The 57,671-nt window shown below is 43.6% G+C and carries 53 protein-coding genes, 1 riboswitch and 1 other annotated feature (1 of these 55 running past the window's edge); of the genes, 18 read left to right on the plus strand and 35 right to left on the minus strand.

Annotated elements, in window-relative coordinates:
* Positions 1-340 precede the first annotated feature (340 nt).
* Positions 341-1,543, minus strand: coding sequence for a tyrosine--tRNA ligase (gene tyrS / locus OKX56_RS09245; RefSeq protein ID WP_034362468.1), 1,203 nt, complete (start codon positions 1,541-1,543; stop codon positions 341-343).
* A 325-nt stretch (positions 1,544-1,868) separates the two neighbouring features.
* Between tyrS and OKX56_RS09250 the strand changes: the two genes are divergently transcribed.
* Positions 1,869-4,520 (plus strand): transglycosylase domain-containing protein, encoded by a 2,652-nt coding sequence (locus OKX56_RS09250; protein WP_019226885.1) that lies wholly within the window; start codon positions 1,869-1,871, stop codon positions 4,518-4,520.
* 71 nt (positions 4,521-4,591) lie between these two features.
* On the opposite strand, the gene OKX56_RS09255 is transcribed toward OKX56_RS09250, so the two are convergent.
* Positions 4,592-6,982 (minus strand): endonuclease MutS2, encoded by a 2,391-nt coding sequence (locus tag OKX56_RS09255; protein WP_019226886.1) that lies wholly within the window; start codon positions 6,980-6,982, stop codon positions 4,592-4,594.
* 1 nt (position 6,983) lies between these two features.
* Positions 6,984-9,569, minus strand: coding sequence for a U32 family peptidase (locus OKX56_RS09260; RefSeq protein WP_025205083.1), 2,586 nt, complete (start codon positions 9,567-9,569; stop codon positions 6,984-6,986).
* A 214-nt stretch (positions 9,570-9,783) separates the two neighbouring features.
* Between OKX56_RS09260 and OKX56_RS09265 the strand changes: the two genes are divergently transcribed.
* Positions 9,784-10,050: a hypothetical protein gene (locus OKX56_RS09265; protein ID WP_019226888.1), complete on the plus strand. Its 267-nt coding sequence runs from the start codon at positions 9,784-9,786 to the stop codon at positions 10,048-10,050.
* A 213-nt stretch (positions 10,051-10,263) separates the two neighbouring features.
* Here OKX56_RS09265 and OKX56_RS09270 read toward each other — a convergent pair whose 3' ends face one another.
* Positions 10,264-10,680 carry a DUF3795 domain-containing protein gene (locus OKX56_RS09270; protein WP_083221909.1) on the minus strand — a complete coding sequence of 139 codons (417 nt, stop codon included), beginning with the start codon at positions 10,678-10,680 and terminating at the stop codon, positions 10,264-10,266.
* 202 nt (positions 10,681-10,882) lie between these two features.
* Positions 10,883-11,212: a nitrous oxide-stimulated promoter family protein gene (locus OKX56_RS09275; protein WP_083221911.1), complete on the minus strand. Its 330-nt coding sequence runs from the start codon at positions 11,210-11,212 to the stop codon at positions 10,883-10,885.
* Positions 11,213-11,474: 262 nt separating this feature from the next.
* Between OKX56_RS09275 and OKX56_RS09280 the strand changes: the two genes are divergently transcribed.
* The 3 genes from OKX56_RS09280 to OKX56_RS09290 all read left to right on the plus strand — a co-directional run bounded on the left by OKX56_RS09280 (position 11,475) and on the right by OKX56_RS09290 (position 12,898).
* Complete coding sequence (locus OKX56_RS09280; protein WP_025205081.1) at positions 11,475-12,305, plus strand: DUF3102 domain-containing protein; 831 nt, start codon at positions 11,475-11,477, stop codon at positions 12,303-12,305.
* Between the two features lie 87 nt (positions 12,306-12,392).
* Positions 12,393-12,620, plus strand: coding sequence for a DUF1659 domain-containing protein (locus OKX56_RS09285; RefSeq protein ID WP_019226592.1), 228 nt, complete (start codon positions 12,393-12,395; stop codon positions 12,618-12,620).
* Positions 12,621-12,658: 38 nt separating this feature from the next.
* Positions 12,659-12,898 carry a DUF2922 domain-containing protein gene (locus tag OKX56_RS09290; RefSeq protein ID WP_019226593.1) on the plus strand — a complete coding sequence of 80 codons (240 nt, stop codon included), beginning with the start codon at positions 12,659-12,661 and terminating at the stop codon, positions 12,896-12,898.
* Positions 12,899-13,067: 169 nt separating this feature from the next.
* Here OKX56_RS09290 and OKX56_RS09295 read toward each other — a convergent pair whose 3' ends face one another.
* Positions 13,068-13,457, minus strand: coding sequence for a LytR/AlgR family response regulator transcription factor (locus tag OKX56_RS09295; RefSeq protein ID WP_019226594.1), 390 nt, complete (start codon positions 13,455-13,457; stop codon positions 13,068-13,070).
* Between the two features lie 151 nt (positions 13,458-13,608).
* Here OKX56_RS09295 and OKX56_RS09300 point away from each other — a divergent pair, with 151 nt between their 5' ends.
* From OKX56_RS09300 to OKX56_RS09320, 5 genes are all read left to right on the plus strand, one after another.
* The gene (locus tag OKX56_RS09300; protein WP_019226595.1) at positions 13,609-13,938 is read left to right on the plus strand and encodes a helix-turn-helix domain-containing protein; all 330 of its coding nucleotides are present in this window, start codon (positions 13,609-13,611) and stop codon (positions 13,936-13,938) included.
* A 295-nt stretch (positions 13,939-14,233) separates the two neighbouring features.
* Positions 14,234-14,362 (plus strand): hypothetical protein, encoded by a 129-nt coding sequence (locus OKX56_RS09305; protein ID WP_019226596.1) that lies wholly within the window; start codon positions 14,234-14,236, stop codon positions 14,360-14,362.
* A 111-nt stretch (positions 14,363-14,473) separates the two neighbouring features.
* Positions 14,474-15,718: a hypothetical protein gene (locus tag OKX56_RS09310; protein WP_019226597.1), complete on the plus strand. Its 1,245-nt coding sequence runs from the start codon at positions 14,474-14,476 to the stop codon at positions 15,716-15,718.
* Positions 15,719-15,948: 230 nt separating this feature from the next.
* Entirely contained in the window at positions 15,949-16,488 is a 540-nt protein-coding gene (locus OKX56_RS09315; RefSeq protein ID WP_019226598.1) for a DUF1697 domain-containing protein, read from the plus strand.
* A 199-nt stretch (positions 16,489-16,687) separates the two neighbouring features.
* Positions 16,688-17,566, plus strand: a complete 879-nt coding sequence (locus OKX56_RS09320) for a DUF6414 family protein (RefSeq protein WP_019226599.1) — start codon at positions 16,688-16,690, stop codon at positions 17,564-17,566.
* A gap of 484 nt (positions 17,567-18,050) precedes the next feature.
* Here OKX56_RS09320 and OKX56_RS15040 read toward each other — a convergent pair whose 3' ends face one another.
* A complete protein-coding gene (locus tag OKX56_RS15040) occupies positions 18,051-18,908 on the minus strand; it encodes an IS110 family transposase (protein ID WP_051008292.1) in 858 nt (285 codons plus the stop codon).
* Positions 18,909-19,253: 345 nt separating this feature from the next.
* Here OKX56_RS15040 and OKX56_RS09330 point away from each other — a divergent pair, with 345 nt between their 5' ends.
* From OKX56_RS09330 to OKX56_RS09345, 4 genes are all read left to right on the plus strand, one after another.
* Positions 19,254-19,916 carry a DUF4145 domain-containing protein gene (locus OKX56_RS09330; RefSeq protein ID WP_019226601.1) on the plus strand — a complete coding sequence of 221 codons (663 nt, stop codon included), beginning with the start codon at positions 19,254-19,256 and terminating at the stop codon, positions 19,914-19,916.
* 177 nt (positions 19,917-20,093) lie between these two features.
* Complete coding sequence (locus tag OKX56_RS09335) at positions 20,094-20,255, plus strand: hypothetical protein (protein ID WP_019226602.1); 162 nt, start codon at positions 20,094-20,096, stop codon at positions 20,253-20,255.
* 46 nt (positions 20,256-20,301) lie between these two features.
* Positions 20,302-20,916 (plus strand): ADP-ribosyltransferase, encoded by a 615-nt coding sequence (locus tag OKX56_RS09340; protein WP_019226603.1) that lies wholly within the window; start codon positions 20,302-20,304, stop codon positions 20,914-20,916.
* 100 nt (positions 20,917-21,016) lie between these two features.
* The gene (locus OKX56_RS09345) at positions 21,017-21,268 is read left to right on the plus strand and encodes a hypothetical protein (protein WP_019226604.1); all 252 of its coding nucleotides are present in this window, start codon (positions 21,017-21,019) and stop codon (positions 21,266-21,268) included.
* A gap of 165 nt (positions 21,269-21,433) precedes the next feature.
* Here the strand turns inward: OKX56_RS09345 and OKX56_RS09350 are convergent, their stop codons facing one another.
* The 15 genes from OKX56_RS09350 to OKX56_RS09420 all read right to left on the minus strand — a co-directional run bounded on the left by OKX56_RS09350 (position 21,434) and on the right by OKX56_RS09420 (position 36,925).
* Positions 21,434-22,051 carry a DUF2975 domain-containing protein gene (locus OKX56_RS09350; protein WP_019226605.1) on the minus strand — a complete coding sequence of 206 codons (618 nt, stop codon included), beginning with the start codon at positions 22,049-22,051 and terminating at the stop codon, positions 21,434-21,436.
* Positions 22,052-22,342: 291 nt separating this feature from the next.
* A complete protein-coding gene (locus OKX56_RS09355) occupies positions 22,343-23,701 on the minus strand; it encodes a PFL family protein (protein ID WP_019226606.1) in 1,359 nt (452 codons plus the stop codon).
* A gap of 65 nt (positions 23,702-23,766) precedes the next feature.
* A complete protein-coding gene (locus OKX56_RS09360; protein ID WP_019226607.1) occupies positions 23,767-24,036 on the minus strand; it encodes an ACT domain-containing protein in 270 nt (89 codons plus the stop codon).
* 166 nt (positions 24,037-24,202) lie between these two features.
* The gene (locus OKX56_RS09365; RefSeq protein ID WP_015044023.1) at positions 24,203-24,472 is read right to left on the minus strand and encodes a cell division protein ZapA; all 270 of its coding nucleotides are present in this window, start codon (positions 24,470-24,472) and stop codon (positions 24,203-24,205) included.
* Positions 24,473-24,513: 41 nt separating this feature from the next.
* Complete coding sequence (pheT, locus tag OKX56_RS09370) at positions 24,514-26,925, minus strand: phenylalanine--tRNA ligase subunit beta (protein ID WP_019226608.1); 2,412 nt, start codon at positions 26,923-26,925, stop codon at positions 24,514-24,516.
* A gap of 271 nt (positions 26,926-27,196) precedes the next feature.
* The gene (gene pheS, locus OKX56_RS09375; RefSeq protein ID WP_019226609.1) at positions 27,197-28,219 is read right to left on the minus strand and encodes a phenylalanine--tRNA ligase subunit alpha; all 1,023 of its coding nucleotides are present in this window, start codon (positions 28,217-28,219) and stop codon (positions 27,197-27,199) included.
* Positions 28,220-28,680: 461 nt separating this feature from the next.
* Positions 28,681-29,505: a TrmH family RNA methyltransferase gene (locus tag OKX56_RS09380; RefSeq protein WP_019226611.1), complete on the minus strand. Its 825-nt coding sequence runs from the start codon at positions 29,503-29,505 to the stop codon at positions 28,681-28,683.
* Between the two features lie 88 nt (positions 29,506-29,593).
* Positions 29,594-29,980 carry a 50S ribosomal protein L20 gene (gene rplT, locus OKX56_RS09385; protein ID WP_015044027.1) on the minus strand — a complete coding sequence of 129 codons (387 nt, stop codon included), beginning with the start codon at positions 29,978-29,980 and terminating at the stop codon, positions 29,594-29,596.
* A gap of 28 nt (positions 29,981-30,008) precedes the next feature.
* Positions 30,009-30,209, minus strand: coding sequence for a 50S ribosomal protein L35 (gene rpmI, locus OKX56_RS09390; RefSeq protein WP_019226612.1), 201 nt, complete (start codon positions 30,207-30,209; stop codon positions 30,009-30,011).
* A 22-nt stretch (positions 30,210-30,231) separates the two neighbouring features.
* Positions 30,232-30,753, minus strand: a complete 522-nt coding sequence (gene infC / locus OKX56_RS09395; protein ID WP_083221889.1) for a translation initiation factor IF-3 — start codon at positions 30,751-30,753, stop codon at positions 30,232-30,234.
* 209 nt (positions 30,754-30,962) lie between these two features.
* Entirely contained in the window at positions 30,963-32,021 is a 1,059-nt protein-coding gene (locus tag OKX56_RS09400) for a BMP family lipoprotein (RefSeq protein WP_019226614.1), read from the minus strand.
* Between the two features lie 4 nt (positions 32,022-32,025).
* Complete coding sequence (locus OKX56_RS09405) at positions 32,026-32,928, minus strand: 3'-5' exoribonuclease YhaM family protein (RefSeq protein ID WP_019226615.1); 903 nt, start codon at positions 32,926-32,928, stop codon at positions 32,026-32,028.
* 96 nt (positions 32,929-33,024) lie between these two features.
* Positions 33,025-34,950 (minus strand): threonine--tRNA ligase, encoded by a 1,926-nt coding sequence (thrS, locus tag OKX56_RS09410; RefSeq protein WP_019226616.1) that lies wholly within the window; start codon positions 34,948-34,950, stop codon positions 33,025-33,027.
* 81 nt (positions 34,951-35,031) lie between these two features.
* Positions 35,032-35,274: a binding site (T-box leader), on the minus strand.
* Between the two features lie 51 nt (positions 35,275-35,325).
* Complete coding sequence (locus OKX56_RS09415) at positions 35,326-36,159, minus strand: putative sporulation protein YtxC (protein WP_019226617.1); 834 nt, start codon at positions 36,157-36,159, stop codon at positions 35,326-35,328.
* 121 nt (positions 36,160-36,280) lie between these two features.
* The gene (locus OKX56_RS09420) at positions 36,281-36,925 is read right to left on the minus strand and encodes a hypothetical protein (RefSeq protein WP_019226618.1); all 645 of its coding nucleotides are present in this window, start codon (positions 36,923-36,925) and stop codon (positions 36,281-36,283) included.
* Positions 36,926-37,092: 167 nt separating this feature from the next.
* Here OKX56_RS09420 and OKX56_RS09425 point away from each other — a divergent pair, with 167 nt between their 5' ends.
* Together OKX56_RS09425 and OKX56_RS09430 are read left to right on the plus strand one after the other, a co-directional pair.
* On the plus strand, positions 37,093-38,178 hold the full coding sequence (locus OKX56_RS09425) for a YkvI family membrane protein (RefSeq protein WP_019226619.1): 1,086 nt from the start codon (positions 37,093-37,095) through the stop codon (positions 38,176-38,178).
* Positions 38,179-38,293: 115 nt separating this feature from the next.
* Positions 38,294-38,623, plus strand: coding sequence for an ArsR/SmtB family transcription factor (locus tag OKX56_RS09430; protein WP_019226620.1), 330 nt, complete (start codon positions 38,294-38,296; stop codon positions 38,621-38,623).
* Positions 38,624-38,659: 36 nt separating this feature from the next.
* Here OKX56_RS09430 and OKX56_RS09435 read toward each other — a convergent pair whose 3' ends face one another.
* Together OKX56_RS09435 and OKX56_RS09440 are read right to left on the minus strand one after the other, a co-directional pair.
* A complete protein-coding gene (locus tag OKX56_RS09435) occupies positions 38,660-39,292 on the minus strand; it encodes a cyclase family protein (protein ID WP_019226621.1) in 633 nt (210 codons plus the stop codon).
* The gene (locus OKX56_RS09440) at positions 39,279-40,220 is read right to left on the minus strand and encodes a sensor domain-containing diguanylate cyclase (protein ID WP_242837004.1); all 942 of its coding nucleotides are present in this window, start codon (positions 40,218-40,220) and stop codon (positions 39,279-39,281) included. The genes OKX56_RS09435 and OKX56_RS09440 overlap by 14 nt, the downstream gene beginning before the upstream one ends.
* A 585-nt stretch (positions 40,221-40,805) precedes the next feature.
* Here OKX56_RS09440 and OKX56_RS09445 point away from each other — a divergent pair.
* Complete coding sequence (locus OKX56_RS09445) at positions 40,806-41,306, plus strand: demethoxyubiquinone hydroxylase family protein (protein WP_019226623.1); 501 nt, start codon at positions 40,806-40,808, stop codon at positions 41,304-41,306.
* Between the two features lie 551 nt (positions 41,307-41,857).
* Here the strand turns inward: OKX56_RS09445 and speE are convergent.
* Both speE and OKX56_RS09455 read right to left on the minus strand, forming a co-directional pair.
* The gene (gene speE, locus OKX56_RS09450) at positions 41,858-42,712 is read right to left on the minus strand and encodes a polyamine aminopropyltransferase (RefSeq protein ID WP_019226624.1); all 855 of its coding nucleotides are present in this window, start codon (positions 42,710-42,712) and stop codon (positions 41,858-41,860) included.
* 3 nt (positions 42,713-42,715) lie between these two features.
* Positions 42,716-44,167, minus strand: coding sequence for an aminotransferase class I/II-fold pyridoxal phosphate-dependent enzyme (locus OKX56_RS09455; RefSeq protein WP_019226625.1), 1,452 nt, complete (start codon positions 44,165-44,167; stop codon positions 42,716-42,718).
* A gap of 306 nt (positions 44,168-44,473) precedes the next feature.
* Between OKX56_RS09455 and OKX56_RS09460 the strand changes: the two genes are divergently transcribed.
* Positions 44,474-46,390, plus strand: a complete 1,917-nt coding sequence (locus OKX56_RS09460; RefSeq protein ID WP_019226627.1) for a DUF2334 domain-containing protein — start codon at positions 44,474-44,476, stop codon at positions 46,388-46,390.
* 435 nt (positions 46,391-46,825) lie between these two features.
* Here the strand turns inward: OKX56_RS09460 and OKX56_RS09465 are convergent, their stop codons facing one another.
* The 9 genes from OKX56_RS09465 to cobN all read right to left on the minus strand — a co-directional run.
* Positions 46,826-48,343, minus strand: coding sequence for a protein O-GlcNAcase (locus tag OKX56_RS09465; protein WP_025205060.1), 1,518 nt, complete (start codon positions 48,341-48,343; stop codon positions 46,826-46,828).
* A gap of 599 nt (positions 48,344-48,942) precedes the next feature.
* A complete protein-coding gene (locus OKX56_RS09470) occupies positions 48,943-50,028 on the minus strand; it encodes a tyrosine-type recombinase/integrase (RefSeq protein WP_025205058.1) in 1,086 nt (361 codons plus the stop codon).
* The gene (locus OKX56_RS09475; RefSeq protein ID WP_025205056.1) at positions 50,006-50,251 is read right to left on the minus strand and encodes a helix-turn-helix domain-containing protein; all 246 of its coding nucleotides are present in this window, start codon (positions 50,249-50,251) and stop codon (positions 50,006-50,008) included. Before OKX56_RS09475 ends, OKX56_RS09470 begins: the two co-directional genes overlap by 23 nt.
* A gap of 950 nt (positions 50,252-51,201) precedes the next feature.
* Positions 51,202-51,291: riboswitch (cyclic di-GMP riboswitch) on the minus strand.
* A 224-nt stretch (positions 51,292-51,515) separates the two neighbouring features.
* Positions 51,516-52,250, minus strand: a complete 735-nt coding sequence (locus tag OKX56_RS09480) for an ABC transporter permease (RefSeq protein WP_025205051.1) — start codon at positions 52,248-52,250, stop codon at positions 51,516-51,518.
* Positions 52,250-53,089: an ABC transporter ATP-binding protein gene (locus tag OKX56_RS09485; protein ID WP_025205049.1), complete on the minus strand. Its 840-nt coding sequence runs from the start codon at positions 53,087-53,089 to the stop codon at positions 52,250-52,252. Before OKX56_RS09485 ends, OKX56_RS09480 begins: the two co-directional genes overlap by 1 nt.
* A 56-nt stretch (positions 53,090-53,145) precedes the next feature.
* Entirely contained in the window at positions 53,146-54,189 is a 1,044-nt protein-coding gene (locus tag OKX56_RS09490; protein WP_025205047.1) for a radical SAM/SPASM domain-containing protein, read from the minus strand.
* A gap of 50 nt (positions 54,190-54,239) precedes the next feature.
* The gene (locus tag OKX56_RS09495; RefSeq protein WP_025205045.1) at positions 54,240-55,286 is read right to left on the minus strand and encodes a magnesium chelatase ATPase subunit I; all 1,047 of its coding nucleotides are present in this window, start codon (positions 55,284-55,286) and stop codon (positions 54,240-54,242) included.
* 25 nt (positions 55,287-55,311) lie between these two features.
* The gene (locus tag OKX56_RS09500) at positions 55,312-57,285 is read right to left on the minus strand and encodes a VWA domain-containing protein (RefSeq protein WP_287896262.1); all 1,974 of its coding nucleotides are present in this window, start codon (positions 57,283-57,285) and stop codon (positions 55,312-55,314) included.
* A 164-nt stretch (positions 57,286-57,449) separates the two neighbouring features.
* Positions 57,450-57,671 carry the end of a cobaltochelatase subunit CobN gene (gene cobN / locus OKX56_RS09505; protein ID WP_287896264.1) on the minus strand. It continues 3,567 nt past the right edge of the window, so the window shows 222 of its 3,789 coding nt (coding positions 3,568-3,789); its start codon lies off the right edge, out of view; the stop codon is at positions 57,450-57,452.

Genomic DNA, 57,671 nt, shown 5'->3' on the forward strand with positions numbered 1-57,671 from the left:
CCATATAATCTGAATCGGCTATTTTTAACAGGTACTATACCTGTTATTCCCAGTATTTTGACAGACTCAATGAAACCCCACTATATTTACTCTGTCAAAGGTTGCATTTACTTTGACCGCTCACCATTTTGTTATACATTATGCAGAAGTGTTCTTTGCAGCTATTCGGCCAGTTCAAAATTATTTCTGTCCATCGGTTTTATTATTAATAAATCATCAGCGCTATTAATTATGATGTCCAAAAAATACTGTTTCTGTTGCTGATGATTTTATTATATGAAGAAGAATTAATGAGCGTTCTTTGTCTCTAGAAAAATGATCGTTTTTAATTAATACGATCCTACGATCTAATTCGAATAAATTTTCTCTTGCCGACCTTCAAGATATCACCGGCCGAAAGACGAATGGCAGCCTGCGAATCTGAGAGCTTTTCATCGTTAAGCTTCACTCCGCCCTGTTCAACCAGTCTTCTGGCTTCTCCCCTGCTCGGGGCAAGTGCTGCGTTGACCATCAGCGTAACCAGTTCGATCGTGCCGTCCTTCGATGCACCAAGTTCCGCAAGGCTAAATTCAGGCATCTCATCTGGTGCTTCTTTTTTCTGAAACATTTTAATAAATTCGTCTTTTGCCTGATCGGCTTCGGCATCTCCATGATAAATTCGGACAATCTCCCATCCCAGACGCATTTTTAAGTCACGCGGATGAACGCTGCCGTCAGCAAGGCCCTTTTCGAGACGGCGAATTTCGTCAACAGGCACTTTTGTGACCAATTCGAAATAGCGAATCATCAATTCGTCCGGCAGAGACATCGTTTTTCCAAACATTTCTCTGGGGCTTTCATAGACTCCGATGTAATTACCAAGACTTTTACTCATTTTATGAACGCCGTCAAGTCCCTCAAGGATTGGCGTTGTTAAAGCAACCTGCGGTAATTGCCCATAATCTTTTTGCAGCGTACGGCCCATAAGTAAATTAAACTTCTGGTCTGTCCCTCCTAGTTCGACGTCGCTTTGCAGCGCTACCGAGTCATAGCCCTGCATCAACGGGTAAAAGAATTCATGAATGCTGATCGGCCGTTCCTCCTGATATCTCTTGGCAAAATCATCTCTTTCCAGCATTCTGGCAACCGTACAATTGGAAGCTAACTTAATGACCTCTTCAAAATTGAGCTTTGAAAGCCAGGTGGCATTAAACTCAATCCTTGTTTTAGCGGGATCGAGAATTTTAAATATCTGTTCTTTATAGGTTTCCGCATTCCGAAGCACTTCTTCTTCGGTCAATGCCTTTCTAGTTTCGGATTTTCCCGTAGGATCACCTATCCTGCCCGTAAAATCTCCGATGATGATCACTGCCTGATGCCCCAGATCCTGGAACTGTCTCATTTTCTGCAAAGGAACAGTATGTCCCAAATGAATATCTGGAGCCGTCGGGTCAAGCCCAAGCTTAACCGTCAGCGGTTTATTTGACAAAAGGGAATTCTTTATTTTTTCTTTCAGTTCATCCTCCGGCACAATCTCAGCAGCACCTGTTCTTAATATCTCCATTTGTCTTTGTACTTCTTTGTCTAAATTGATCAATTCAAAACATTCCTTCCATTCTTCGATATAACTTTAAGTACCTTATCTTCCTTATAAAGGATAATAAAATTAATTTATCAAATACACCACCAGAATATATAAAATTTGGAGCTGACATGGTGCTATATAAAGTTCTTTGCGCTTTAAGCATCTTATATTATAAAGAAATATAAATTTTATATCAACCTCTTACCAAATTGATACTGTTTTTACAGCCTTTAAAATATGATATAATGTTTTGAGCTTATTAATCTAAATGCTTATTAATAAGTCTTTATCTAGGAGGCAAAAAATGGCTAATAACAATGATTATCATAACCGTAATGCAGATCAGAAAAACAGGCGGGTTCACCCTGTCAAAAAGAAAAAAAAGTTTTTTAATACACCCTACTTCAGAATTCCTCTTCTTATCATCATTCTACTTATTGTGATTTTAGGTATTTACTTAATTGTTGCTGTTGCAAAAACCCCCAAATTAGATGTTGAGCTGCTGACAGGTCAGAAACAATCCTCTGTGGTCTATGACAATGAACAAAATTCGATTGCCCAGCTTCACTCCTCCGAAAACAGACTGCTGGTCGACTATGAAGACATTCCGGACACTGTGAAGGAAACGTTTATCGCGGTGGAAGATAAACGGTTTTATAAACATTTTGGGGCAGACCCGATCCGGATTATCAAATCGGCTTTTAATAATTTGAAAGCCGGCGAAGTCGTCGAAGGTGGCAGCACCATCACGATTCAGCTCGCCAAAAACGCTTTTATTGAAGATCCGACGGCGCAGAAGCTTTCGCGCAAGATCCAGGAAGCCGTTCTAGCTCTTCAGATTGAGCATGTGTACACCAAGAACGAAATTCTGACCTTTTACTTGAATCGGATTTACTTAGGGGAATCGTCTTTCGGAATCCGGACCGCTTCTTTGACTTATTTTAACAAAGAGCTTAAGGATCTGAATCCGGCTGAAATCGCCATGCTGGCCGGCCTCCCTCAAGCTCCAAGCGGTTATGACCCATACTTTTATCCGGAAAAAGCCAAAGCAAGACGAACGATCGTCCTGGGTGTGATGAGAGACAATGGCATTATTACACAGGCTGATTATGACAAGTATGTCGATACACCTTTCACGTTTGTTGACCAGGTTAAATCCAAACAAAAGAATGTCCAAATGCCCGAAATTGCAACGCGCAACAAACAACACCCTTATTTTGTTGACTATGTAATTTCCGAGCTTCAGGCTAAATATGGCTTTACACCTGAACAGATCTATAGCGGTGGTTTAAAGATTTATACGACTGTAAATTCAAAAATCCAGACCAAAGCCGAGGAAGCTTTTGCAGACTCCAAGAATTTCCCTGCTAACAGTAAGGACGGGACTTCCGTTCAAGGTGCGATGACTGTACTGGAGCCCGATAGCGGGGCGATCGCAGCCATGGTAGGCGGCCGGGAATACACCCCGATGGGTTTGAACCGCGCTTACCAGTCCAAAAGGCAGCCTGGATCGACTGCCAAGCCACTGGTTGTCTATGCGCCGGCACTTGAACACGGCGGTTATTATCCTGGAACAGTATTCGATGATATGCCCGTTAAATTTAATAACGGTGACGGCACTGTCTGGGCCCCGACGGATTATGACACAATTACTTCCGGTTGGCGGGGTTTGATCACGATGCGCGAAGCTGTTGAGGACTCTGTAAACGTTTACGCCGTAAAACTTTTAAGCTCTCTCGGGGTTGAAAACGGCTGGCAGTTCGCCAAGAATAATCTGGGGCTTTCCCTAACCAACAATGACAAAGTATTAAGTATGGCCCTCGGGACATTTGATATTTCCACCCTGCAGATGGCTTCAGCTTACGGAACATTTGCCAATAACGGTGTCAAAGCTGAACCTTACAGTGTTATTAAAGTTTTAGGCCCCGATGGTAAAACATTGGTCGAAAACACGCCTTCCGAGAAAAGAGTGATGAAAGAAACCACTGCCTATTTGATGAATGATCTCCTTAGGAGCGTTGTAACCTACGGAACCGGCACAAAGGCCCGGATTGGCAATTGGTATATCTGCGGTAAGACGGGCACAACATCCCTGGATCCTGCTAAATTTGGCAATAGGTCCGGTAATCCCGATGCCTGGTTTGCCGGCTATAGCCCAAAATACGCGGGGGTTGTCTGGATGGGGTATGATCAGACAGATACAAGCCATTACCTGTATAAGGTATATGGCGGCAGCTACCCGGCCAGCATCTGGAAACAGGTCATGACGGTTGCCCACGAAGGACTGGCAGTTCAGTCAAGTATCAGCCGTCCCGAAGGGCTTACAACCGTAAAATTCGATTCCAAATCAGGTCTTCTGCCAAGCAGTCTGACTCCTTCAGAATTTGTTAAATCAGAAATATGTGCGGCAGACAGTGTTCCAACAAAAGTTAGTGATGTTTGGGTCCAAGTGATGGTCGATGCTAATAACCCCAATCTTTTAGCCCCCGTAGGCAGCATGAATGCCGTATCGAGGCTTTGCCTGAACGTTCTGGGGCGGCCTAAAGATGTGACCTGGCCATCGGACGAAGCCCCCTATAAGGCTCCGGACAAATACGTGAATGAAAGTGGCAGCTCTACCAGCGGTGAGACTCCACCGGCAGGAGATTCAAGTATTCCTCAGTTGTCTTTATCTTCTCCGTATTATGACGGATCGAGCACGGTTGTTCAGCTTCCGGTTTCCAACTATAACAGTAAAAAATATACTGTTAAGCTGTATATCAAGAAACCGGGACAATCCTATCTTGAAACGTATGTGCCAGAAGACGGAAACAAGAGGACGATTCAATACCGTTTAGATCTTTTCGGTGCCGGAGCAGTCTCCGGAACCTACACCTTCTGGGGTGTTCTGATGGACAATGACTCTTTTACAGAGGGTCCTCCGTCAAATCCCGTGACGTTGGAAATCAGTAATTAATAATCCTCTCAAAAAAACACTGCCGATGGTTTAGATAACCTCGGCAGTGTTTTTTTTGTGGCTAGTTTGGGTTACTTTAATTCAACGATCGTGACCCCGGAATCGCCTTCGCCAAACTCACCTAAGCGGTAAGCAGCAACATGGGGATGTCTCTTCAAGAACTGATGAATGCCTGCCCGCAGGGCGCCTGTCCCTTTGCCATGAATCACGCTGACCTGATTAATTCCTGTAATCACAGCATCATCCAGATATTTATCCAGCATCAGGATGCCTTCTTCGACCAGTTTTCCCCGGAGGTCGATTTCACTTCTGAGATTTACCGCTTTGCTCAGCCCGAAAGTACCTTGAATGGTTTTTGCAAAGTGTTCCGGTTTTCTTGTCTCATCGACCAACCGGATTTCAGACAGCGGAACGCTGACTTTCAAGATACCCGTCTGGACCAACACTTCATTGTTGTTATCCGGTTTTTGCAGGACCTGGCCTTTTTGTCTAAGATTGGGCATATAGACCGTTTGCCCCGGTTCTACTTGCCCGGGCTTCGGTCCGGATTTGTTTTTTCCGGTATACTCGGTTTCATACACCTTTTCAGAGAGTTTTTTCAGCCCCTGACGTGTTTTCTCCAGAGCCGCTTCCTGTTCACGCCGTTCTTTCTTTTGGGCTTCCTTGATTTCTTTGATGATACCTTCGGCTTCGAGTCTGGCCTGACGGACAACGTCGACAGCCTCTTCTTTGGCTTTGCGGATAATATCTTCGTATTTTTCTTCCAGTTCCAGATTCTTTTTCTTCAGCTCCGCGGCTTTATATTCAGCCTTCTTCTGCTCTTCTTCCACACTCCGTTTTTTAAGTTCAATCTCTCTTTGCGTATCCTCGAGGTTTTCCAGGAGATCGCTCTCCTTCGTATCCCGCTCAGAGATAAAGGAGCGGGCTTTTTCCAGAATGCCACTGCCAAGTCCGAGCCGCTGGGCAATCGATAAGGCATTGCTGCGTCCGGGAATACCGATCAGCAGGCGGTAGGTGGGCTTGAGCGTTTCCGGATTAAACTCTACTGAAGCATTTTCTACCCGAGGCGTATTGTAGGCAAAGGTCTTTAACGCGCCGTAGTGCGTCGTAGCCACCCCGCAGCTCCCGCGCTCCAATAATTCCGCAAGAATCGCCATGGCCAGGGCTGCCCCTTCGCCCGGATCCGTCCCGGCTCCAAGTTCGTCCAGCAGAACTAGGGAACAGCTGTCGGCTTCCCGGGTAATATCAACAATATTGGTCATATGGGCGGAGAACGTACTCAAAGACTGTTCGACACTCTGCTCGTCACCGATATCGACAAAAATCCGGGTAAAGATCCCGAGCCGTGATTCACTTTCAGCCGGAATATGCAGCCCGGACTGCATCATCACCGCCATAAGGCCGATCGTCTTCAGCGTCACAGTCTTCCCTCCGGTGTTCGGGCCGGTAATGATCAGAAATTGATCATCTATCCCCAGTCCGACGGATATCGGTACAACAGGCCCGGTGAGCAGAGGATGTCTCGCGCCGATCAGCTTGACCTCCTGTTTATTCATTACAAGCGGTGACCCGGCTTCCATATCTTCACTTAGACGGGCTTTCGCCAGAATAAAATCCAGCTTAATCAAGGCTTCATTCAACAGCAGGATTTCCGGAATCCTGGCAGTAACTTTTGCTGTGAGCTGCTGAAGAATCTTTTGAACTTCCCTGTTCTCTTTCAGGGTGATCTCCCTCAGTTCATTGCCGAGCTGGACCACTGCCATCGGTTCGATAAAAAGGGTCGCACCGCTGGCTGACTGATCATGGACAATTCCGGGAAAAGCTGAACTGTATTCCATTTTAATCGGAACCACATAGCGGTCCCCTCTGCTTGTAATGACATTGTCCTGAAGCATCTTTTGATAGCTCGGATTTCTTAGAATACCGTCAAGGCTTTCCTTGATCCGCTGCTGACTTATCCCTTTCGCTTTCCGCAGTCTGGCCAGCTCTTCGGAAGCCCGGTCATTGATATCCCCGTCCTCGGAGACACTGCGGGAGATATCATCTTCTATCTCTTTCTGAGGTACAATCCCATCGACCGTTTCTCTGAGGGCATATAATTCGCTGTACTGATCTTTTCCAGACTGACCGCCATCTATCAGCGTATTCTTTAGGCGGCGGGCAGTTTTCAACGTATCTCTGATTTCCAGTAATTCTTCCGGATTTAAGGTTCCTCCCCGGTCACATCTTTCCAGATAAGGACGAATTTCCCGCGCTCCCCTGACTGAAAACAAAGGGTTAATCCTAAGGAGAATTTTCCCTTCGTCCGTTTCGCGGAGCAACGCCCTTACGGTACGCAGGTCAGACTCCGGAGCAAGTGCTTCCGCTAATTCTTTCGCTCCGGGAAGCATACAATGATTCCTAAGCCGTTCTCTGACTGCGCCAAAATCCAGTTTTGCCAGGACTTTATCTGAAGCTATCAATTTATATTAGCACTCCTCTATAAAAATGTCCTCTGGTAAAGCCATCGGGATAAAGCTCCTCCAAGCTTTTCATCGCTTCCTCGGTTTCCTCTTTGCCTATATTCTTGCCTCCAGCCGTTTCTTTCCAAAGCTGGTGAAATACTGTAACGGCACGTTCAGCCTGGGGCAGAGATGCCCGAAGCAGTTCCAGCCGGATATTTCTGATGCCCATATCGGCTATTTTAGACAGTTCGGTTACCAGATTCAAGGTTTTGGCATTGAAGACATGCATCCGGCACTCTTGATCCGTAGCCAGTGGGAAGTGATAAGCCATGCGGTCCTTCAGGTACAGGTCTCTGTTTTGACAGGCCTTTCCGCATTTGTTGCGGGCTCCGTCTTTCCCCTCCCCCAGCACAGCGCCGGGAAGACAGAATTCACTGACCATCATTTCCATATCGCCAAACACCAGCAACTCAATACCTTCGGATTTGCCCAGAACGGCAAGCTGTTCCTGACTTAATTCCATGGAAAGGGCTGCCTGCCTTCCGCCTGCCCTGTGAACCCATTCCAACGCCGCTTCGTTAAAACAATGCAGAAAATAATCCGTCTCCCAAGTCCACTCGGGATCAACGGTCTTCAGCATTTCGATTTCCGCAAGATTCCCGGCCATGATCACTGGCCTTGACGACCAGCCTGCCACCTTTGTCAGATCCTTTAGCACCTGCTCACACTGGGTCTGATTCAGGATTCGCGGCAGTCTCCATAGCAACGTTCTTCCCCTGCTTTGACACGTATCGAGTGCCTTCTGCAGCTCTGCCAGGGTAAGGGGCGGTCTGGACCGCCAGTGTTCTCCGCCCAGAATGATTCTGTCCGCACCGGCCTTCAGCAACGGCGCAATCATGGAAGAATCCGTCACCGCGGCACTGAGCAAATGCTTGCCTGCTCCGGTTTTTCCCGATACGGTCCGGCCGGTTTTGAGCTGCTGATTCCAAGCGTAAGTCCGCTCCTGATACGCATTCAAGGTCAGCGCCGGCTTGCTGTGAGACGGCTCCAAAAGCTTCTCCACCGCAGCACGCCGCAATTCATTCAACGCACTGACCGGTATCATCAGATCCCCTTCCAGTGCTGTCGTTAATTCTCCGAGATAAAACGGGGTATTCCCCAGACGCCCCAGCTGTTTTACCAGAACCTCCTGTGTCAGTGGCCGATTCTGTGCTTCCTGAGCCTCACACTGCGATTCCAGCGCAACGTGCTGCTGATCGTCCCAGACAGTTAGGCGCAGTTTTTGACCAACTTTTCCGGAAAGCTGCATTTTTAACGGCCGCTTGCGCATTTCCTTGCCTTCCTGGAAACTAAGCCGGGCCTGGGCAATCAGCTGCTCATCGTGGGTTTTGAATACCCGGTCCCCAATATTCGCAGCGCCTTCAAATTCTATGGTGACCGTATCTCCGGGTGCAGCACTGTCAACCGTTTTGCCGCCAGGTATCCCTATTCTTCCGACGCTGATCCCTTCACGGCCTCTTTTTGTCCAGATTTCCAGGCCGTCTCCGAGTCCCAGCTCGCGGTCCAGCTTCAGTGTCAGACGGTTGTTTTTTAGATCCGTAATTCGGCCCAGCATGGTGCCGCGGTTGTTTGGGCGGCTGAAACTCATCATCTCCGCTCCCTGGTAACCCTGAAAGTATCCGGTTGTAAAATCCCGGTTAAAAATCTGAGTCAGCTCATATAGATCCCGGGCTGTGATTTCCTGCCCCTTTTGTTCCTGTAAAAAGTCCAGGGCTTTACGGTAGACCCGGATGACCGTTGCCACATATTCGGGCCTTTTCATCCGGCCTTCTATCTTCAGTGAGCGCACACCCATCCGCTGCAACTCCCCGAGATTGTCCAACAATTTCAGATCACGCGGGCTTAGAAGGTGCTCCCCGGTCTTCCTTCCTTCCAGCAGATCCCTGCCTTTGCCGTCGACCAGACTGTAGGCCATCCTGCAAGGCTGCGCACATCTTCCGCGGTTGCCACTCCGTCCCCCGATATAGCTCGACATCAGACACTGTCCGGAATAGCTGATACACAGTGCGCCATGTCCAAAAACCTCGACATCCAACTCCGTCGCCTGAACCATTTTTTCTATTTCCGGCGCCGAAGTTTCCCTGGCTAGAACAACCCTGGAAAAACCCATTTTTTCAAGTTGCTTCAGCCCGTAAATATTATTCTGGGTCATCTGTGTGCTGGCATGAAGCCTTATCTCCGGCAGAACTTTCCGGATAAAATTCGCAACCCCGATGTCCTGAACGATCAACGCGTCTGCGCCAAGTGAATAAAGCTGATAGACATAGTCCGCCAGCTCTGAGAATTCACTGTCAGCCACAAGAATATTTAACGTCACATAGACCTTAACGCCGCGTTCGTGCGCGTACGTCACCGCCTTAGACAATTCCTCCGAATCAAAATTCGAGGCCGAAGCTCTGGCATTGAACATTTTGCCTCCGAGATAGACGGCATCGGCTCCGTTTTCCACCGCAGCCTTCAATGCCTCGTAACCCCCGGCCGGTGCAAGAAGTTCCATCTTTTTATTTGTATGCTGCTGCGGACTGCTGCCAAAATCTGAATGCATGATCGCGTTCTCCGTTCCTGTTTCGTCTTTTTCTGCTTTTCTTCTAATCATACCACACTATCATTTTGCGGCAAATTTTTTACATTCGCTCCTTTAAAGATCTCATTAGAAAAAGATTAAAACCATTAAAAAATGAATTCGGCAGTTGCCATGGATGGAAAATTCTCCTTGACTTATCTTTCAAAAAAGATAAGCTATTCATTAGGAGGCGATAGTGTTGGATGATAAGGTAATGGATCTTCTCGGAAAGATCCTTGAAAACCAAACCGAGACTAGTTCCCAACTTAAAGAATTAACCTCTCGCGTCCAAAAAATAGAAACAAAAGTTGAACATGATTTGGGTCATAAAATCAAAGCACTATTTGATGCTCGCGAAGTACAAAATGAGAAAAATGATACTATTATTAATACCCTCGAAAGAATCGAAACTAAAATCGAAATCCTGCAAATGGAAACAGCCCATGTACGAAAAATAAAATAGAAAGTTATAAGGAGTTATTCAAGACTTCTTTTTGGGTGTATCCCGAAATTGACTTGCAGTATCTGGTTAGTAAGATTGAACAAATGCATCGTTGAGATCCCATTAATGGGGTCTTTTTTATTCTACAGAGTAAGCTCCCTAGCAAAGAACTAAACCATTAAGGAATACACTACCGCAGCACCCCAACCACATTCATATTGGCACTGCCGCCCTTCACTCAATAAATGAAGTTTTACAAACTAAACAAATATGTTTATGTACACAGACAAAATTACCACATTCTTTGCAACTCCATCTAATCTCCTCATGCTGTAAAAATGAATCCAGATTATATTGCTTAATGTGCTCAAGATTTTCAATCATGCTCATGTGATATTTACTTCGATACCGCTTATCCAACTGTTTTAGTCTTATGCAAGGGAATTTGTCGCATTCAAAGCAAAACCCGGATTTATTACTTTGAATTACAGAACAATTTTTGATTATGCAACTGGTGCTATTTTTTGTTTTATACCTTATATCGTCCTCGTTTCGGCATCCCTTGCAATGACTTTTCTCCCTTTGATTTGCCATACAAAGTCTGCAATTCATCCCGCAAGGAGCAATCAACTCTTCTCTCATTTTGTTCATCTTATACAGTACCTCATCAGTGATTTAACTGTCGCACGAGATCTGATTACCACAAAGAAATACTTTAAGTCCATTTCATCCGAGCCAGGACGGCACGGCCTTTGCACGATATGTCGTCGTAATACGTTCAGCCATTCCCGATGCGTCTTATTTCGATTGCTAGCCGTTCTTTTTCAATAAAGGCAGTTAATTTAAGAGCCAATCATGCTTTCCTATTACTTCTCTTAGAATCTATTATGTGATAGAACGTTAATATTGGGTGCTTAAACAGCATCCTTGGCCCAGAATACCTCATAACTTTCTTTATTTCTACTCTCATTTCTAGTTTATAACAATGTATTTTACATCTTGCACAGACTGGTTTGTTCTCACCAAACATGCATTGTTCTATTTTCTTGCTTGAATATTTATATAATCTCTCACAGTCTTCACACCTTCTATTTTGTGGGGTATGGGTTTTCTTGCAATAAATATTAATCATTTTCTCAACCGTTACCCGTTCTCTTCTTCGCCTTTTGCTATCTGTACTCATTTTTTCTGTCCTTATAATTAATTTTATATAACGAACGTCCAAACTCCAATAATAACCTCAATTAGTCCAAATGATCTATAAATTTACCATTGATAACATTTATTCTTCATTGTATTTACAAATTCCTTCCCATTATTTTACTTAATTGGAGTTGGCTTTAGCGGAATTGGACAAATGTCCTGAGCCGAAGCGGCCAAGCCCTCACCACCCGAAGCCCATCTGCATATGCTGTAATTAGACTCATAATGAAAGGGCGGACGGCATGGAGAATCCGGCCACTGAACGCACGCCGCTTGTCATAGCGGCTGAGATAAATATGATAACCTGCCAAACCAAAAAAATCCTGCTTGCCGGCGCCATTGAAATCGGGTGTCGTTTGCAGGAAGCCAAGGCTCTGGTCAAACACGGGGAATGGGGTAAGTGGCTGGAGTCTGTGAGCTATTCCCAGAAAACTGCCGAAAGACTGATAAAGCTCTACCAAGAGTACGGGCCAAACTTCTCTGACGGATTGGACACGTCAAAATCGACATCAATGTCGAATATGACTTACACCCAGGCCCTCCTCCTTCTGGGTTTACCGGCAGAGGAGCGGGAGGAATTCATCGAGCAGAATGATGTCGGCGGTATGACCACCAAAAAGCTGCAGCAGGCACTTCAGGACAGAGACAAGGCCAATCAGGAAAAGGACCAGGCGCTTCAGGAGAATCAAGCATTTAAAAAAGGACTGAAGGCGATCGACAGCACAATCTCCGAATTAAAAAAGGAGCAGGCTAAGGCTGCGTCAATGCCAACAAATCCGGAGAATGTCAAAGCAGAAGCCTTCTCTGCCAGTCAACCCGCCCTGCCGACCCACAACCTTAAAGCCGAACATGACCCCGACGCTCACATCAAGTATGTAGAAAAATGCAACGCTTGCTGCAAAACAATCGCCGATACCTTCTTCGATCTGACGACAGCGCTCACCAATCTGGCGCATGTCGATCCGAACCTGAAAGAAGAAAAAAGAAAAGAGGCCAATCGACTGATTGAATACATGGCAGAGACGATTAAAGAGTGGCCACCCCCCAAGAAACCGCTTAGAGTTCATTCCTGATTTTTTTTGGGAACCTTTGGACAAGCCAAGCATAGTATATACAAGACAGCAGTAAGCAGTCCAATAAAAGAGAAGGAGATGATTGGAATGGCCGTTGTTTCAGCACCATCCGGCGCGGCTCTGGTATTGGTCTATCAGACCGGAGTCAGCACCTCCGGCGCTCCGATAACCAAACAGCGAACCCTTAACAATATTGTTTACAATGCTTCGAATCAAGCTGTCTATGAGGCGGCTCACGCCATCTTCGGTCTGTCGGAATATACGCTGCTTGACGTTTACTTCAGAAGAACAGATGAATTGACAAACGAAGCGTAAACCGGAGGGCAATTTCAGGCGTCAAGGAGGTGATTCAATTGGCTGTGACCACCAACCGAACAGCAAGATTAACCTTTGCAACCACCGGAGGGAACACGTTTTCCCTAACGGTTCCCCAACCGCGAGAGGATATCCTGCTAACTGAAGCCATGGACGTTATGAACGCGCTTATAGCAGGCGGGATATTCCTCACGGCAAACGGTGCCCTTACAGGGGTAAAGGATATAAAGGTCATTGAAACCACGACCAATGACCTTTATGATCCTCCACAAGTGTAAGCGGGCAGTACGCATAAAAGATTAAGAGAGGGGGCGGGCTGACGGCAATCAAGATTTGCCGGCGGCCTCGCCCCCTCTCATCTTTTGCCTTATCACTGTTCATATTATTATATGAACCTTAGCTAAGTTTGAACTATAAAAAATTCAAAAAAATAGTACATGTCATTGATTACCTTGTATTTTTGGCCAGAGCTTTGTCTAATATAGCATCAATGCGCTCCTGGGTACCTGGCTTGCATAATACTTGTAAAGGCTGTACCTGCATGAATTGATCATGATCATCGGCAGATGTCACAAACACGATGCTGCATGTTGACATGGAAGCAGATTGCCGTATTTGTTTGGTGGTCTCGAGACCGGTCAGCTTTTTCATACTATTATCAAGAAAAAGAAGGTCAAAAATCATCCCAAGCTTATTAAGTTCTTCAAGAAGCTCTTCACCACTGCCAAATTGGTAAATATCAAATGAAACCCCCTTTTCTTTTTCATATAAATGAATGAATGCCTCCAATAACTGGCGACACAGCGGCCTGTCATCGCAAATGCCGATAGTAAGCAATACATCTCCCTCCAAAAGCCTGTTTATACAACTAAAAAGGTATTAAGTTCATTATATATTGACAATAATACAAATACAAGGGTAATAAATACTCTTGTGCTTTGTTAAGAATACTATTCATAATTGCTAAAGTAAAGCAGGGTGATAAAACATGGAAATTGATTACAAAGCATTAGGCGAGCGGATTGCGAAAAGACGCAAGGTTTTGAATCTGACCCAAGATAACGTCGCTGAAGCAACAGGGCTCAGCAACAACCATATATCCAATATAGAGAACAATCATTCTATCCCCAGTATCGAATCATTGCTTAAAATATGCGAGGCTCTGGACATCACACCAGATTATTTTCTGCTGGGTATTTTCAGACAAACAAATGACAGTCTGCTTTCTCAGATTAATCAAAAAATCAAGCTGTGCGATGAGAGAAAGCTTGAACTGGTTGATCATTTCATGACTTGGATAGTTAATGAAAAACTATAGTTTAAAATGTGCGAACAGCACTTTTTAAACTATCAGAAAGTATAAATCCTTTTTGATATGTAAGTAGCCTTTTCCAGCAAAGGGCTGCTTTGTTATTTTTAGAATAAATTTCCACATATTTTAATTTTTTAGAAGGATAGCAGTGAATTTTCACGAATATCAAATTAAAAAGTAACCGGATTGATTCTTTCCCAGATCCGTCAGGTTATAGCTGCGGAAGCCCCGATCAGTAAAAAGCTGTTACCAAATTAAGTGAATTCTGATGAACCAGATCAATTTATCGAAGGAAGACTTGATGAAAGAAGTTTATAAGCTGCTTGGATTTATTAGGGGGGCTGAAATGGAAGAACTAATTTCAAATATAGTAAGTATTTCCGAACCTAGTTCGGAAATACCATCAAAAAAGAGGTATATACGAACTTAGTTCGGGAATACCGTAGTTAGGCGAAAGACCATGCAAAGACCGCCCCCTCCATGGGCGGAATGTTCAGGATTAGCTATGGTGCTATTTTGGTGCGAGAGAGGTTGAGAGAAATTGTTATATGAAGGTACCCTAAGGTCTATTGTAGATTTTTATATTGATTCTTTGGATTATAATGGCATACCGGTGTCACAAATATTGAGAACAAGTGATACTTCAGAGATATTAAATCAACTTAGCTCATTGATTCTGGACGGATTAGTAACACTAACATTTTCGACCGTATTTTTAAATCCTCATATAAAAGCCTTTCCAGACCTTGAACCACAAGAACAGATAAAGAAATTGATGTCTGAATCACTTGATGGTATATGTGCATACCCAACGGCTAAATGTTTGAAGGAATTCAAAAAAGCAAGCAAATATAGAGGGAAGCCATATTCAAGAAGATTATTTTTAGGGGAGCCGCAATTCGAACCAGTATATTTTGATTTAACTATTTTAGAAAAGTATTTGAACGACCCTAGGTACGTTGTTCAGAATGATGATTATTCTGGAAGTATACATAGTATGGATGAATATGATAAAGAACTTGGCGAAGGATTCTTTTTGGACACTTTTGGCCTAGCTTATAATAATCAACATGAGAGGTTTGTTATTGTTTATCTTAGATATCTTAATGATTTAACACCAGATCAACAAAAATACTGGAAATTATTCGAGACAAAAGAGGATTGTTACCAAAATATAGACTATCTAAAAAATACCCTTGGACATTGGGCTGATAATGTATCGATATTTATCGCATTTATTGAAGAATTATATGTGATTAATAAAATGTGTGAATTAATTGGTAAGCCAAGTTTGTTTAAGGAAGATTTTAAAAGAAATCGACCCAAAGATTTTGGCGTTTTTCTTAGGCCTACATTAAATAACTATAATAATTTTGTACATGTTCTTGACAAAATGATGTCAGATAATATTAACAAGGATTTTTTCAAGAATGACATACTCTTGACAGAAGAGATAAAAAGAAAAGATGGAAAAATTGAAACCCGGCAGCGGGGAACTATTTCTTTGCTTGAGGAATGGATTACTAATAATTTTAGACCAAGAGACCCTGAACCAACTAAACAACTTTTCTCAACTCTAAGAAAAGTAAGGAAAGAGAGACAGAAACCAGCTCATGCTGTAGAAAAAGATAATTTTGATAAACGCTACCATATTATGCAAAATGAACTTATTGAAGAGTCTTATACAGCCGTTAGGACAATTAGATTAATTCTTGCTAACCATCCAAAAGTTCAAGGATACTCTGTTCCTGATTGGCTTTACAAAGGGCAGATTCGGTTATATTAAGGTTAGCGAAATATTTTTGCATGGCCGCCATCCGTGGCGGCTTGGCTTCGAGGGGCATGGTCCATCGCCTAACAGGCAGTTCCCAAAACTTAGAATATATGAATGTAGTATGACGCTTCGGGAACTGCCGGGACGTTGAATGAAATTGGTCGCAAGGCCGGGCCGTCCTGGCGCGGGTTAATAGAACAAGCTTAATATTGTTGCAAAAGATTATAGAGGAGTCTTTTTTTATGAAATATATTGCACTGCTCCGAGGAATAAATGTTGGCGGAAAAAACAAAGTTTCTATGCATGATTTGAAAAACTGTTTCGAGAATGCAGGTTTTCTAAATACGCGGACCTATATTAATAGTGGTAATGTCATCTTTGACAGTGAAGAACAAAGTATCATAGATCTATCAAGTTATTGCAATGATATTCTGAAGAAGAAATTTGACTTTCCTATTGGCATAGCATTGATTGATGTTAATACATTGAAAGAGGCATTAGAGAATGTACCTGATTGGTGGGGATATGATCAAAACTCGAAACATAATGCCATATTTGTAATCCAACCTGCCACAGCGGAAGAAATTATTGCGGATGCAGGAAAAATGAAGCCGGAGTATGAACAACTTTATGCTTATAAAGAGATTATATTTTGGTCAGCTCCATTAAAAACATTTTCTAGAACCCGGTGGTCAAAGATAGTCGGAACAAAAGCATATCAAAGTATTACAATTCGAAATGCAAATACAACAAAGAAGTTATTGGAAATGGCACAATCATAAAATGTAAGATGAGAACTTTTTGGGGAATTTACGGGGTCGACATCCTGTCACCCCCTGGATATGGGGGCGACCAACTTCATTTAACACGCCATTCCCGAAACATGGAATTGATATATGTAATATGACGCTTCGTGAATGGCTGAACGATATCTGATATAGTGCCTTTGTGCCTTTCGGTGTAGTATAAGGAGGAGTTAAATTGGAAGGAAGACGTTTAGCAATACCTATTTATCTTAATCAGAGAATAGTTTTTGACCTTCTAGCCATCGTTGAAGGTGGATTTTCTCAATTGCAAACTATCAAGAAGGCCGAGTCTGATGAGAAAGGTAGCAATAGCGAAATATCTGGGGAAGTGGGTACAAAGAATGTATTTGCTTTTCTCAATCTTGGTCTAAAAGCTGGTCTCAATCAAAAAGATACGCAATCTATGCAGAAACACGTACAAGAAGATAGGGTATTTACTCCAGCTTCACTTTTCTCTAGATTGCGGGATAACCTTATAGAACGCAAATTACTTGTTTCTTTAGATAATGCATTTTCTATGGAAGCATTATTACCGGGTGCTTTTATTGAGTTTTCGGGAATATTAAGAAAGAATCCTATGGTTGCTAACATGGAAGGGCTAATACAAATGATGGAGGCTGCGCTTTTATTTACAGTTGCCCCGGGAAAACAAAAACCTAAAGCAGAACAAGAAGTTCTTACTCAAATGAAAAAGTTCTACTCTATGCTTACCCAAACAGGCTCTTTAGATTTAGTTTCGGACTTAGTTATAAAACCTGAAATAAAGGCAGTCATTCCAGTTCAACTTGAATATTTTTCAAACCAAAGCCCAGCGGATATTATAGATGGTCAATTTGTGGTCATTGGTAAAGTGGTCAGATATATTCCTGAGGATATAGGCGAATCGGTTAGTTTATTGAGGGGTACGCCTCTTGCTTATTTACCCGAGGATAATTTAATGCAATTTATTGAGGCTTTTAATACTTTATCATCTACATTATCAACGCCAAGTGAATTTACTACTCAAATTCCTGGACCTGTTTTGTTGGTAGTTCCTATAGCTATTTATGCTTAATTTGGGGTGAGGCACTACAACAGAGTATTTTCGACACTTAGCCAATATGTAAGCGGTTGGGGCGCGTCGCAAACACTCGGGACGTAGTATAAAAAAGAAAAAATAGTACCAAATAATGATCAAAACTAAAAAAGGCAATAACAAAATAACTATGCTAAAAATAAACATAGTAACACCTTCAAATATAGGAAAACGGCTAAGTTACCGGCTCTAACTTATAGCCACGTTTAATCAATTCTTGGATCAATAAATCATCAGGAACGATCAGAATAGAATTTTGCCTGCTTTTCTTCTCGGTAGCCTTAGACTCGGATACTTCCTTGAAAGACTCATCTCTGGAGAGCATGTAATAAATAGCAACCAGCATTGAACGGCAAACAGCAATAACCGCCTTATTATGTCCCCTCCGCAGCTTAATAGAGTGGATACCTACTGACAAAACGAGAAGAACGTTTGCTTCTTGAAAAGCTATTTACACATTGGGTCAAAACGGCTTTGAGATACATATTTCCCTTTTTTGTTTTAGCAGAACGCCGTTTGCCTCCTGTTTCATTATTCTAAGGGCATAAGCCTGCCCAGAAACAAAGATGATTAGCGGAAGGGAAAACAGACATATCGGTTCCAACCTCCGAAAGGATAGCAATCGCAGAAGTTTTCCTAATAGCAAAACGAGAGCAAAGTAATGAATAGCAGGCTGTAAATCATGTGACTTATCTTCGATCAAGCGCTCAATTTGGGCAATCTTATCGTCGAAATTCTTAAGATTATCCAAAGCAACGGAAAGCTTAGCCGCTTGCGTTGAAGTCAAATGTCCTTTAAGGGCACAAATAGGCTGAGGAATTTTCTCTCTGAGCTTGCCCATAACAAGATTGGAGAGAAGATCCTCATCAAAGGACTTAGAGCGAAGAAGAGCATGCATAATATTCATGCCTGACTTGCCGAAAATATCAGTAGCAACGGAAGACAACATCAGATTACAGACAGTAAGGATATTATGAATCCTGCTTTTCTCGGCAGAGCGGTCGCGAATAAGCTTATGGCGATAACGGCTTAGCTCTCTTAACTCACGGATATGTTTTGGGGGGATGAAACTTGGTTGAACCAGACCGAGCCTATGAAGTTCAGCCAGCCACTTGGCATCCCTTCGGTCGGTTTTATTACCTGGAAATGTTTTAGTAAACGAGGGATTAGCCAACGTAAGAAAAAAAGAATCTTCCATCAGGTTAAATACAGGAATCCAGTACTTACCGGTGCTTTCCATAACGACAACGTGGCAGTCGTTCTCTTGAAGCCAAGCAATAGTTTTTGTGGACATCAATACCGGTACAGATAGAATGAACAACTTTCGGTTAATATCTCCTCCATAGGCTGGAAACGGCTGCCTGAAAAGAAAATAATGTAGTTTCCATGCTCTAAGCATAATCATAAATTCACTAAGGCAGCCGTCGCAGAGTTAGGCACGGGTCTATCCACGCAAAAGATTGGATTCTACCAATCGTCCCACGCGCTCGTCAGTCCAGCCTATATACTATTAATACACCAATGTAGAAAATAATGGAAGATAGTTGTAATTTGAAGTAAAATAAGGATATCGGCTCTTTTCATTATCATTGATGCCGCCAAAAGGCGGCATAAGGACAGTTAGACGAAGTACTGATGAAAGATATTAGGAGGATGGAAGACTATTATGAAAGCTGAATTAACTGGAAATAACGTTAGGGCAAATTGTCCGGATTGTGATGGAGTAATAACAACTTTTGAATCTACTCGTTCAGGTTCATCATTTGGCTCAATAATTATTGAAGGAAAACTTTCTTTCAATGGAATAGAGCATACAAGAGTTCTTTACATACTATTACGATGTGCAAATTGCGGAAGAGGTGGCTTAGCTAAAGTTCATGATTCGGGAAATACATCACACAACGGTCATCTAGAATGGTTTCTTCCAAATTCAGTAGATAAAGCTAACATCCCCAATAATGTTCCTGAAGACATAAAATCTGAATTTACAGAGGCAGAGGAATGTGCGTCAATCGGTGCTTATCGAGCAGCAACTGCGTTGTTGCGTTCTTGCTTAGAAAAGACATTTAAAGTAAATGGATATACCTCAGGTAATCTGGCACAGAAGATAAATAAAGTTTGTGATGATGGAATTATTACTTCTGCAAGAAAGAATAAGGCCCATGAAGAGATTAGAGTATTAGGGAATAACATCTTGCATGATGAATGGCGGATTGTAGATTATGATGAATATGATCTGTCACATCATTATACTCAAAGAATTTTGGAAGATTTTTATGATGATCGTGTTGAAGTCGAAAGTATCCTGAGAGAAAAAGGGGTATATTGAATAGTGGATTTTGAATGTTTAAACAACGCACTTCGTCTAACACGGTGTTCCCGTCACTTAGAGGATGATGCATGTAGTTGGAACGCGGCGGGAACACCTAAACGTTATATAAAATTGCGCGCACGAACCGCCGCGTCCTGCGGAGGGAGAAAAAAGTCTTAGTTACTGGGAGGTAACATGAAAGAAATTAAGTATGGAGGGAAAAAATGGAGAATAGCAGACAAAGATTATGACGGTCAACTGTTTATTAATGATCGTCAAGGTATTATTAGGTTAATTGTGTATTATTATGATCTAGACACTCTATATGCAGAAAAATTAATACCAAAATCAATATAAATGATTAGTGGGATAAATTAATTCGAAATAATTGAGGTAGATTAATTTGATTGGTAAAGAAATGTATAAAGAATTCCATAGTTCTCAAGATGCTGAAGATTGGGCAAAGAAATATTTCCATGAATGGATTAACAATTTGCAATTAAAAGCAGATAAAAACCTATCTCAACTTCTATTTGAATATTCCGGTAACATGAATATAGTTTATAATCGTTATCTTAGGGGAAATCAAGACTTTAGCGATAAAGAGGCTAAAGAGTATTCCGAAGATATAAAAACTATTTCAAATGCATTATGTAAATTTGAGTTAAAAGAAAATATTATTGTGTACAGATACACTCATAAGAATTTATTAAAATTATTATTTAACTCTTCAAAACCAAAGGTGGGAAAAACATTTGTTGAAAAAGGATTTCTAAGCACTACTCTAGTGCGAGATTTACTAAAAGATTTTGCAAAAGAACATCACTATAATTGTGTTTTAAAGATATTTTTACCAATAGGTACAAAAGGAGCATTTATAAAATTTAATGATAGTTTGCTAAATGAACAGGAATTCTTATTACCGCCAAATACAAAATTTATGTTAATAAGAAAATCCATTAACCGAAGACTTCAAATGGTTTACGAATGTAAACTGGTCGATCAACAACAATATTAATGAATAGCTTAATACAATTCGAAACAAGAAAATTATAAGCTGTATAATTTGAAAAGTATATGACTTTTATACTTGGGGGGTATATCCGCTGGATATCTACATGACCACACTTCTGGAAAAATTAAATGCATTTAATCCAAAGCTCTATAAATCCGCCAATGGGCTATCTGCGATCCGAACCTTGAAACTCATAGAAACTGGAAAGCAGACCTTTGAATCCGATATTCTGTATATGGGTACTAACGCTAACCTTGAAACTTTTGCCAACAATGGTGGAACTCATCTTATTTTGATAACAGATGAGGCTTTACCAGATTACTTCGAAAAGAATCCACCCTTTAATCTATGGTAAAATTGTATTAGGGGTGCAAATAGGATCCTATTTAATTGGTTTTACTTGGTCGATGTCGTTTACTGACCAATTCAATGCAGTCTAATATAATTCTATTTACAGAGAACCGTGGGAATATAAATTATATTCCTACGGTTCTTTGTCATAAGAAAAGATTAGTGTACTTTAGAATGTTGTATCTACTTTCTCTTGAAGGAGTATACCATATTTAAAAACGTCAGCTATGATAGAGATAAGCACTGCAATTAAGATTCCACTTATATGAATATTTGAAAAATCAAAATAATAAATTTTTGTTACGAAAACACAACCTAAAAAGTTTTTTATTGGATCAGCCGCAACCGAATAAATGATTATTGATAATACTATTTTTTTCAGCCTTATGACATTATTGGTATTAAATGGGGTTGTGCTTTTCAAAATTGTATTAAGAATGTCTATTACCTGTTTTATCCCATATAGAATAATAATATTAAGAATTGAACTTGAAACTAAGTAAGTTAGAAAGGCTGATTTCGCATTAAATCTTTCAATAGCTACAGATTGTATAATGCTAAAAGGAATATAAACACCAAAGGTGGTACCATTAGCTAGATTATATTCTATAAACCAATCTAAATTTCCCTTTTCAACAGTAAATCCTTGTTCTGGAGTAAAGAATAAAATAAAACAAACAATCAATGTTGCAAAAAGTAATATTATCCCAATAATAAAGATAATTGATAAGATATTATTGATAGTTCTCGTTCTTTCTTTCAAATATATAATGTTATCTTGTCGCATAGAATACCTCCCTTTTATTACCATTATATTACATTATATTCAAAAGACAATAATTTAATCTCTTTTTATGAGATTGACATGACAATCATGATAACCACATATAAAAATGCCTGTCCGTAAAACAAAAGCAATTTCGTTTTTGCGGACTGGCATTTTGTTTTGTAATCTCCGGACAAGCACATTTACTGACTGTACAGACAAGATTCGAATGACCTGTCAATCCGGTGGGAAAAGAGGTGAATGACTGGAACACGGGATTTTAAGATTATTATACAACTACCAATGAAACAGTTAATTCCTGAAACTGTGAATCGGTGCCGGAATTCTGCCGCCCCGGTTAATGAACTCTTCCGCGCTGTATGGATTGACCGCCATGATCGGTGCATAGCCCAGTAAGCCGCCGAACTCGGCAGTATCGCCGACCCCTTTGCCATGAACCGGAATCACGCGGACTGCGGTGGTTTTATGATTGATGACGCCGATGGCGGCTTCGTCTGCAATCATGGCCGAGATCGTCGATTCCTTGGTATCTCCGGGTATCGCAATCATATCCAGTCCTACGGAGCAGACACTGGTCATCGCCTCGAGCTTGTCAAAGGTCAGTGCGCCGCACTTGACCGCATTGATCATCCCTTCATCTTCGCTGACCGGAATAAACGCTCCGCTTAGTCCTCCTACGGAGGAGGAGGCCATGATGCCGCCTTTTTTAACAGCGTCATTCAACATGGCCAGCGCTGCAGTCGTGCCATGGGTTCCACAGGCTTCCAAGCCCATTTCTTCAAGAATCCTGGCCACACTGTCTCCGATTTCCGGTGTTGGGGCCAGGGACAAATCCAAAATGCCGAACGGTACATCCAGTCTTCTGGATACTTCGTTGCCAACCAGCTGGCCGGCCCGGGTAATTTTAAAGGCAGTCTTCTTAATATTCTCGGCTACGACATGCAAGGGTTCTCCCTTAACCTTCTCCATGGCACATTTAACGACGCCGGGACCGCTTACCCCGACATTGATCACAACTTCAGGTTCACCAACCCCGTGGAAGGCGCCTGCCATAAACGGATTGTCATCGACGGCATTCGCAAACACCACCAGCTTCGCACAACCCAGAGAATCCCTGTCCCTGGTCAAATAAGCTGTATCTTTAATGACTCTTCCCATCATCTTGACTGCATCCATGTTGATGCCGGCTTTGGAATTGGCCACATTCACAGACGAACATACCCGTTCTGTTTCATTCAGAGCCTCAGGGATGGATTCGATTAAGATTCTGTCACCTTTTGTAAAGCCTTTCTGCACCAGAGCGGAGAAGCCTCCGATAAAGTTAACGCCGACCTCCCGGGCTGCTTTGTCCAGCGTTCTCGCAAACTCGACATAGCTTTCGTCTTCACTCCCGGAGGCGATGATAGCCATCGGCGTAACGGATATTCGTTTATTGATAATGGGAATGCCATATTCAGTTTCGATTTCATTGCCGACTTTGACAAGATTTTGTGCCAACCTGGTAATTTTGTCATAAATTCTCCGGCGGGCCTTTTCTCCTGAAGCGTCAATGCAATCAAGCAAAGAAATGCCCATCGTGATGGTCCTGATATCCAGTTTTTCTTTCTCGATCATGCGGGTGGTTTCAAAAATATTTTTATAGAGACTCATTATTTACCTCCAAAAGACTTCCCCTGTTTCTGGCTGGCAACTTGTCAACCCTTGTTAACTGTAAGTTAAATATTGTGCATGTAGTCAAAGATCTCTTCTCTTTGAATCTTCACCGACAATCCGATCTCTTTACCGAAGGCATCGAGCTCTTCCTTCAGGACACTGAAATCGCATTTTATATTGGAAAGATTGACCAGCATCATCATGGTGAAATAATCCTGCAAAATCGTCTGGCTGATATCCTCCACGTTTACATTATTCTCCATCAGAATCTTGGTAACGCCATAGATGATCCCGACTTTATCTTTTCCTATTACAGTGACAATTCCTTTCATTGTAACACCTCCGTTTGTTTCATTTTATTCTATCATTTCCTGATAAACAAAAGCAAAAATAGCGCAGTCCTTCTCAAATATTAGGCGCCTGCGAAAAATAATAAAGAAATGGCCGAATAATAAGCGGGATCGACCATTTCTTAATCACCGTCAGATGTAAAAAAAATTATTCGCCGCCGCTTTCTCCTAACATGTTAAGAAGCGTCATCTGTTCTTCTTTTATTTTTGCCAATTCATCTGCAAAATTGAGTGCTGCCAGGATAGCTACCTGATGTGCTGGTATCCTCGGGAATTTCAACGCAATTTCTTCCATTCTTTTATCGACATCATGGGCGAGTTTCTTGATATATTCCTCAGATCCCTTGCCGCGAATAACATGAAGTTCTCCGAATATCAGAACCGATACTTTTTGTTCTTCCGGATTCACTGTCTTCACCCGCTCTCCTGTCTAGTACCTTGTTACATCATCATTATTGTTTATTTTCGCCATTTTGCCCCAAATTCCTGCTGTATTCCCGAAAGGATGTCGGAATTAAAAGTGTTCACTTCTTCATCTTTCAAGGTTCGTTCTGCAGACTGGTAACGCATCGTAAAGGCAAGGCTTTTGTGTCCTGCCGGAACGGGCTGTCCTTGATACACGTCGAACAGCTCTACTTCTTTCAGGAATTCCCCGCCGAGTGCCATGACCTTTTTCTTAATATCTTCTGCGGATACCTCTTCAGGAACCACAACGGCCAGGTCACGCTGAATTGCCGGATAACGCGGATACGATTTGGCAATAACCGCGAGATTGGCATTCCTGGAAAGCGCTCCAAAATCGAGCTCAAACAGCACCGGACACTGCAGGTCCCATTTCTGGTCGAGCTGTGGATAGATTTCCCCGAGAATACCAAGGTACTCCCCTTTGCTGTAAATGCTTGCGGACCTTCCGGGATGAAGCAGGCTGCAGTACTTGCCTTCCTCAATTCTCCGATATTCAAATTCCATTCCGCATTCTTCCGCAATTTGTGTCAGGATCCCTTTGACATAAAAGAAATCAAATTTCACCTGCGAATTCAGCCAGTGGCGTTTGCTTTCCCCCTGCGCCAAGCCAGCAATCCGGGAAACCTCATCGGGCTGCTCCTTTAACGGCAGCTCTTTTGGCAAATAGACATTGCCGATTTCAAACAGCAGCAGATCCGTGTTGCGTCTGGCGGTATTTCTGGACGCAATCTCCAATAGTCCGGGCAGAAGTGACGTCCTCATCGTTCCTAATTCTTCCCTTAATGGATTTAAGAGCGGGATATTCCGGCCTTCTGACCCCCATTGATCATCCAATTCTTTATTGCTGAAAGAGTAGGAAATAACCTCGTTCATCCCGGCTTTGATCAGGATTTTACGCAGTTTGCGCCGGAAAACCTGTTCAGGTGTCCTGCACCCTTGCGTTTGGCTGCCCTGCGGCAGAGTGGTAGGAATCTTATCATAGCCTATGATGCGGGCAATCTCTTCAATCAAGTCAACTTCAATTTTAAGGTCCTGCCTGTAAGAAGGAATTTCAACACTGTACCGGCAATCAGACAATTTCAGATATTCAAAATCAAGAGCTTCAAACACCTTTTCAATTTCCTGATACGTATATTCCACACCCAGGACCTGATTGACCGTGGGAACCGCTATTTCGATCCGAACCTTGGGCGGAAGCGCACAGACTTTTTCCGTAAAGGACATCGGTACACCCGCCTCGAGTTCCAGCAGCAATTCTGCCACTCTGCCCAGGGTTGGGACTGTCCAGTAAGGATTGACGCCTTTTTCAAAACGGCTGGAAGACTCCGAACGGAGTCCCAGCTTTCTGCTGGTACGCCGGACACTCGAACCGAGGAAATGTGCTGATTCAAACAGGATCCTGCAGGTCTTGCCGGTCACTTCGCTTTCCAGGCCGCCCATGACACCGGCAATGGCCTGCGGCCCGTTATCGTCGGCAATAACCAGCATATCGGGTTCCAATTTTCTTTCGATGCCGTCCAGGCTGACCATGGTTTCACCTTGTTTGGCTTTGCGGACTCTGACCGTACCCTGAAGTTTATCCCGGTCGAACGCATGAAGCGGCTGTCCCATTTCCAGCATGCAGTAGTTGGTAATATCGACAATATTATTGATCGGACGGACTCCGGCAGCCCGGAGTCGGTTCTGCATCCAAACCGGCGAGGGTTGAATGACGACATCATCCACCAGCAGGGCCGAATAACGCCAGGAAAGTTCCGGATCTTCAATTTCAACCTTCTGCCTGACATCTTCCGGCCAGGAAGGCATTTCCTCCCGGCCCCATTCCGGCAGAACAGGCTTTTTCCCGAGCAAAGTCCCGGCTTCTCTCGCAACATTGACCATCGCCAGACAATCCGGCCGGTTAGGGTAAAGTTCCAGTTCCAGGACGCTGTCCTGCAAACCAAGATATGTTTCCAGGCTCTGACCGACAGGCGCGTCAGGAGACAGGATCAGGATCCCGCCTTTACTGCGTTCCTGACCGACCGCTTCGATCTCAAGTTCCTTGTCGGAACAAAGCATCCCATACGATTTTACGCCTCTCATATCGACCGGTTGAATTTCTTTACCCCCTGGAAGCACCGCTCCCGGAACGGCTACCGGTACTTTATCCCCGATAAGGACATTTGATGCACCCGTTACAATGGTCAGTTCTTCCCTGCCGGTATTCAAACGGCATACCTGCAGTTTTTGGGCATCGGGATGGGGCTGGATATCCAGAATTTCACCGATATAGACTTCTGTGAAGCCTTTATTCAAGCATTCTACCCCTTCAACTTCAATCCCGCCCCCGGTCAGGACTTCTGCCAATTCCTCAGGACTGAGAGGGAGTTCGAGGTATTGTTTCAGCCATTCCATGCTTACTCTCATCAGAGCATCCTCCAGTACTTCAACATTTTATGATCAATAAAAACAATCTATCTGTAATCACTCAAACGATTTCTAGAATATCGTTCTCTAAATAACTAGACATTTAAACCTTCATAGCTGGGTCTGCGTGCCACAGTTCCAGCGTAAGCGGAGCATGGATGCGGAGCGCGGCTGTTAGCGCCATGGAGGGCGCTATCTGCCGAGAGCGGAATGTGGCGCGCAGACCAGACCCCAATGATTATATTTGTCAAATTATTTAAAGATCAATGTCCTAGAACTGCTCCAGGAAGCGGATATCATTATCAAAAAGCAGTCGCATATCTTCAATGCCGTATTTCAGCATTGCAATCCGTTCTACGCCCATACCGAAAGCAAAGCCTGTTACTTCCTTAGGATTATATCCTCCCATCTCCAGCACATGCGGATGAACCATTCCGGCCCCCAAGATTTCAATCCAGCCGGTCCCTTTGCACAGCCTGCAGCCTGCACCACCACAAAGCATGCAGGATACATCAACTTCAGCACTGGGCTCAGTAAATGGGAAGAAACTCGGCCTCAAGCGGATTTCGCGAGATTCGCCAAACATTTGTCTGGAGAAATACAGAAGCAGTCCTTTGAGATCGGACATTCTGACTCCCTTATCGACCAGCAGCCCCTCTACCTGATGGAACATCGGTGAGTGGGTTGCATCATCATCGTTGCGAAAGACTTTACCAGGCGCAATAATCTTGACCGGAAGCTGGGGTCTTTGTTTCTCCATGGTTCTGATCTGGACCGGCGAGGTCTGCGTCCGAAGCAGAATATCCTCGGTGATAAAAAACGTATCCTGCATATCCCTGGCCGGATGGTCTTTCGGGAGGTTCAGCGCTTCAAAGTTATAGTAATCCGTTTCTATTTCTGGTCCCTCAGCAATGGTAAAACCCATGCCCATAAAAATATCTTCAATTTCCTCAATCACTTTGCTTAAAGGATGCTGGTGTCCTTGAGGCAAAGAATACCCCGGCAGACTGATATCGATTCGTTCTTCCCTTAGTCTGCTTTCCAAAGCATTCTTTTCAAATTCCCTCCATTTTTTGTCCCAGGCATCTTCGAGCTGCGTGCGCAGTTCGTTAACGATCTGCCCCATTTTGGGACGCTCTTCCGCGCTGAGCTGACCCATCTGCTTCAGCAAGGATGTGAGTGATCCCTTTTTGCCCATCACGCGAACTTTTAGCTCCTGAAGCTCTTCCGACGAAGTCAGCTTGGTCAGTTGCTCCAGTGTATCTTCTTTAATTTTTTGAATTTCTTCTCGCATCGCGGTCACCCTTTCAGCAATTAATTATATAAAAAAACAATAAACCCTCGTCCGACTAGGGACGAGAGTTCGTATTCCCGTGGTACCACCCTTTTTTGACCATGCGTCAAATCACAGTTCACACTTAATAAGCTGGTAACGGCTGCCAACCGATATAACTCCCGGAATGAACTTCAACCTCAAGACTCCCATGTTGAGGTAGCTGCCTGCCTGGCCGACTTTCAGTCTGAGTCGGTCCTCCCTTTAGAGGCCTGCCTGCCTTTTGTTCCGTTCATTGTCACTTGTCAATTTGTCGTTGTTCTTGTACCAAAGATATAATTGGGGAGAACCGGTTGCCTCGAAGGCTTTCCAAAAATAATCAGGCGCTGACATTTTGAGCCCACCTTTCCTCGGCTTAGGTCCGGAAAGCAAAGTAATTGTTTTCTTTGCCTGATCAGAATTATATCATTTTCAATCATGGTTTACAAGAATTGTCCCTGTCTTCGCATTTCATAAAGGAATATTCCGGCAGCCATTGACGCATTCAACGATTCAACATTGTTAAACATTGGAATGGAATAGTGCTTAGCGGCCTTTTCCATAAAAAAAGCTGACGGCCCTGTTGCTTCATTTCCCACAATTAATGCCAAAGGATAGTCTTCACGAATGTTCGTCTTAAATATGGAAGTTCCACCCATGGTGGATACGACCATGGAACATTCTTTTTGTCTGCAAAAAATTGCTATTTCTTCAGGCGTTTTATCCGCCAGAATCACCTCGGAAAAAACGGAGCCCATACTGCTGCGCAGAACTTTGGGATTATAAAGATCCACCGTTTTTTTTGTCAGAATGATTTGCTTGACATCTGCAGCCAAGGCGGTTCTTAAAATCGTACCCAAATTACCCGGGTCCTGGATTCCGTCAACGACGAGAAGAATGGTATCCTTCTCAATCAAGATATCCTGCCAGTCAAATTCGGTTTTGCGGATAATCCCGAGAATGCCCTGTGGCTCTTCCGTAGCGCTCATTTTGCGCATTACCGCTTCAGACACCTCTTCAGCTTCTATTCCCAGCGCTCGTATCTCCGTTACCAGTCCGCCAATACTTAAGGATTGCTGCAAATCCGATTTTTCCATCGCCGCGTCCTGAGCCGTATAATAAATCTTCTTAAGCTGCGCTTGCCTAAGAATAGCTTCCTGTACAAAACGTTTGCCTTCTACAAGGAATTCCCTATATTCTTTACGGCCTTTTTTATCATGCAGGGATACTACATGCTTGACCTGTTCATTTTGCAAAGAAACGATCATGATGATCCTCCCGGATTACCTGGAATAGATAGAGCAAGAGTCCGGTCCTGAAAAGACCGAACTCCAAAGATTCATAGGTATTCTTGACTTAAGCATTCGCCTGAGCTTTTGCATTGGTGTTGTCGAGTTTGCTTTGGGCAACTTCTACAAGCTTCGTAAAAGCTGCAGCATCATTAACTGCCAAATCGGCCAGCATTTTGCGGTTGATATTGACATTGGCCAGCTTCAGACCGTACATCAGCCGGTTATACGTAATGTTATTCATTCGGGCAGCTGCATTAATCCTGGTGATCCACAGCTTACGAAAATCGCGTCTTCTCTGTTTGCGGTGAACATAAGCATACGCCATCGATTTAACGACTTGCTGTTTGGCCATTCTGAAAAGTTTGCTCTTACGTCCTCTATATCCTCTGGCTAATTTTAATATTTTTTTATGGCGTTCATGTGCTCTGACGCCTCTTTTTACACGGGCCATTTTTAAAGACCTCCTTTAAGTGATATTCTTATTTTACATAAGCGATCAAACGAGCAATACGCTTCGCATCAGTACTATGCATCGTTGTAGCTTTGCGAAGATTCCGTTTACGCTTTGGTGATTTCTTCTCCAAGATATGGCTTTTATAGGCATGATAACAAACAATTTTACCGGTAGCAGTTTTCTTAAAACGTTTGGCAGCTCCGCGGTGTGTTTTCATTTTAGGCATTTATGACAACCCCCTTTTCATATTAATCGTGTTTGTGTGCGGTAGGAGCTAAAATCATAACCATATTACGGCCTTCGACTTTGGGTTCACGCTCGACAAGAGCTTCTTCACTAAGAAATTCAGCCATTCGTAAACACAATACTTTACCATGGTCTGGGTGTGTTATCTCCCGTCCTCGAAACATGATGGTAACTTTAACTTTATCGCCATCGCCTAAAAAGCGCTGGGCATTGCGAGCTTTGGTCATAAAATCATGGTCTTCAATATTCGGGCGGAGCTTGACTTCTTTAATTTCAACAACCTTCTGCTTCTTACGGGCTTCTTTATCACGCTTCGCCTGTTCATATTTATATTTCCCATAATCCATCACCTTACAAACCGGTGGTTTGGCAGCAGGAGCAATCTCCACTAGATCAAGCGCTTTTTCAGCAGCGACGCTCAAGGCTTCTTTAATAGGAATGATCCCGAGTTGTTCTCCTTCTTCGCCTACTAATCGAACTTCCCGAGCCCGGATTTCTTCATTAATCCGTAAATCTTTGTTAATAGCGAATCACCTCCAATTTTTTGCTTACAACGAGCCAAAGAGTATAAAAAAATAAAGACGGTATTCCACCCGTCTTCATCATACAAAATGAGCATAACCATACTGGAAAACTCACTAGGACCTCATCGGCATTATGTCATGAGGTGAGAAGCGGATGGCTTCTACTTGGCATAAGTATTATACATAGTATAGCGTTCAATGTCAATCATCTAATATGTGATTTTAAATGTTTCATTTTCATTGGCTGGAACCGTGATCTTTCCGTCAATCATTTTTTGTTTATATTCATTTATTTTGGTATAGGTTTCTTCCGAAACCATAGATTCAGTTGTCTCTGCCAAACCGACGGCATTCTCCGCTAAGCCATACGATACATTTTTACCGGACGCCAAGGTTTTCTCTTCAATTTGTTTGATGATGCTGTAAGCGACCTCGCCGTTTTCTTTGATGACTGAAGTAAGGACAGTCTCAGGTGCCAGACTATTTTGATCAATGTCAGCACCTATGGCATACTTGCCTTTTTCCTCCATGACTTCAATCATTGCTTTTCCTGCCAGACCTGCGTTATGAAAAATAACATCGGCATCAGAATTGACCATCGCTTCCGCCATCTCTTCGACCCTGGTCTTATTGGTGAAAGTGGCGGCATTTCCTTTTAAAAGCTCACAGTTGGGATTGACGAACCGTACTCCGCTCTTGAAACCATAAAAGTAAGGCTGTGCTGCTTCTTTATTGTCCCCTGAGATAAAACCAACGACATTTGTTTCCGTCCTTTTTGCCGCCAGATACCCTGCCAGAAAAGCCGCTTCCTCTACTCTATACGACACGGCCAGAACATTGTCAGGAATGGTTCCCTCGATGGTGCTGTCCAGACAGACATAGGTAATTTTAGGGTTTTTTTCTGCCGCTTCCAGAGCTGCCGGAACGGCAGCAGGACCTATGGTGAATATGACCTGACAGTTCTGGGATTTAAGCTCGGCAAGTCCTGACGGATAGTCTTTATCATTTTTGACCTTAGCATAGCCGATCCCGGCGTTTAGTTCCTGTTGTGCCTTTTGCAGTCCTTCCCAGGCCTTTTCAGAATAAATATCCTCTATTCCGTCCTGGCCGGTTATCAGGCCGACCTTGATCGCGTAGTTTCCCGAGTCATCCGAAGGTGCGTCCTGACCGCCTCCGCCCAGAATCCCGCAGCCAGTCAGTAACAGTAAGGCTATAACAAGCAAACAAAGCATTTTTCCCCATATTTTCACTGCATTTCTTTTTAACATTTTTTCACCTCTTGTATAGCCTTCTGTTGTTCAGTGTCCAAAGTTTATCGGAAAAATTCCCAGGCTCGGTTTCATTCAGGGCTTTTTGCATATCAAACATCCTGGCATCAATGATATCCAGATAATGAAGGATTTCTGCCTCTGGAAACATCGGTCTCTTGGGACTGCCATATTCCGGCTCATAATGGTGCGAAAGCAGCATATGCTGAAGAAGGAGACTGGTCTCCTCATCGAGACCCGCCTTGCCTGCAGCCTTTTCAATTTTCTTGATTCCTTGAACAATATGGCCTAGCAGCTGCCCCTCAACTGTATATTCCGTAGCGATCCCAAGGGCATTGGCATCAATTTCATCAAGCTTGGCAACATCGTGCAGCATGATCCCGGCATAAAGAAGATCTTTATCCAGGAAAGTATAGACATCCGCTAGTTTTTCTCCAGCTTTAAGCATTGTCAGCGTATGATACAGCAGTCCCGACCTTAAGGCATGATGATTCTGCACAGCAGCCGGATGAATCAGCAGTTTCTCTCCGGCTTCTGTCAGGAGAAGCTGGACTGTTTCTCTTAGTTTGACATTCTCCATCCCGGAGAGGTATTGCAGAAGCTCAGCGTACATTGCTTCCGGACTATACGGTGCAACAGGTATAAACGCATTAATGTCAACTTGATCGTCCTCAACAACTGCACGGATTTTATCGATCTTAACTTGTCTCTTGCCCTGCCATTCCGCAATACTGCCTTTGATCTTTACAAGCATATTGCTTTGATATAGTGTTTCATCTTCCTGCTTGCAGTCCCACATCCTTGCGGTTATTTCCCCGCCGGCGTCACCTAAGACGATATCAAGATACCGGTTTCCGCCAGCCGTAGTCTTCGTTTCAACCCTGCGAATCAGGAAAAATGCGACCAAAGATTCTCCTGACTTCAACTCATTCCAATTCTTTTTCTCAGTCAAGTTACCCACCACTCTCCGGAATTTGTATTGTTTTCCGCTGGTCAATCCGATTTAGGCCTGATTGCCTGCAGGAATTTTTTTGGTGCTTATTTCGTCCAGAATCAAGGAAATAAGGTCTTCCAATTCCATGACGCTGGTCTTCTGCTCTCCATAACGGCGGACGGATACCGTACCCTCTTCGGCTTCCTTATCTCCGACGACCAAAGCAAAAGGTATTTTATCGGTCTGTACTTCCCTAATCTTATAGTTGATTTTCTCCCGGCGTTCATCAAGCGCGGCGCGGATATCCCGGTCCATAAGCAGTCCCTTAACTTTCTCAGCATAGGCGCTGTGCTTGTCACTGATCGGCAGAATGCGCACCTGCTCAGGCGAAAGCCAAACCGGGAAAGCACCGGCGTACTGCTCGGTCAGAAGTGCAATGAAACGCTCAATGCTGCCGTAAACGACCCTGTGAATCATGACAGGACGGTGTTTATCCCCGTCTTCCCCAATGTAGGTCAGGTCAAATCGCTCAGGCATCTGGAAATCCAGCTGGATGGTTCCGCACTGCCAGGTTCTGTCGAGACAATCCTTCAGGTGAAAATCAATTTTCGGTCCGTAGAAGGCTCCATCACCAGGATTAATTTTGTAATCCATCCCTTTAGCTTCCAGCGCTTCCTTCAGCGCATTTGTCGCCATTTCCCAATCCTGATCCGAACCCATGGAATCCTCCGGACGGGTGGAAAGCTCAACATGGTACGCAAAACCAAATATTTTATAAAAGTAATCAACTAAATTAATAACGCCGATGATCTCATCTTTGATCTGGGAAGGCAGCATAAAAATATGGGCATCATCCTGTGTAAAGTTTCTTACTCTCAACAAACCATGAAGGGCACCCGATAGTTCATGCCTGTGCACCAGACCTAGTTCTCCGCAGCGGATCGGCAGATCCCGGTAGCTGCGCAGTTTTGTCTTGTACATAATCATACCACCCGGACAGTTCATCGGTTTAACGGCATAGTCCTCATTGTCTATTTTCGTAAAATACATGTTTTCCTTATAATGATCCCAGTGCCCGGACTGCTGCCAGAGAGCTGTATTCAAAATGATAGGCGTTCTGATCTCGACATAGCCTCTTTTCTGGTGCTCTCTGCGCCAGAAATCTTCCAGCGTATTCCTTAAAACCATACCCTTCGGATGAAAGAACGGGAAGCCGGGACCTTCATCGTGCAGACTGAAAAGGTCAAGCTCCATCCCAAGCTTCCGGTGGTCACGCCTTTTGGCTTCTTCAAGCTTAAATAAATAATCATCAAGATCAGAGGTCTTGGCAAAAGCTAAACCGTAGATTCTCTGAAGCATTTTGTTTTTCTCACTGCCGCGCCAGTATGCACCAGCCAGGCTCTGCAATTTGAAGGCCTTCAATACCTTTGTTCCAGGAACATGCGGTCCGGCACAGAGGTCTGTAAAATTCCCCTGCGTGTACATGGATATTCTAGCATCTTCGGGGAGATCGTTGATCAATTGGACTTTATATTTTTCCCCTTTATTTTGGAAATAGTCAATCGCTTCTTCGCGCGCAACCTCACGGCGTTCAAACTTATAATCATTCTTCGCCAGTTTGCGCATCTCCTCTTCAATCTTGCCTAAATCCTCGGGGGTAAAAGTGTATTCAGAGTCAAAGTCATAGTAAAAACCATTCGCAATCGCGGGACCGATACCCAGAATGGTTCCCGGGAAAAGATTCTTCACAGCCTGAGCTAAAAGGTGAGAAGCTGAATGGCGCATTACTTCCAGTCCCTCTTCACTGTCAAGCGTAAGTACTTCTACGTTTGCGTCATCTTCTATCGGAAACGAGAGGTCTTTGACCTCCCCGTCCACCTTGCCTGCAACCGCGACCCTGGCCAGACCCTGAGAAATAGAAGCAGCCAATTCCAGAACAGTTGAACCCTGCTCCACTTGACGAACCGAACCATCCTTTAAGGTTACATTTAACATGATCCTATCACTCCTTGTTTTTATTCATGATTTATCCATTCAAACTTCTTTGGTATTAATACTAAAAAGCTCCCGTCCTTCTTATGGGACGAGAGCGATAGAAACCCGTGGTTCCACCCAAATTCAAAAATACGACCGCCTGCTATACCGGCAGCTAATTTTCCTTGGCATCCTTAACGCGGATAAACGTCCAGCCTACGCATATCATGTTCGGCGAGGAACTCGGAGGCGGTCTTTTCCCAAATATCGCAAAAATGCTCACAGCCCAGGGCATTTCTCTCTAAATGCGAACGATTAGGATACTGTCCTCTTCATCGTGCCTTCATTATTCCTTTTATATAGTCTTAGATTATACCACTTAAAGTATGTTGTCAATCAGTTGTCTTTACACAGGCTGCATCCCCGGCAATAGGTCATCTTATCACCAAAAACTTCCTGAACGATCCGGGCAATTCCGGACTGTTTTTCTGCTGCAACATGAACAATCAGGCGATTCGGAGAGCGTTTCAGCAAAACACTGATGGGGTGATCTTCGCTTTCAGCACTGGAATTTATCAGAACAGAATGGTTGTCATCGTAAAATGCCACTTCATCTTTGTGATTAATGACCATATGCATCGTATTTTTGTTATCCCGCTGGGATTCAAAAAATCTTTTCAGGAGTCGTACAAAGCTTTCATGCTCCTGCTGAAGGGCATAAACATTTACAGCACGTGCAATCTGTTTCTTTAATTCTCTCTTATATTGGCCCGATCTGAAATTCATAAATCCTTCCAGATCAATTTTTTGATGGTCATTCAAAAATTCCAGAATGGACTTTACCAGGATTCTGTTTCTAAGCCGAAGAAAACCAGTCTCTGCCTGGTCATTCAGATATCCGGCAACCTTTGGATAAGCCTCGTCGATTTCGCTCCCGAACATGTTGAAGTCATCTTTTAATTTTTTTCTGATATAACGTTCTTCCCATCCCTGAAGAACAACGCTACCCAGTGCATGGGCAATATAGTACTGAACGATTTTGACGGTAAGCTCATTCCGGACATTTTTCCCCTTCAAATTGGCATAAATGAAGCTGACCAGATAGTTTGGCTCATGGCAGACTTCAGATATTTCAATCGGCAGCCCGTCTTTATGGTACAAATCGTATACTGCTTGAGAAAGCTCTTCTTTATAATCAGAAGTCCCAACTTCTAAATAATAATCATTCAAAAGAAAAATCCCCCCCTGGAAATATATGCATCATCCTTCCTAATATTTCCGGTAAGGAATTTTCTTATTCTTATCTATTCTTATATATTCTTATATTGGTTAGGATTACATTGTTTCTTGTCTAATTAATATTTTTTCTGCCGCTTAAATAAACAATAAGGCCAATCAGCAGCAAACTAACCGCCATGATCCCGAATTGTACATATCTGGTTAAGTACAGGAATTCTGTCACATTCTTAACATCGATATCCCCTGCCAGAACAGCATACGTCTTTCCGCCGGCATCCTTCACTTCCTGGTAACTCGATACGAATGTCCCCAGTGAAGTCGTGTGATACTCTCCCTGGACAACTTTGCCCTTCAGCGTGTTCTCTACTGCCGACGAGGCGTTGTTCTCCAATTGTCCCAAAGCCAAATGTGCCGGGTCATCCTCCGCCCTCGCATCAACGACGAAAAACCATACCTTATTCTGCTCATCCTTGTACAACATGTAAATATTTTCGAGCTGGTGCTCTGTCTTTAACTGCATCAGCTTCGCCCGAAGTTCTCCGTAATAAGCATTCTGCTGATTCTGCGTTTGAATAAGCTCCTGCAGTTTTTCGTTATCAAAATCAGCCACGGCCAGAGTAAGCGTGTTGCTGACCCGTTGGCCTGCCAAATCTACTGCGAGCTGTTTGGCTCGGAAATTTCCTACCCCCGTGACAATAATCAGGCAAAAAACAGCAATGATGATGACAGCATATATTTTTTTCTTTTCCGGTGACATTTTTACCCCCCATAAGCATTCAAACTAATTCCCTTGTGCCTATATTATTCTACACCATTATTACCTATTCTGCATGCGTTGAAGTTCATTTCCAGAGATATTTAACATAATAATCTTTAAGGATATTGTTCCTGGAACCCTATGTTCAGAGGGAAAGCAGGTGAAGTATGAAAAATACAAAACAGTTTTCCACAGTTTCAATTGCTGCCGCCTTCATCGGAACAATTGTCGGAGCAGGGTTTGCGACCGGACAGGAGGTTCTCCAATTCTTTACTGTATTTGGAATAAAAAGTTTTGCCGGTATCGCCGTGTGTACTGTCTTATTTTGTTATTTTGGGATTCTCATCATGCGGATATCCAGAGAACAAAATGCCGATTCGCACCTGGAACTGGTCAGATTCACATTTGGGAAACCTCTTTGCATTTTGATGGATTGGTTTATTACCTTGAGCTTCTTGGGTGTCCTGATCGTCATGGCTGCAGGATCCGGCGCTGTCGTTGAAGAGCAGCTTGGCTTTTCCCCACTTCTAGGCAGTATTACCGTTATTCTGCTTTCGTTTCTCACCGTCATTTCCGGGGTCAGAAACGTCATACGCGCAATTGGTTTGGTTGTACCTTTTTTGCTCCTTGCCGTCTTCAGTGTTGCTATAATCTCGATTGTCCTCGATCCAATCACGCCATCCAAAATTGCACTGCTCGGATCGTTAGAATCTCCGACAGCATCCCATTGGTCTACTGCCGCCATTCTCTATGTTTCTTATAATATTGTACTTTCTGTAGCTATCCTGTCCCCTTTAGGTGTGGAAGGCCGGAGTGAAAAGAGTCTTGTTTGGGGCGGCCTGCTGGGTGGTCTTGGGTTGGGCGCCGGGATTCTGGCAATTAATCTGGCAATCATCTGCGGGTCTCCGGAAATTCTTCCTTTTCAGGTTCCCATGGTATTTCTCGCTACCAGACTGAATCCACTGGTAGGCTATGCTTACGGGCTAATTTTGCTTTTGGAAATTTATACAACTGCCGTAAGTATTCTCTACGGCTTTACAGCCAGGATTGCTTATGATAACAAGCAAAGGATTCTTGGTGCTACCCTTGCTTCCATCGGTGCAATTATCGCTGCCCAGTACGGTTTTTCCGCGGCAGTCTCTGCCATATATCCTTTGATCGGATTTGCCGGGTTGATCTTCCTCGGAGGGCTGTTGTTTACGCAGTTCAGGGATAGCTTCAGCAGTTTATTCAAACCTGGAAAATTTAAATGACTTTTGGGGTTCGTATTGACAGCCCCCAACAATACTTAGTATTATAAATACGTACATATGCATATATGTGCATATGTACAGTCCTGATTATATTTTTCTTTGGGAGGCCGTTAAAATGTCGGTATTTCACGCTCCTGCCCCGGAACAGCCCCAAAAACATATTCCAGGTATAGAACTATCCCTGGAACTGGCAGACTTTTATAAGGTATTTGCGGATTTCTCCAGAATACGTATCCTTTTTGCACTACTGGATAATGAGCTGTATGTGAATGAACTGGCGGAAATTTTAGGTATGAGCCAATCTGCCGTCTCCCACCAACTAAGGATTCTCCGGCAATACAAATTAGTCAAGGTGCGCCGGGCTGGCAAGACAAGTGTTTATGCTTTGAGTGACGACCATGTTTATCGGATATTGACCCAGGGACTCGAACATCTTTCTCCCTGATTGATTGGTTATAGGGTATAGGTTCTAAGTTATAAATTATAGATTGATGCCTTCGATCAAAACTGCTCTTACGGGACTGCCGTCGCAGTCTTTTATTTTTAAAGGCAGTGCAACAAGAAAGTAATCTCCCTCATTAACTTCCGATAAGTCTAGTCCTTCTAATACAGCACTGTTTCCGGAAAGCAGAATGGTATGACTTGAATAAGCGCTGCTCGTAGAATCATCAATGGACAAGTAATCGATCCCAACCAATTGTACCTTTTTTGCTGCAAGGTATTCAGCGGCTTCGGAAGAAAGATAAGTATACTCCGGTTGAAACATAGGGTCCTTTAAAAAGCCTGAGTTCCGGGTTTTCAATAAAACCCTGTCCCCTTCCCGGATTCCTTTGGGGATCAGATGGTCAGGCAGGATACTCCCCGCAGCCGCCACTTCGATTACCCTGGCCGCTCCGATAAGCAACTCCAGAGGAATCCTATCAACAGATCCTCCTCCTGTCAGGCAATGAGACGGCGCATCAAGATGGGTTCCACAATGGGAGCCCATCGAAAGCATCGAAAGACAATATCCATCCTTGTCTAGGGAATACACAGGTTCTGATTGAAACGGCGGATCCCCGGGATAAGAAACCATTCCCGGAAAAAGCGGGATCGTTATATCATGGATTACCATTACAAACTCCAATATCTTCAACTAATTCGTTTCCTACGACAATTCTGTTCCGGCCTGTGTTTTTAGCCTCATAAAGTGCATCATCCGCTCTTTTAAATATGTCATCAACACCGAGGTCCAGTTCTTTCTTTTCAGCAATTCCGATGCTGACAGAAACCTGGATCTTTTCGGTATTTTCCATTTCTACGACGACATCCAGGACTTTCTGTTGAATTCTCTCTGCCACCGTTTGGGCCATCATAAGGTCGGATTCTACTGGAATCACCGCGAATTCCTCTCCCCCGATCCGGGCCAGGACATCCATCTCACGCAAAACAAGCTTAAATGCCTTGACGACCTCTTTCAGCACGCGATCACCAACCAGATGGCCATACTGATCATTCACGCTTTTAAATTTATCAATGTCAATTAAAAGCATCGTAAAATTCCGCTTATATCTCTCCGAGCGCGAAAATTCCTCCTGCGCTTTTTGCATAAAAGCAAGTCTGTTGTCAATACCCGTCAGAAAGTCTGTGGTTGCCTGGTACAGCAATTCCTTCTCCAACTTTTTCCTGACAGTTATATCCAGAACAATCATGATTAGATGAATGACATTGTCCCCGCTGTCACAAACTGTGGATAAATTGATTTCGGCCCATAAGGACTGTCCGTCTTTGCATCGGAATTGTTTCTCACATTTCTTCCACGCGTCTTTGCCCTCCCATACTTCCCTGCAATGCATAACACTCTCTTGCCGCTCCTCTGGCACAATCGAATCAAAAAGGGTTAACCTTTTTAACTCTTCCTGTGAAAAACCAGTCATCTGGCACAGGGTCGCATTTACATAGTGATAATGCCCATCCTGGTTCAGCAAGGCAATTCCTGCGGCTGCATTATTTATTACCCCACGGTACAACGCTTCACTTTGCTTCAAGGCATTTTCTATCATTCGTTTTTTATGAATCTCCTTATGCATCCCCACATTTAAAGCAAAGGAGAATATAAACAAAATAATAATGATTAGCAGCCAAAAAAACAGCTTATCATTATCCCCAATAAACAAATAGACAATAACAAAAGCTCCGATTATACAGGCATTATACAAAAAAAGTTTTCGTCTCCAATTATCCTTATACCGATTGATCTTGTCCATAATTCCTTTTTATCCCATTTTTTATTTTTTGTGGAAATATTTTTGATATTAATTCTTGAAAATAATTTAATATCCTTTATTTTTTTTTGATCATTTCTGGAATATTTTAGGTAAAATTTGTCGTGATTGTGTCAAAAATGCAAAATATTTAATAACTGATCTGGCTCGATTCTGCAAACCATTCGGGCTAATAGGACTAATGGGCTATTTATCCGGGACTTTGGTCCTTTTTCCTAGGACCTTTATACTATTTCCATTACATCATAACGCAAATGCCCGTTAATTAAAACCAGAAAATTTTCAAAGGATGGTTCTTGTACCTTACTTTTCCAGCCGATATAATTGATCTATCATTGATAAATAAAGGGGGAAGATTAATCAATGGCTAATTACATGATCCGAGGAGCAGTTGAACCCCAGGAAATTTTCTTCCGCGCAGATAATATTGACCCTGCCCAGCTCACAATGATCCGCAAGGGTCTGAGAAAACTGCATACTTTTGAGATCATGGCCGTCAATATTTATAAATTTCAGATTGCTGGCGCTTCAAACGATCTGAACAGACTGATCATTCAGGCCATGGCCAATGAGATGACCCATGTCCAGGATTATCAGATCAAACTTTATGAATATGGCTGGAGCCCAAGCCCTTTACGGTGGTTATTCTGGCTTGTTGGAATGTTCATTGGTCTTTTCAGCCGCCTGCGGGGAGAAAAATCCATGCTGAATGCCGGGATCTGGACAGAACAAAAAGCCGTGGCCGACTATCAGAAAATCATCAATTCAGCGAAATGGGAGCCCGAAACACTCGCCGTAATCCAAAAGAATTTAAGTGATGAGTATCACCATATCGAAACTTTACAGAAGCATTTAAATGCCTAGCAGACCGATTTCTATATCCCGTTAAGAACAATGATAGCTTTGCTCGGGCTAGTCTCCGTAATGGATGGCCGCTTTCGGCTCTTGTGCCCTCCCTGGCACAAAGAGCTGCGCTATGCAATCCATGCTCCGCTTGACGCTGTCCATCCATTACGAAGACCTAATCTGGAGTTTATGAAAGTTTTTTTGAAGTTAACCCTGTTTTGGAATCGCTGTCTAGTAAAAGTTCTTAAAGTTACTACACAAATAACGAGCTGCATTCTGGCATACAGACCTGCTTGAATAACTCTATGATCAGTCTGCGTGCCACAGTTCCGCGACGAGCGGAGCCTGGATGGCGAAGCGCGGCCTTTTCTTCGGATTGTGCCATCCATGGCACGCGGATATTGTGGCACGCAGACAGGCTCAAATATATTTTAGTAGTCTTTAGTCCACAGAATTACCCAAACACAGTGTCAGAATTAAATCGCCCTGAAGTCTCTTGAGCTCCAGGGCGATTATTTATGCAATATGTCATTACTGAAAAGTGTGCACGTGCTGATATCGCTCTGCTTTTACTCCACGGTATCTGTCAAGAGGTCCTTCACATACGTCGGAAGCGCAAAACTTCCTTTATGAATATCGGTATTATAATACTTGGTTTTGATCCCGAGTCTGTTCCAGGATTCTTCCTTAATATCCGTGACAGGATCATATTTTTTAGAAGCAAAACCAAATAACCAGTGGCCTGAAGGATAGGTTGGAATATGGGCCTGGTATACCTTACAAATCGGGAAATATTCCTGAATGCGTTTATGGGCCCTTTGCATGGCCTGCGCATACTCATCATAGTAAGGGCTTTCATGCTGATTGACCAGAATGCCGTCTTCTTTTAACGCTTTAAAGCAGTTGCCATAAAACTCTCTGGTAAAGAGTCCTTCCCCCGGCCCGAATGGATCGGTAGAATCAACAATCACAAGGTCATAGGTGTTCTCCTTGGAACGGACAAATCTCAGTCCGTCCTCAAAATAAAGATGCACCCTGGGATCATCTAGCTTGCTGGCTGTCTGAGGCAGATATTCCCGGCACACGTCGACCACCATCTTGTCAATTTCCACCATATCGATGTTTTCAATCCCGTTATAACGGGTAAGCTCTCTGACAGTGCCGCCATCTCCGGCACCAATAACCATGACGTTCTTAATCCCTGGATTCGTTGCCATAGGGACATGCACAATCATATCATGATAAATAAATTCGTCTTTTTCTGTAACCATCATCAGCCCGTCCAGCGTTAAGAACGTGCCGAACTCCTTGGACTTAAAGACGTCAATTCGTTGGTATTCACTCTGTCCGTTATAGAGCTGTTCATCGACTTTGATGGTAAAACGGACGTTTTGGGTATGCTGTTCCGTATACCATAATTCCATATTTCATTCCCCCACAACCCTAATATTTTCAATAAACATATCTTCCGTCCCGGTAAGAAAACTTCCTTTACTCTTGGCATAGACAATGTAATCAATGATTTCCTCGGTGATCCGCTCTCCAGGCGCGAGTATTGGAATTCCGGGGGGATAGGCCATCACAAACTCCCCGCTGATTTGTCCCGCGCTCTTTCTTATAGGCAGGGAATGCTGTTCTGAATAAAACGCGCGCTGCGGAGCCATGCCGACATCAGGCGTAATGTACTCATGATCAAACATACCTGTCTTATCACGCATATAAAGCCTTTTGATCTCCGACAGAGACGAGACCAGACGTTCCAAGGCCAGCGCCCTGTCGCCAACAGAGATAATGGCCAGAATATTTCCAATATCGCCGAATTCGATCTGGATATCGTAATTGTCCCGAAGTATATCGTAGACCTCCACTCCCGCAAGCCCTATATCCCGGGTATGTACGACAAGCTTGGTCGTATCAAAATCAAAAATTGAATCTCCATTGATCAGTTCCTTCGAGAATGCATAATATCCGCCAATTTTGTTAATTTCGTCGCGTCCATAGTTGGCCAGGGAAGTTACTTTGGCAAAGATATTTTTCCCGTCAAGTGCAAGATTGCGTCTGGAAATATCCAAAGAAGACAAAAGCAGGTAAGAAGCGCTGGTCGTCTGGGTCAGATTGATAATCTGCCGGACATGTCCAATATTTAAACGGCTGCCAATTAACAAAAAAGAGCTTTGGCTTAAGCTTCCTCCAGTTTTATGCATACTGACCGCCGCCATATCTGCCCCTGCGGCCATGGCATTCAGCGGTTGGTTTTCACCGAAGTAAAAATGGGTGCCATGGGCTTCATCGGCCAGTACAAACATACCCTTTTGATGAGCAAGTTCGGTAATGGTCTTTAAGTCTGAACATATCCCGTAGTAGGTAGGATTATTAATAAAAATAGCCTTTGCATCGGGATGCTGCTCCATTGCTTTTTTCACTTCGCTGATCGACATTCCTAAAGGTATGCCGAGCGCATTATTGACTCCCGGATTCACATATACCGGGATGGCCCCACTGATAATCAGTGCATTAATGGCACTTTTATGAACATTACGCGGCATAATGATCTTATCGCCCTGTTTGCATACGCTCATGATCATCGCCTGGACTGCTGAGGTCGTTCCATTGACCATAAAGAAAGCATGGTAGGCATCAAAGGCATCCGCAGCAAGTTCCTCTGCCTCTTTGATGACCGAAACAGGATGTCCAAGATTATCTAAAGGTTTCATGGCATTGACATCAACAGAAAGGCACCTTTCCCCGAGAAACTCCCTGAGCTCCGGGTTGCCTCTCCCTTGTTTGTGCCCGGGCACATCAAACGGTACAATCCGCATTGCTTTATATTTTTGAAGGGCCTCATAAATAGGCGCTCTGTCCTGGGAAGCCGAATGCATGAAAATCTCCACCCTCTGCTATGGTCTGTGTCTTTATAAACTTTATAAAACTATCAACGTTACTATAGTAGACAATCTTGACAATGTCAATAAAATCGCTGCATCCTTGGAACAAAAAGGTCACGCTTCACATCGCACTTCGCTTGGCGCTGTCTATCCATTACAGCGTAAACTCACTACGTTCCACCCTATATTTTTCAGGATACATTTCCAGGATACCTGATAATACATATTGACAATATGTTCAGATCGATTATGATTATCCTATCTTTCTATAAAATTCAAATATTATGAGGGTAATTATTTATGTTTAAACAAAAATTGATGTCTAGAGAAAAAATCTTTGCAATGGCGCTGATACTTGTTCTTTTTTTAACAATTCTTATACATACGAACGTACCTGCCGATGTCAACAATACGTCAGAAGATCAATTTTCAGGAAAAAAGTCGGCCTTATTAAGATTAGAGGATGTAGGTCCCGGGCAAGAATATGCAAGCCAGGAAAACCTCGATAAACTGATTGTACTGGCAGATTATCTTAAGCAAGAGGGGATACCGTTTGAAGTCTCCTTAATTCCCAGGATGGTTGTTCCCGGCAGGAACTATGATGTTGCCATTACCGATCATACGGAATATGCCCAAAGATTCGTCTCTACCATTAAAAGCCTGGAAGAAAGAGGCGGTATCATCGGGGTCCACGGCTATACCCACCAGAGTGGGAACAGCAATAGCGTGTCAGGGTATGAATTTTACAGCTCGGCAAAAAATCCCGACGTACCCAATACATACGCCTATGCCAAAGAGCGGGCTGAAAAAGCGATCGCGCTGTTTGATCAAGCAGGGATTTATCCGGCCTACTGGGAGACCCCGCATTACAGCGCTTCGCCCCAGCAGCTGATCGCTTTTGAAGAACAGATCGGTTTGATCTATGAAAACAATTATTACTATCCTGAGGCCTGGAAAAGCAATAACGTTGTAAATCAGCATCAAGAATATTATTGCGGCCTCGATGTTGTACCTGCTCCTTTAGGGCATTTAAATTCCCCGGAACGGCTTACCGCTATGCTGGCTGTCTTGGATGATCCGGCAAAAAGCGGGACACTGGCATCCTTATACGTCCATCCTACCTATGAGTTTCAGTTTATAAAAAAAGTCCAGCAAGAAAACGGAGAAGTTCAGTATATTTATGATGAAAATTCCCTTTTGCACCAGCTTGTAAAGGAGCTAAAAAACAGAGGATACACTTTTGTCTCGATCTATTCACTCGTAGGCTTTGTCCCTGCCCAAAGGGCGGAAAATATTCAGTTTGACCCGAGAGATGAAGTTTTTGCCGGTCAGTTCGTACCGCATGCCTCGGGGAAAGCTCTGCTGCTATGGAACAAGCGCGCAAATCAATGGCATATGTTCCGATATACAGCTTCCTGGTATGCCCCCAGAGCCACGCGCTCATTTCAAGACTCAGGTGTATGGCTCAAGGACTTAACGCTGGAAAAAGGAACGGTTCCTTTAATCGGGTATTTTAAAAATAAGGACAAAGAAGATCTCCTGTTGTTCAATGCTGCCTCCGGGAATCTAATTTTAGCTGCAAACGACGGGAATAAATTTGTTCCTTATCATTTAAAGTGGCCGGCTTTAAATCAATCACAGACCATCCGTCCCCTGGCTGCTGACCTTAATCATGACGGGCTCACAGACCTGTTCCTGTATGACAAAGAACATGGCAGAATTGGTTCGGCAATCAATCAAGGCGGTTTTTTTACAGATATCACCTGGCAAGGCTTTGGCCTGCTTAAAGCCAAGAACCTAAAACTTGCAGCAGGAGATTTTAATGGTGATGGGAACAGTGAACTTTTCGTAATGGATCATGATACCAAGCAGTCGAAAATGCTGGTCGGGCGAAAAGCAAACAAATTCTCTCTTGCCGCTGGAACCTGGAACAGTCCATTTTGCTTCAAACCGGATTCTCAGATATTCGCAGCAGACATTAACGGTGACGGTAAGGACGATTTACTGGTACACGGCTCTGACGGTTTTTGGCAAAGTTATATCTCCGACGGCAGTAAATTCATCGCCGACAGACCCTTTGGCCCATGGGGATCCAGGAATGAAGATGCTGCACTTGCTGCAGACATGAATGGTGACAATCGGGCTGATCTGGTTATGATCGATCATAATACCGGGTATTCCAACCTTAATACCGCTATTTCAGTTTCAGGCAGATAAACTGATTCAGATAATATTAATCTACCTAAAGTAAAAATCACCTCTTTTCTTTTGATTTAGGAATTTATCCAAAACCAATTACAGAAAAGAGGTGATTTCTTTCAATAATATAGTGCCTGAAAGAAAAAATGTAATTCCCAAAAGGGGGTTATGACTTAAGAAAATATTAGTGCCTTACATTTTCCGATAAAAAATAATGAATATTGGAGTTAATTTTAGCCTTTAGGCCTTGGCCATCATTATAGAGAAACTTAAATACTTAATAAATAAATATATTTCTAAGTTAATAATATACCATACAATAATTACCAAGCAGAGCACTTTATACCATTAGCCTGGGTTTGATGTATGGCACTCGGGGTAGTATCCGTGCTGATCCTTGTAGTGTTCCACACTTTCGATTTATTACTGGATCTTATCCATTTTTAGCAATTCCTAATTAGATTCGGCCTTATTAATAAATGATAGTACTTCCGATCCAATTTGTAAGTTGTTGTTTCGTAACTGTTGCAAGCTTGCTTGAAGTTGCTGCTTAGCCGTAAGCTTTTGCGGATCATTGTTCGATAAATCTAAATATACTAAAGCCTGTAGTCCCGCTTGCCCTTCTTCACCCAGTTTTACTGCCCATGGGCCAATTTCTGCCAAGAGCTGTTGGTTGGTTATCGTCTTCTTAAGATTATCGGGCAAAGCACTCAGTAATTGTAATTCTTTACGAAGTTCTAATTCACTAGGTCCATGCTGGCCTGATTGGTATTCTTGCCAAAAAGCGCCGGCTAATTTGGAAAACCCGGTATTGTCACCCGTATCAAGTGTGCTTTGGCTTGAATATTGACAAAATTTACGGAAGGCCAATGCATCGCCTATGCCAGACATGCTCTGGAGCGCTTCGTCCCAGGCTTGAAGCGGCTGGTACGTGCTGGGATTGTACAGATATTGGGAAACAGTATAAAGTGCGACTTTTGACGCTTCAGGTTGAAGCATGGGATTTGCTAACATGCCACTCGTGTATGCCGACAAATCCTCCGAACGATTGATCAATGGTCCCATAAATAGTTGTGGCGCTTTCTTTACTGCATAGGTATAGTCGTTGACCGGATAATTGTCCCAGATAAGAGGTTTCCTACCCAAAAGCCGCCGTACTTGGTCAGCTTCACTACTTGTAATGGATTTGTTTAAAACCCAAGACCCCGTCCAGATCACCTGTATAGAGGGATCTAGCTGTGACCGTATTGTAGTCCAATAGGCGCTGTCCTTAAGACCGTAGTAGTCTGTGGGAGCAAGCCAAAGCCTGAAACTTGAATCTTTTACAGTCTCATCCTCAAGCAATTTATTTGCTAAATCGATATGAGCCTTAGGATAATCAGAACCATACACTTGTTGGTCAGAACTTTTCAAGTAGTGTTGAACATCATCAAATGAAAGCATAAAAGTGTGAACTCCAATCGAACGCAACTGATCAATTTTGCTTTCAAGCAGTTGTACATCGGCTTTAGATGTAAAGGTAATGGAGTTGGCAACCATTGCTGAGGTCAATGTTTCACCAGGCAGCGGTGACGGGATACCAGGAGAAATAGAATAAACAAAATTAACTCCATTCGCTTTTGCACTTTGCACCAAACTCTTCATCTGCTGTAGTTGTCCAATTGGGTAGAGGTCTGACCAATTGGTCCGCTGATAAGGGTCATCCTTGGGAGCATAGACATACGTGTTTAAATGGTGTTGGCCAATAAAGGTAAGCATGTTGATTCTTTGCGCCATGGTCCAGGGGGTTCCGTAGAACCCCTCAATAACTCCGCGGATAGCAAAACTGTCTTCAGGTGGAGTTTGTTCATTTTCCTCTCCTGCCCGTGGCTGTTGATAATCTTTAATAGGCGTATTATAATAGGCGATGGCTGTAATGCCTAACCCAAATAGAAGTACTGTTAAAGAAAGCAAGACAATTTTCTTCTTCATGGCCAGTCACTCCTTTAATATTCCCTTACAAGTAAACCTTCCACGTATTGTTTATACTATATTTTATCCCAATTTAAGAACCTTATAACGATGCACCTATTTTATACGATTATCCCAAATAAAAAATAACCTCTCTTTATAGTTAATTGTTTTATAAATTAACTATAAAGGAGGCTATTTTTCAAAGTTGGGAATATAATGTTTTGTATTTTGAGTGTATTCTTTGTATTATAATTTAATTACTTGACCGTACTTAACCAAATCATATAGTCTTTTGTTTTGATGGGAAGTGAATCTACAAGGAATTCTGACCCTAAACCAACCTCTCCCGGCGGGAACTTGCCAGATTCGAATCCGGATTCGAATCTTAGTTATTCCCAAGCGGTCATCCAAGCTTAGCGCCTATAATGAACTACTAAAAATACTCGTAATAATAGTAAAAAACCTTGTAAATCCGCTAATATCAAGGATTACAAGGTTTTCTTGTTTTTAATTTTGGTGGGTTTGAGAGGACTCGAAGCTTTGAACGCAACCCTTAAACCGCTGGTATTATTCAATTTGCATGAATTGACTGGGTTTTTTGACTGGATTTTGGTAATTCACCGCAATACGTCTTCACAGTTACCTAGTCGTAAGGAATGGCCATAAACCGCGGCTGTCGTCGCCGGGGTTTGTCCTAAAAATTCTGCCACGGTTGTTAGTGAATAACCTTTGTCTAACAAGATCGACCCCACCCCATGTCTCAGGTCATGAATCCGGATATGATGCAGTCCGGCTTTTTTAAGGACACGTTCTTTCGCTCTGAATAAAACTTGATACCGTAACGGGTTGCCGTCTTCACTTAGGAAAATGAAATCGTTGTCGTTCGCTTTATTCAGCTTTTGCATAGATTCTTTATGAATTACCAATTCTTTTGTTGTTTCCACATCGAAGATAATCGTTCGTTCACTATTCAAGGTCTTTGTCTCTTTATTATCTTTTCTCGTTCTGGAATTCATGGCTTCTACGATTTTCATTTTCCCGTTCTCATGAGTCAGGTCTAAATTCTTCCACTTGCCGCCGATTACTTCCCCGACGCGTAAGCCGCCTACTCCTAGGATTCTAAGGGGCAAATAGTGTTTATATTCTTTAGCAGTATCGATGAAAATATTTAAGTTGCTTTGAGAATAAACATCTCTTTTGATCCTGGAGACCTTCGGGGGTTTTATATCTTTCATTAAATCCGGCTGAACCAAATCCCTCGAAGCTCCCCAAGCAAGAATTCTTTTTAATATCGAATAGTAATTCCTCACTGTTCTGACCTTTAGGATGCCGGCGTCAATTTTCCCGTCAAGAGTCTTTAATCTTTCTTCGATTATTTCTACATTCAATTCATAGAGCATCTGCCCTTCAACAAGCGGCTTTACTGCATTCGCTTGCCGCTTGTAAGTATCTTTGGTTGTATCCTCAATTTCTTTTCCTAATATATTGGCCCACTTGTCAATTAGATCTTCAACAGACAGCAATTTTCCTGAAGCAGACTTTAATTGTTTTTTTATTTGCTTTTTCAATTTATCATGATATCTGTTCGCTTGAGTCTCATTTCCATGATATGTTTCATAATGATAATCTTCTGCGCCGTCCTCCTTTCTCCCTAAATAAATTTGGATCTGCCAACAACTCTCACCGCGCTCTCTTACAGACATTTCTTGGCCTCCCCGCCTTTGGGGATTGGACAATCTGATTATAACCAAGAGTGTCCAAATCTTGTAGTTTGCAATTCTCCAAAGCACTGGCAGGAATCCTTATTCTTCTTTCCGACAAACGTAAATAATTAATTTGCTTTCGATTAATCAATTCATATATGTAATTTTTGCTTACCTTTAGAAGTTCAGCAACTTCAGGTACCGTATAAAATTTCTCGTCCATTTATAATTCCTTCCTATTTATATATTTGCAATTACAGGGGCACACCTTTGTGATAGATTAATACGTAAAAAATAAGCGTGCCCCTATAACTGCACCTCTGTTTTGGTTTTTCAATCACGATCTTATCCGGCAGACGGCGGTTAACCGTCTCATAGGAAATTCACCTCCCCGTCAACGACCGGGGCGCACTCTGGGACTTAACCTCGACTGCACGCAAGTATCATTATCCCGCCATATGTGTCATGGCCATAAATGCTACCAACATTTATTTATTGCATGGGTATTGATCGCTTCAACCTTACCTTCATCAACCCGATTAAGCATTATTGATCCTCTTATTGCAATCCTCAAGAATTACCGGACAGGTGATCTTTGCGTACCTGCAATCTGGCTTTCCTTTTACAGGACATATGGGGAACGTACCGGATAAAACACATATTCAATTTTCAAAGACCTCAAGGGGGTAGAACAACCAAAACAGAGGCGGAGAACGGCATACTGGGAAATATTCAAAGAAAACAGCAAAAACCAGTTTGTTCGCTATCCCTTTATTCTTCAATATCATCAGATCATAAAGAGATTGTTTTAATTTATTTAAAGTCGAAAAAGCGTTGTTTTTGTCAATAAGAAAACCGCAGCCTAATTTTTGCAAACTGCGGTTTTCCAGGTTATATTGTATTTTATTGTACAGCAGTTAGATTCCGTAATTTATCCTATAAAGATAAAAGTTAAATTTAATCCTGTACATATACTGTTTTAGCTCCTTTAACATAAATCCATTTTTTATCTGTCATCAACTTACTTACAAAAAAAAGTAAAGATAATAGCTTCGTGAGCATTGATAAATTGATCGAAATATGTCGATATTTTCTAATATTGTAATAATAGTAAATTGATTCCTTACAATGCATAAAAAAAACTGCCGTTAAAGGCAGGTTAGACAAAGTCTCTACGGCAGCCAGGCTACCATAGTACGAGTAAGTACCTTAGCCCCTGCGGCTTTGCGTCCCCATCTTTTGATGAGTTTGCCTTTAACGCAACTAATTTTTTGCTCTTTTACAGGCTTCTTGAACCTCGAGGCTCCACGAAAGATAATCTTCAAGAAATTCCGGATACTGTCCGAACATTATGTCCGGCAACTGACTGAAGATGAAATAAAGGTATTTGTAAGATGTTTTACCACGATTTTTAAACGCTGAAAAACGAGACTTATAACCAATAGGCAAGATATTCGTTATCATCGAATCGTTTTCTTCTGACTTTTTCATTCTACTTTTTTACAATAACACGCCCCAACAATAAAAAGCACAATGAAATAGCCTGCCAATACACCGAAATGCAGGGCCATCGCTGCGATCCCTTCTCCTGTGCTCCTTAGACCTATGCTGGTATGCGTAAGCGGCAGCACCTGGATGAAATACTTCAATACCAGGGGCATCTTCTCAATAGAAAAAAACGTCCCACAGAGAAATGACATCGGGGTAATCACGAAGTTGGAAAACTTGGCCATCCCACCGTGTGAGTTGATCATTAAACCTGCCAGAAAGCCGCCGGCAGAGAAAACAAAACAGTTCAGCAGTGTTATGAGGATAAAATAAGGCGACAAAGGAAGTCCTCCTGCAAAAACGGATACCAAAATGATAATCAAAAGTGCGGAGTACATGCCGTATAACGCTCCGGCAATAATTTTGCCCAGCGCAAATACCGTCATATTCACGGGCGCGACCATAAATTCCTCAAACGTTTTGTAATACATTCTGGCGATATTAATGGAGTTGGCGGCGTTGCTGAAGCTTACCAACATCGTACTCATGGCGATAATCCCCGGAATCACAAACTCCATATAGGAGCGCCCCTCTACCTGCATCCCGCTGCCTAATCCCCAGCCGAAAGCGATCAGATACAGTGTCGGTGAAACCATGGCGCCGATCGTTGTGCTCCAAAACTTTCTTTTAAATAAAACAAACTCCTGCCACAATATTCCGTATAAGGCAGCCATCAGGATTCCACCCTTCTATTGGTTAATTTCAGGAAAACATCCTCCAGATTGGACGGCCGGATATTGACGCTTCCCTCTAAAGCCGCTGCATAGGCGACAGCCTCTTCCCTTGTTTCAAAAAATTCTTCTTTGGTCTTACCATTAACAAAATTTTCAACGGCAAATTTACCAACTTTTTCAATCAATTTTTGGGGTGAATCCAATTCCACCAGGGCCCCGCCATTAATGAGTCCTACCCGGTCGCACAGCACCTCAGCTTCTTCAATGTAGTGCGTTGTTAAGAGCACGGTCAGCCCTCTGCTTTTCAGGCTTTTTAACAGGTCCCACATTTTCCTCCTGGCCGAGGCATCCAGTCCGACGGTAGGCTCATCCAGAAGCAAAATCTCCGGATTGTGCATCAACGCCCTGGCAATCATCAGTTTTCTTTTCATGCCGCCGGAATATTTGCCCACCAGGTCGTTTTTCCGTTTTGTCAGTTCCGTGAATTCCAGCAGTTCATCAATTCGTTCTTTCCTTAAGGCCTTAGACATGTTATAAAGCATCCCGTGAGCCTCAAGATTTTCCCAGGCGGTCATCTCATTCTCCAGATTATTATGCTGGGGGACAACGCCGATTTTGATCTTAACTGCAACCAGGTTCCGGTCCATGCTTTCGTTGTTAATGACAATGTCACCGGAAGTTTTAGGCGTCAGAGTGCTGATCATTCTGACCGTCGTGGTCTTTCCTGCTCCATTCGGCCCCAGCAGTCCAAAGAATTCCCCGTCTTCAATATCCAGGTTCAGCCCGTTAACCGCTGTCAGGTTTCCATATTTTTTAGTCAAGTTGATAAGACGTAACATGGGTATGCTCCTCTCAATTTATTTTCATAACGATTGCTTCCGAAATACCTAATATTTTATTTCAATAAACCGGAGGCAATATCAAAAGCCGATTTTTTTAAAACACAGTCTAATGTATCCTCTGCCTCATCCGCATTGACGATCAGTCTGGAGGGACAGCCTCCCGGACAGAAGGGGTGATAACAGCACGCCTCACACCGGCCCGCTCTTTGCTTGACTATGGCAATCGGTTTCAGTGGCGGATTCCCGATATTGCCCATATAAAAGTCGGGATTGTCGATCAGCGAGCCGCAGGGATAGCAGTCGCCATTGGGTAAGAAAACATAAGAGCGTCCACAGGAAGCATAGCAATATTCCTGAGTGCCAGCCGGAGAGGACAGGCGCTTCTTCGCTTCTTCGACCTCGCGGATCATAATCTTTCTGCCGAACTGTTGATAAATTGACTCCGATTTTTCAAAAAGGCGTCTTAACGCGGTGTTCAATTGTTCGCCTGTAGGCCTGCCCACCGCCCCGCTGTTTTCTTTGGCCCGTCCTGCGTTTCTCAGCAGATCAAAGCCAATACCGGCCACATTGCCAAGATACAGCGCAAAATCTGCAAGTTCCGGCAGCTTATCGACATTCTGCGCTGTCACCACGCTGTTCAAATTAAGCATGACCCCTGCTTTGGCTAAATGCTGAATGCCCTGAACGGTCTGCTGCGTTCCGCCTCTGATACTTTCATTCACCGCCGGAGGACCGTCCAGGCTCACGCCGACAGCCATTTTCATTTTTTTAATGCCGTTAGCGATTTCCTGATTGATGATGGTTCCATTTGTCTGCAGCTGCAGCGAGACGTCATAGCCGCGCTGGACAATATAGTCATATATTGTACAAACCAGGTCATAATTGAGCAAGGGCTCTCCGCCTGTTAACTGAAGCTTCACGGGCTGATCCGCAAAATAATCCAAGATTTTTACCGCCGTATCCGAATCCATGTTTTTTTGCTCCCCGGCAGCCGAGGCATAACAGTATTTGCACTGCAGGTTGCATTTGCTTGTGGTCCATAATACAATCAGGGTTCTTTCTTTCTTCATTGCTAACTTACCTTGTTCATTACTCATTAAGATTTATTCGTCCTTCTATTTTCCGGTATGTTATATTTTTTTGCTTTCTAAACGCACGGTTCCATGATTTTATTAATGATCTCTTCTATTGTATCGATACTCATCTGCGAATCATCAAAAGGCTTCCGCCGCATTCTATGCGGCAAAACATAGGCAGCCGCCTCTTTTAATTCTTCTTTGGTCACCTTATCTTTGCCATAAAAAGCAGCAATCGTCATAGAAGCCTTGATCATGACAATATCTGCCCGGTGCCCGTCAACGCCGAGTGCTATGGATATTTTCGCAGCCATTTCTAAAAGTTCATCCTCAAAGTTTACCCGGGGAAGCAGTGCGGTTGCCTTTTGAATTTTTTCCGCCAACGCCGACTGTTCGTGATCAAACGAGCGGCAAAAGGCTTCCGGGTCTTTTTCGTAAGCCAGCCTTCTCTTTATGACCTCCACTCTTTGGGCGGTGTCATTTTCCCCTGCAACATCGACAACGAGTCCAAAGCGATCCAAAAGCTGGGGTCTCAAATCCCCTTCTTCCGGATTCATGGTTCCAACCAAAGTAAATCTTGCCGGATGAGAAAAGGAGATGCCTTCTCTTTCGATGGTATTGATCCCCATTGCTGCCGAATCAAGCAGGATATCCACCACATGGTCATCCAATAAATTGACTTCGTCAACGTAAAGGATATTCCGGTTGGCTTGGGCCAGAATACCCGGTTCAAATTTCTTTTCTCCTTTTTTGATGGCATGCTCAATATCAAGTGTTCCGACGACCCGGTCTTCCGTGGCGCTGACGGGCAGATCAATGACTTTCATTTTTGTCGTGATACTCTTGATCGGTTGATCATTCTTCATCTTTTCCGCACATTCACTACAAACTTTATCCGACTGCAGCGGGTCGCAGGAAAATTGGCATCCTTCCGCCTGCGAACGTTCCGGCAGCATATCAGCCAGCGCCCGAACAGCCGTTGATTTGGCTGTTCCTTTTTCGCCGCGAATTAAGACCCCGCCTAAAAACGGATTAATCACATTCAGAATTAATGCCAATTTCATCTTTTCCTGGCCGACAATTGCTGTAAACGGGTACTTTTTAATCTCATTATTCATTCGTTATTCTCCTTTGCTTCAATCCCTAGATCGATAATGATACTGCCGCGACAAGATTTTGCGCCCGGAGGTCTTCAATAACAAAGCTGTCCGCATTCATGCTCTTGGCAATCCTCTCCGTCAGGTTCAATTTAATAAAGCTCTGATCGGTGTCAATGACGACAGATTTGATTTTCTCCGCTCCAATCCTTTGGGCTGCGGCAACGGCTTCCTCAAAAGCATCCAATCCGCTTTCACAGTAAGTCGCCCTGCCGTCTGAGACCAGAACGATGACCGGAAGCGTATCTTTGTCTTTTATTTTCGCCGCTTTAACAATTTCGTAGGCCAGGTTGAGCCCTGCGGCCAACGGTGTTCGGCCGCCGGTAGGAAGCGCAGCCATCCTTTTCTCCGCCAATTCCACACTTCGGGTGATTCCCAGAAGAAGCTCTGCCGAGCGGTTTTTGAACGCAATCATCCCGACTTTGTCTCTTTTCTGATACGCGTCATTGAGCAGAGAGAGGATTGCCCCCTTTACCGCTGCCATTCTTTTGTTCGCCCCCATGGAACCGCTGGCATCCACGACAAAGATAATGGTATTTCCTGTCCGCTTCTCGCGAACCTTCACCCGGATATCCGTTTTTTCGACAGCCACCGCTCTGCCGTTTTTTTCTCTGAAAACCTGGTATGGAGCTGCCGCCCGCAGCGTGGCGTCGAAAGCGAGATCATAGCTTTCGTCTCTGCCCGGATAACGATAGCGCACATACCTTCCCTGCTTTGATGATGTTTTGACCAGACTCCGCTTGCCGCTTCCCTTTTGGATGGTACGAATGCCGGCATCGGAGAGCCATCTGGAAACAATAAAGGATTCTTCCGGAATATCCAAGGTTTCAGACGGTCCTTCGGCGCCTTCCTGATCCTCATTTGGTTCCCTGTCATCTTGGTTTTGCTGCTCGGAAGACGGAGAGTCCTCCGATCCTTCATCCGGTCGGTCGTTGTCGTTTTGATCCTGTTTTTCCTGCTGCGCCTCATTGGAATCCGCCGGGTCCTGACTTTGATCCGGATTTTGATCCTGTTCCTGATTTTCGTTTTCTTCCTGGGTCTGTTCCTGATCTTCCTGTTCCTGCTCTTGTTCCTGTTCTTCCTGCTCCGGCTGAGAGTACGGCGGCTGTTCCTGCTTTTCTCTTGTCCGGTGAGGCAGGGCATATTGCGCTGCTTCTTTGATGTCTGAGATATTTAGGGCAATGCGGGAATCCATGGCTGCAATTGCCTTGGCCGTTTCCACAATCACCAATTCCGCCCGGTGACCGGCGCAATTACCTTCCCTGGCAATAGCAGCAGCCAATTGTATGGCATTTGCTGTTACTTCAATCCGGTTGATCGCTGCTTTTGCCCGCCGGATGTCAATACGCAGCTGTTCACTTTCTTCCTGCCACTTTTCGCAAAATGCCGCCGGGTCTTTTTCATATTCCACCCGCCGCCGGATGATTTCCGCCCTGATCCGGGTATCCTGCTCCCCGCTGACTTCGACATACAGGCCGAAACGGTCTAAAAATTGAGGACGCAGGCCCCCTTCTTCAGGATTCATACTGCCAACCAGAATAAACCGTGAGGGGTGCCGGTACGAGATTCCTTCCCTTTCGACGATATTCATCCCGGATGATGCCGACTCCAGCAGCGTTTTCACGATAGGATCGCTTAAAAGATTAACTTCATCCACATAAAGAATATTGCCGTGGGCGTGCTGCAAAATACCGGCTTCAAAACGTTTTTCCCCGTATTTCACGGCATGTTCAAAGTTGATGTTGCCGCACAGCCTGTCTTCAGTCACATTCAGCGGCAATTCCACCAGCCGGACATCCGGCGCAATGCAGCTGATTCCCCTGACAAGCGTGGATTTGGCCGTCCCTTTCTCACCGCTGATCAGCACGCCGCCAATGCTGGGATTGACCATATTCCAAATCAACGCCTTCTTCACGGCATCCTGGCCGACAACTGCCGCAAAAGGATAAATGTGAGCCAATTATTCCATCTCCTTCTACTGAACTTACTTAACCAACTTTTGATCAGTCTGCATGTCACAGTTCCGGCGTCAGCGAAGCAAGGAAGCGAAGCGCGGCCTTTTGTGTCATGGAAGACACAACGGCCGAAAGCGGAATTGTGGCATGCAGACAGGCCCGAAAAATTCTATCCCAGTTCCTCCAAGCTGCCTTCCATTTCCAGATAGATCTTTTTCAGTTTCTCCACACTTTCTTCCGGCGCATGCCACATGCCGCGCTGATTGGCTTCCAGCAAACGCTCGGCCACATTATGCAGGGCCCAGGGATTGACTTCCCGCATCCAGTCCGCCGTTTCCCGGTCAAACGCATAACGCTGGGCAATACAGTCGTACATCCAGTCATCAATTAC

Origin of the sequence: Dehalobacter sp. (genome assembly GCF_030063005.1) — a bacterium.
In the GTDB taxonomy this organism is placed as follows: domain Bacteria; phylum Bacillota; class Desulfitobacteriia; order Desulfitobacteriales; family Syntrophobotulaceae; genus Dehalobacter; species Dehalobacter restrictus.

What these genes read in the sequence shown, in the direction of transcription:
- tyrS (WP_034362468.1), bottom strand. Translation starts at nt 1,543, where the DNA reads ATGGAGATATTAAGAACAGGTGCTGCTGAGATTGTGCCGGAGGATGAA.
- OKX56_RS09250 (WP_019226885.1), top strand. Translation starts at nt 1,869, where the DNA reads ATGGCTAATAACAATGATTATCATAACCGTAATGCAGATCAGAAAAAC.
- OKX56_RS09260 (WP_025205083.1), bottom strand. Translation starts at nt 9,569, where the DNA reads ATGCATTCAGATTTTGGCAGCAGTCCGCAGCAGCATACAAATAAAAAG.
- OKX56_RS09270 (WP_083221909.1), bottom strand. Translation starts at nt 10,680, where the DNA reads ATGAACAAAATGAGAGAAGAGTTGATTGCTCCTTGCGGGATGAATTGC.
- OKX56_RS09275 (WP_083221911.1), bottom strand. Translation starts at nt 11,212, where the DNA reads ATGAGTACAGATAGCAAAAGGCGAAGAAGAGAACGGGTAACGGTTGAG.
- OKX56_RS09280 (WP_025205081.1), top strand. Translation starts at nt 11,475, where the DNA reads ATGGAGAATCCGGCCACTGAACGCACGCCGCTTGTCATAGCGGCTGAG.
- OKX56_RS09285 (WP_019226592.1), top strand. Translation starts at nt 12,393, where the DNA reads ATGGCCGTTGTTTCAGCACCATCCGGCGCGGCTCTGGTATTGGTCTAT.
- OKX56_RS09300 (WP_019226595.1), top strand. Translation starts at nt 13,609, where the DNA reads ATGGAAATTGATTACAAAGCATTAGGCGAGCGGATTGCGAAAAGACGC.
- OKX56_RS09305 (WP_019226596.1), top strand. Translation starts at nt 14,234, where the DNA reads ATGAAAGAAGTTTATAAGCTGCTTGGATTTATTAGGGGGGCTGAAATG.
- OKX56_RS09315 (WP_019226598.1), top strand. Translation starts at nt 15,949, where the DNA reads ATGAAATATATTGCACTGCTCCGAGGAATAAATGTTGGCGGAAAAAAC.
- OKX56_RS09330 (WP_019226601.1), top strand. Translation starts at nt 19,254, where the DNA reads ATGAAAGCTGAATTAACTGGAAATAACGTTAGGGCAAATTGTCCGGAT.
- OKX56_RS09335 (WP_019226602.1), top strand. Translation starts at nt 20,094, where the DNA reads ATGAAAGAAATTAAGTATGGAGGGAAAAAATGGAGAATAGCAGACAAA.
- OKX56_RS09345 (WP_019226604.1), top strand. Translation starts at nt 21,017, where the DNA reads ATGACCACACTTCTGGAAAAATTAAATGCATTTAATCCAAAGCTCTAT.
- OKX56_RS09350 (WP_019226605.1), bottom strand. Translation starts at nt 22,051, where the DNA reads ATGCGACAAGATAACATTATATATTTGAAAGAAAGAACGAGAACTATC.
- OKX56_RS09355 (WP_019226606.1), bottom strand. Translation starts at nt 23,701, where the DNA reads ATGAGTCTCTATAAAAATATTTTTGAAACCACCCGCATGATCGAGAAA.
- OKX56_RS09360 (WP_019226607.1), bottom strand. Translation starts at nt 24,036, where the DNA reads ATGAAAGGAATTGTCACTGTAATAGGAAAAGATAAAGTCGGGATCATC.
- pheT (WP_019226608.1), bottom strand. Translation starts at nt 26,925, where the DNA reads ATGAGAGTAAGCATGGAATGGCTGAAACAATACCTCGAACTCCCTCTC.
- pheS (WP_019226609.1), bottom strand. Translation starts at nt 28,219, where the DNA reads ATGCGAGAAGAAATTCAAAAAATTAAAGAAGATACACTGGAGCAACTG.
- OKX56_RS09380 (WP_019226611.1), bottom strand. Translation starts at nt 29,505, where the DNA reads ATGATCGTTTCTTTGCAAAATGAACAGGTCAAGCATGTAGTATCCCTG.
- rplT (WP_015044027.1), bottom strand. Translation starts at nt 29,980, where the DNA reads ATGGCCCGTGTAAAAAGAGGCGTCAGAGCACATGAACGCCATAAAAAA.
- rpmI (WP_019226612.1), bottom strand. Translation starts at nt 30,209, where the DNA reads ATGCCTAAAATGAAAACACACCGCGGAGCTGCCAAACGTTTTAAGAAA.
- OKX56_RS09400 (WP_019226614.1), bottom strand. Translation starts at nt 32,021, where the DNA reads ATGTTAAAAAGAAATGCAGTGAAAATATGGGGAAAAATGCTTTGTTTG.
- thrS (WP_019226616.1), bottom strand. Translation starts at nt 34,950, where the DNA reads ATGTTAAATGTAACCTTAAAGGATGGTTCGGTTCGTCAAGTGGAGCAG.
- OKX56_RS09420 (WP_019226618.1), bottom strand. Translation starts at nt 36,925, where the DNA reads ATGTCACCGGAAAAGAAAAAAATATATGCTGTCATCATCATTGCTGTT.
- OKX56_RS09425 (WP_019226619.1), top strand. Translation starts at nt 37,093, where the DNA reads ATGAAAAATACAAAACAGTTTTCCACAGTTTCAATTGCTGCCGCCTTC.
- OKX56_RS09430 (WP_019226620.1), top strand. Translation starts at nt 38,294, where the DNA reads ATGTCGGTATTTCACGCTCCTGCCCCGGAACAGCCCCAAAAACATATT.
- OKX56_RS09435 (WP_019226621.1), bottom strand. Translation starts at nt 39,292, where the DNA reads ATGGTAATCCATGATATAACGATCCCGCTTTTTCCGGGAATGGTTTCT.
- OKX56_RS09440 (WP_242837004.1), bottom strand. Translation starts at nt 40,220, where the DNA reads ATGATAGAAAATGCCTTGAAGCAAAGTGAAGCGTTGTACCGTGGGGTA.
- OKX56_RS09445 (WP_019226623.1), top strand. Translation starts at nt 40,806, where the DNA reads ATGGCTAATTACATGATCCGAGGAGCAGTTGAACCCCAGGAAATTTTC.
- speE (WP_019226624.1), bottom strand. Translation starts at nt 42,712, where the DNA reads ATGGAATTATGGTATACGGAACAGCATACCCAAAACGTCCGTTTTACC.
- OKX56_RS09455 (WP_019226625.1), bottom strand. Translation starts at nt 44,167, where the DNA reads ATGCATTCGGCTTCCCAGGACAGAGCGCCTATTTATGAGGCCCTTCAA.
- OKX56_RS09460 (WP_019226627.1), top strand. Translation starts at nt 44,474, where the DNA reads ATGTTTAAACAAAAATTGATGTCTAGAGAAAAAATCTTTGCAATGGCG.
- OKX56_RS09465 (WP_025205060.1), bottom strand. Translation starts at nt 48,343, where the DNA reads ATGAAGAAGAAAATTGTCTTGCTTTCTTTAACAGTACTTCTATTTGGG.
- OKX56_RS09470 (WP_025205058.1), bottom strand. Translation starts at nt 50,028, where the DNA reads ATGTCTGTAAGAGAGCGCGGTGAGAGTTGTTGGCAGATCCAAATTTAT.
- OKX56_RS09475 (WP_025205056.1), bottom strand. Translation starts at nt 50,251, where the DNA reads ATGGACGAGAAATTTTATACGGTACCTGAAGTTGCTGAACTTCTAAAG.
- OKX56_RS09480 (WP_025205051.1), bottom strand. Translation starts at nt 52,250, where the DNA reads ATGGCTGCCTTATACGGAATATTGTGGCAGGAGTTTGTTTTATTTAAA.
- OKX56_RS09485 (WP_025205049.1), bottom strand. Translation starts at nt 53,089, where the DNA reads ATGTTACGTCTTATCAACTTGACTAAAAAATATGGAAACCTGACAGCG.
- OKX56_RS09490 (WP_025205047.1), bottom strand. Translation starts at nt 54,189, where the DNA reads ATGAGTAATGAACAAGGTAAGTTAGCAATGAAGAAAGAAAGAACCCTG.
- OKX56_RS09495 (WP_025205045.1), bottom strand. Translation starts at nt 55,286, where the DNA reads ATGAATAATGAGATTAAAAAGTACCCGTTTACAGCAATTGTCGGCCAG.